Origin of the sequence: Pseudomonas baltica (assembly GCF_014235765.1) — a bacterium.
In the GTDB taxonomy this organism is placed as follows: domain Bacteria; phylum Pseudomonadota; class Gammaproteobacteria; order Pseudomonadales; family Pseudomonadaceae; genus Aquipseudomonas; species Aquipseudomonas baltica.
On record NZ_JACMYH010000001.1, the window covers coordinates 1 to 56,560 of the forward strand.

Annotated in this window: 52 protein-coding genes, 1 tRNA gene and 1 pseudogene (1 of these 54 cut by a window edge); 36 read left to right on the plus strand and 18 right to left on the minus strand. The window is 60.5% G+C overall.

The genetic code is table 11. From position 1 onward, the window contains the following. Nucleotides 1-65 precede the first annotated feature (65 nt). Nucleotides 66-422 (minus strand): 6-carboxytetrahydropterin synthase QueD, encoded by a 357-nt coding sequence (queD, locus tag H7993_RS00005; RefSeq protein WP_122477268.1) that lies wholly within the window; start codon nt 420-422, stop codon nt 66-68. Nucleotides 423-656: 234 nt separating this feature from the next. On the opposite strand from queD, the gene H7993_RS00010 reads away from it, so the two are divergent. The 6 genes from H7993_RS00010 (at nt 657) to mrdA (ending at nt 6,422) form a co-directional block, all read left to right on the plus strand. After that, nucleotides 657-965, plus strand: a complete 309-nt coding sequence (locus tag H7993_RS00010; RefSeq protein WP_122477270.1) for a PepSY domain-containing protein — start codon at nt 657-659, stop codon at nt 963-965. Then, entirely contained in the window at nt 965-1,276 is a 312-nt protein-coding gene (locus H7993_RS00015; protein ID WP_122477271.1) for a PepSY domain-containing protein, read from the plus strand. The genes H7993_RS00010 and H7993_RS00015 overlap by 1 nt, the downstream gene beginning before the upstream one ends. Continuing rightward, nucleotides 1,276-1,944, plus strand: coding sequence for a response regulator transcription factor (locus tag H7993_RS00020; RefSeq protein WP_122477273.1), 669 nt, complete (start codon nt 1,276-1,278; stop codon nt 1,942-1,944). The genes H7993_RS00015 and H7993_RS00020 overlap by 1 nt, the downstream gene beginning before the upstream one ends. Next, nucleotides 1,941-3,257, plus strand: coding sequence for an ATP-binding protein (locus H7993_RS00025; protein WP_122477274.1), 1,317 nt, complete (start codon nt 1,941-1,943; stop codon nt 3,255-3,257). The genes H7993_RS00020 and H7993_RS00025 overlap by 4 nt, the downstream gene beginning before the upstream one ends. A gap of 99 nt (nt 3,258-3,356) precedes the next feature. Then, nucleotides 3,357-4,430, plus strand: coding sequence for an AI-2E family transporter (locus H7993_RS00030; RefSeq protein WP_122477276.1), 1,074 nt, complete (start codon nt 3,357-3,359; stop codon nt 4,428-4,430). A 99-nt stretch (nt 4,431-4,529) separates the two neighbouring features. Beyond that, nucleotides 4,530-6,422: a penicillin-binding protein 2 gene (gene mrdA, locus H7993_RS00035; protein WP_122477278.1), complete on the plus strand. Its 1,893-nt coding sequence runs from the start codon at nt 4,530-4,532 to the stop codon at nt 6,420-6,422. A gap of 5 nt (nt 6,423-6,427) precedes the next feature. Here mrdA and H7993_RS00040 read toward each other — a convergent pair whose 3' ends face one another. Both H7993_RS00040 and H7993_RS00045 read right to left on the minus strand, forming a co-directional pair. Next, nucleotides 6,428-7,195 carry an SDR family oxidoreductase gene (locus H7993_RS00040; protein ID WP_185793008.1) on the minus strand — a complete coding sequence of 256 codons (768 nt, stop codon included), beginning with the start codon at nt 7,193-7,195 and terminating at the stop codon, nt 6,428-6,430. 25 nt (nt 7,196-7,220) lie between these two features. Continuing rightward, nucleotides 7,221-8,885, minus strand: a complete 1,665-nt coding sequence (locus H7993_RS00045; RefSeq protein ID WP_122477281.1) for a 4Fe-4S dicluster domain-containing protein — start codon at nt 8,883-8,885, stop codon at nt 7,221-7,223. 572 nt (nt 8,886-9,457) lie between these two features. Here H7993_RS00045 and H7993_RS00050 point away from each other — a divergent pair. From H7993_RS00050 to H7993_RS00090, 9 genes are all read left to right on the plus strand, one after another. Continuing rightward, nucleotides 9,458-10,207: an electron transfer flavoprotein subunit beta/FixA family protein gene (locus H7993_RS00050; protein ID WP_185793009.1), complete on the plus strand. Its 750-nt coding sequence runs from the start codon at nt 9,458-9,460 to the stop codon at nt 10,205-10,207. Then, nucleotides 10,207-11,151 (plus strand): electron transfer flavoprotein subunit alpha/FixB family protein, encoded by a 945-nt coding sequence (locus H7993_RS00055; protein WP_185793010.1) that lies wholly within the window; start codon nt 10,207-10,209, stop codon nt 11,149-11,151. Before H7993_RS00050 ends, H7993_RS00055 begins: the two co-directional genes overlap by 1 nt. 110 nt (nt 11,152-11,261) lie before the next feature. After that, nucleotides 11,262-12,089, plus strand: coding sequence for a substrate-binding periplasmic protein (locus H7993_RS00060; RefSeq protein WP_185793011.1), 828 nt, complete (start codon nt 11,262-11,264; stop codon nt 12,087-12,089). Between the two features lie 9 nt (nt 12,090-12,098). Next, a complete protein-coding gene (locus tag H7993_RS00065) occupies nt 12,099-12,452 on the plus strand; it encodes a DUF4398 domain-containing protein (RefSeq protein ID WP_425311949.1) in 354 nt (117 codons plus the stop codon). A gap of 14 nt (nt 12,453-12,466) precedes the next feature. Beyond that, a complete protein-coding gene (locus H7993_RS00070; protein WP_185794132.1) occupies nt 12,467-13,267 on the plus strand; it encodes an OmpA family protein in 801 nt (266 codons plus the stop codon). Between the two features lie 112 nt (nt 13,268-13,379). Beyond that, nucleotides 13,380-14,819, plus strand: coding sequence for an aminotransferase-like domain-containing protein (locus H7993_RS00075; RefSeq protein ID WP_185793012.1), 1,440 nt, complete (start codon nt 13,380-13,382; stop codon nt 14,817-14,819). 73 nt (nt 14,820-14,892) lie between these two features. After that, nucleotides 14,893-15,402: a translation initiation factor 2 gene (locus H7993_RS00080; protein ID WP_185793013.1), complete on the plus strand. Its 510-nt coding sequence runs from the start codon at nt 14,893-14,895 to the stop codon at nt 15,400-15,402. A 131-nt stretch (nt 15,403-15,533) separates the two neighbouring features. Continuing rightward, the gene (locus H7993_RS00085; RefSeq protein WP_122477294.1) at nt 15,534-15,785 is read left to right on the plus strand and encodes a YkgJ family cysteine cluster protein; all 252 of its coding nucleotides are present in this window, start codon (nt 15,534-15,536) and stop codon (nt 15,783-15,785) included. 37 nt (nt 15,786-15,822) lie between these two features. Continuing rightward, nucleotides 15,823-16,425: an START domain-containing protein gene (locus H7993_RS00090; protein WP_185793014.1), complete on the plus strand. Its 603-nt coding sequence runs from the start codon at nt 15,823-15,825 to the stop codon at nt 16,423-16,425. 48 nt (nt 16,426-16,473) lie between these two features. On the opposite strand, the gene gltA is transcribed toward H7993_RS00090, so the two are convergent. Beyond that, nucleotides 16,474-17,763, minus strand: a complete 1,290-nt coding sequence (gene gltA / locus H7993_RS00095) for a citrate synthase (RefSeq protein ID WP_043190646.1) — start codon at nt 17,761-17,763, stop codon at nt 16,474-16,476. A gap of 349 nt (nt 17,764-18,112) precedes the next feature. Between gltA and sdhC the strand changes: the two genes are divergently transcribed. The 9 genes from sdhC (at nt 18,113) to sucD (ending at nt 29,464) form a co-directional block, all read left to right on the plus strand. Further along, nucleotides 18,113-18,499 carry a succinate dehydrogenase, cytochrome b556 subunit gene (sdhC, locus tag H7993_RS00100; protein ID WP_185793015.1) on the plus strand — a complete coding sequence of 129 codons (387 nt, stop codon included), beginning with the start codon at nt 18,113-18,115 and terminating at the stop codon, nt 18,497-18,499. Further along, nucleotides 18,493-18,861 carry a succinate dehydrogenase, hydrophobic membrane anchor protein gene (gene sdhD / locus H7993_RS00105; RefSeq protein WP_043190640.1) on the plus strand — a complete coding sequence of 123 codons (369 nt, stop codon included), beginning with the start codon at nt 18,493-18,495 and terminating at the stop codon, nt 18,859-18,861. The genes sdhC and sdhD overlap by 7 nt, the downstream gene beginning before the upstream one ends. Before the next feature lie 3 nt (nt 18,862-18,864). Continuing rightward, the gene (gene sdhA / locus H7993_RS00110; RefSeq protein ID WP_122477298.1) at nt 18,865-20,637 is read left to right on the plus strand and encodes a succinate dehydrogenase flavoprotein subunit; all 1,773 of its coding nucleotides are present in this window, start codon (nt 18,865-18,867) and stop codon (nt 20,635-20,637) included. Nucleotides 20,638-20,648: 11 nt separating this feature from the next. Continuing rightward, complete coding sequence (locus H7993_RS00115; RefSeq protein ID WP_043193659.1) at nt 20,649-21,353, plus strand: succinate dehydrogenase iron-sulfur subunit; 705 nt, start codon at nt 20,649-20,651, stop codon at nt 21,351-21,353. A gap of 244 nt (nt 21,354-21,597) precedes the next feature. Further along, on the plus strand, nt 21,598-24,429 hold the full coding sequence (locus H7993_RS00120; RefSeq protein WP_122477300.1) for a 2-oxoglutarate dehydrogenase E1 component: 2,832 nt from the start codon (nt 21,598-21,600) through the stop codon (nt 24,427-24,429). A 42-nt stretch (nt 24,430-24,471) separates the two neighbouring features. Beyond that, entirely contained in the window at nt 24,472-25,704 is a 1,233-nt protein-coding gene (odhB, locus tag H7993_RS00125) for a 2-oxoglutarate dehydrogenase complex dihydrolipoyllysine-residue succinyltransferase (protein WP_122477302.1), read from the plus strand. A gap of 100 nt (nt 25,705-25,804) precedes the next feature. After that, nucleotides 25,805-27,238, plus strand: coding sequence for a dihydrolipoyl dehydrogenase (lpdA, locus tag H7993_RS00130; RefSeq protein WP_122715781.1), 1,434 nt, complete (start codon nt 25,805-25,807; stop codon nt 27,236-27,238). A 178-nt stretch (nt 27,239-27,416) separates the two neighbouring features. Further along, the gene (gene sucC / locus H7993_RS00135) at nt 27,417-28,583 is read left to right on the plus strand and encodes an ADP-forming succinate--CoA ligase subunit beta (protein WP_122477306.1); all 1,167 of its coding nucleotides are present in this window, start codon (nt 27,417-27,419) and stop codon (nt 28,581-28,583) included. Further along, nucleotides 28,583-29,464, plus strand: coding sequence for a succinate--CoA ligase subunit alpha (gene sucD, locus H7993_RS00140; RefSeq protein ID WP_122477308.1), 882 nt, complete (start codon nt 28,583-28,585; stop codon nt 29,462-29,464). Before sucC ends, sucD begins: the two co-directional genes overlap by 1 nt. Nucleotides 29,465-29,544: 80 nt before the next feature. Here the strand turns inward: sucD and H7993_RS00145 are convergent, their stop codons facing one another. Continuing rightward, a complete protein-coding gene (locus H7993_RS00145; RefSeq protein ID WP_185793016.1) occupies nt 29,545-30,108 on the minus strand; it encodes a GNAT family N-acetyltransferase in 564 nt (187 codons plus the stop codon). Between the two features lie 471 nt (nt 30,109-30,579). Between H7993_RS00145 and mqo the strand changes: the two genes are divergently transcribed. Then, nucleotides 30,580-32,232 (plus strand): malate dehydrogenase (quinone), encoded by a 1,653-nt coding sequence (gene mqo, locus H7993_RS00150; protein WP_185793017.1) that lies wholly within the window; start codon nt 30,580-30,582, stop codon nt 32,230-32,232. Between the two features lie 273 nt (nt 32,233-32,505). Next, a complete protein-coding gene (gene brnQ / locus H7993_RS00155) occupies nt 32,506-33,819 on the plus strand; it encodes a branched-chain amino acid transport system II carrier protein (protein ID WP_185793018.1) in 1,314 nt (437 codons plus the stop codon). A gap of 58 nt (nt 33,820-33,877) precedes the next feature. Here brnQ and H7993_RS00160 read toward each other — a convergent pair whose 3' ends face one another. From H7993_RS00160 to H7993_RS00170, 3 genes are all read right to left on the minus strand, one after another. Continuing rightward, on the minus strand, nt 33,878-34,204 hold the full coding sequence (locus H7993_RS00160) for an Arc family DNA-binding protein (RefSeq protein ID WP_043190613.1): 327 nt from the start codon (nt 34,202-34,204) through the stop codon (nt 33,878-33,880). 382 nt (nt 34,205-34,586) lie between these two features. Continuing rightward, entirely contained in the window at nt 34,587-34,772 is a 186-nt protein-coding gene (locus H7993_RS00165) for a PA3371 family protein (RefSeq protein ID WP_185793019.1), read from the minus strand. 10 nt (nt 34,773-34,782) lie between these two features. After that, complete coding sequence (locus H7993_RS00170) at nt 34,783-35,010, minus strand: hypothetical protein (protein WP_185793020.1); 228 nt, start codon at nt 35,008-35,010, stop codon at nt 34,783-34,785. A 299-nt stretch (nt 35,011-35,309) separates the two neighbouring features. Here H7993_RS00170 and H7993_RS00175 point away from each other — a divergent pair. Next, nucleotides 35,310-35,386 (plus strand) — tRNA-Arg (locus H7993_RS00175). A gap of 209 nt (nt 35,387-35,595) precedes the next feature. Here H7993_RS00175 and H7993_RS00180 read toward each other — a convergent pair. Beyond that, nucleotides 35,596-36,522 (minus strand): alpha/beta hydrolase, encoded by a 927-nt coding sequence (locus tag H7993_RS00180; RefSeq protein WP_185793021.1) that lies wholly within the window; start codon nt 36,520-36,522, stop codon nt 35,596-35,598. Between the two features lie 121 nt (nt 36,523-36,643). Here H7993_RS00180 and H7993_RS00185 point away from each other — a divergent pair, with 121 nt between their 5' ends. Continuing rightward, nucleotides 36,644-37,576: a LysR family transcriptional regulator gene (locus tag H7993_RS00185; RefSeq protein WP_185793022.1), complete on the plus strand. Its 933-nt coding sequence runs from the start codon at nt 36,644-36,646 to the stop codon at nt 37,574-37,576. 223 nt (nt 37,577-37,799) lie between these two features. On the opposite strand, the pseudogene H7993_RS00190 reads toward H7993_RS00185, so the two are convergent. From H7993_RS00190 to H7993_RS00200, 3 genes and pseudogenes are all read right to left on the minus strand, one after another. Then, nucleotides 37,800-38,069 (minus strand): annotated as a pseudogene (locus H7993_RS00190) (NAD(P)-binding domain-containing protein); the annotation flags it as partial. 229 nt (nt 38,070-38,298) lie between these two features. Continuing rightward, entirely contained in the window at nt 38,299-39,606 is a 1,308-nt protein-coding gene (gene dctA / locus H7993_RS00195; RefSeq protein WP_122477318.1) for a C4-dicarboxylate transporter DctA, read from the minus strand. Between the two features lie 101 nt (nt 39,607-39,707). Then, nucleotides 39,708-40,877, minus strand: coding sequence for a mandelate racemase/muconate lactonizing enzyme family protein (locus H7993_RS00200; protein WP_185793023.1), 1,170 nt, complete (start codon nt 40,875-40,877; stop codon nt 39,708-39,710). A gap of 99 nt (nt 40,878-40,976) precedes the next feature. On the opposite strand from H7993_RS00200, the gene H7993_RS00205 reads away from it, so the two are divergent. Next, the gene (locus H7993_RS00205; RefSeq protein WP_185793024.1) at nt 40,977-41,870 is read left to right on the plus strand and encodes a LysR family transcriptional regulator; all 894 of its coding nucleotides are present in this window, start codon (nt 40,977-40,979) and stop codon (nt 41,868-41,870) included. A 37-nt stretch (nt 41,871-41,907) separates the two neighbouring features. On the opposite strand, the gene H7993_RS00210 is transcribed toward H7993_RS00205, so the two are convergent. Then, nucleotides 41,908-43,140 (minus strand): MFS transporter, encoded by a 1,233-nt coding sequence (locus H7993_RS00210; protein WP_244646792.1) that lies wholly within the window; start codon nt 43,138-43,140, stop codon nt 41,908-41,910. A 227-nt stretch (nt 43,141-43,367) separates the two neighbouring features. Between H7993_RS00210 and H7993_RS00215 the strand changes: the two genes are divergently transcribed. The 4 genes from H7993_RS00215 (at nt 43,368) to H7993_RS00230 (ending at nt 48,491) form a co-directional block, all read left to right on the plus strand. After that, entirely contained in the window at nt 43,368-44,225 is an 858-nt protein-coding gene (locus H7993_RS00215; RefSeq protein ID WP_425311950.1) for an AraC family transcriptional regulator, read from the plus strand. Between the two features lie 467 nt (nt 44,226-44,692). After that, nucleotides 44,693-45,268, plus strand: coding sequence for a (2Fe-2S)-binding protein (locus H7993_RS00220; RefSeq protein ID WP_240998780.1), 576 nt, complete (start codon nt 44,693-44,695; stop codon nt 45,266-45,268). Further along, nucleotides 45,268-46,263: an FAD binding domain-containing protein gene (locus H7993_RS00225; RefSeq protein ID WP_122477326.1), complete on the plus strand. Its 996-nt coding sequence runs from the start codon at nt 45,268-45,270 to the stop codon at nt 46,261-46,263. Before H7993_RS00220 ends, H7993_RS00225 begins: the two co-directional genes overlap by 1 nt. Further along, on the plus strand, nt 46,260-48,491 hold the full coding sequence (locus H7993_RS00230) for a xanthine dehydrogenase family protein molybdopterin-binding subunit (RefSeq protein ID WP_185793025.1): 2,232 nt from the start codon (nt 46,260-46,262) through the stop codon (nt 48,489-48,491). Before H7993_RS00225 ends, H7993_RS00230 begins: the two co-directional genes overlap by 4 nt. A 53-nt stretch (nt 48,492-48,544) precedes the next feature. Here H7993_RS00230 and H7993_RS00235 read toward each other — a convergent pair whose 3' ends face one another. Genes H7993_RS00235 through H7993_RS00245 form a run of 3 tightly spaced genes read right to left on the minus strand, consistent with a single transcriptional unit; the run spans nt 48,545 to nt 51,559 of the window. Continuing rightward, nucleotides 48,545-49,189 (minus strand): RraA family protein, encoded by a 645-nt coding sequence (locus H7993_RS00235; RefSeq protein ID WP_185793026.1) that lies wholly within the window; start codon nt 49,187-49,189, stop codon nt 48,545-48,547. Nucleotides 49,190-49,224: 35 nt separating this feature from the next. Beyond that, on the minus strand, nt 49,225-50,199 hold the full coding sequence (locus H7993_RS00240; protein WP_185793027.1) for a hydroxyacid dehydrogenase: 975 nt from the start codon (nt 50,197-50,199) through the stop codon (nt 49,225-49,227). Between the two features lie 10 nt (nt 50,200-50,209). After that, nucleotides 50,210-51,559, minus strand: a complete 1,350-nt coding sequence (locus H7993_RS00245) for an MFS transporter (RefSeq protein WP_122477331.1) — start codon at nt 51,557-51,559, stop codon at nt 50,210-50,212. Nucleotides 51,560-51,727: 168 nt separating this feature from the next. Between H7993_RS00245 and H7993_RS00250 the strand changes: the two genes are divergently transcribed. Continuing rightward, nucleotides 51,728-53,269, plus strand: coding sequence for an IclR family transcriptional regulator domain-containing protein (locus H7993_RS00250; RefSeq protein ID WP_244646867.1), 1,542 nt, complete (start codon nt 51,728-51,730; stop codon nt 53,267-53,269). A 3-nt stretch (nt 53,270-53,272) separates the two neighbouring features. Here the strand turns inward: H7993_RS00250 and H7993_RS00255 are convergent, their stop codons facing one another. Continuing rightward, complete coding sequence (locus H7993_RS00255) at nt 53,273-53,602, minus strand: hypothetical protein (RefSeq protein WP_122477334.1); 330 nt, start codon at nt 53,600-53,602, stop codon at nt 53,273-53,275. A gap of 88 nt (nt 53,603-53,690) precedes the next feature. Then, complete coding sequence (locus H7993_RS00260) at nt 53,691-54,059, minus strand: histone-like nucleoid-structuring protein, MvaT/MvaU family (RefSeq protein ID WP_122477336.1); 369 nt, start codon at nt 54,057-54,059, stop codon at nt 53,691-53,693. A 241-nt stretch (nt 54,060-54,300) separates the two neighbouring features. Between H7993_RS00260 and H7993_RS00265 the strand changes: the two genes are divergently transcribed. Both H7993_RS00265 and poxB read left to right on the plus strand, forming a co-directional pair. Continuing rightward, nucleotides 54,301-54,711: a DUF3597 domain-containing protein gene (locus H7993_RS00265; protein ID WP_122477338.1), complete on the plus strand. Its 411-nt coding sequence runs from the start codon at nt 54,301-54,303 to the stop codon at nt 54,709-54,711. A 207-nt stretch (nt 54,712-54,918) separates the two neighbouring features. Further along, nucleotides 54,919-56,560: the 5' portion of a ubiquinone-dependent pyruvate dehydrogenase gene (gene poxB, locus H7993_RS00270; protein ID WP_185793029.1), read on the plus strand. 77 nt of this gene lie beyond the right edge of the window; only the first 1,642 of its 1,719 coding nucleotides appear in the window; the start codon lies at nt 54,919-54,921; its stop codon lies beyond the right edge, outside the window.

Genomic DNA, 56,560 nt, shown 5'->3' on the forward strand with positions numbered 1-56,560 from the left:
GCGCTCGAAAGAACTGGCAAGCCAAAAAAAACCACCCGGTCGGGTGGTTTTTTTTATCGTGCATATCAGTCGCCGGTGTACTCGCAGCCACTGGTGCAGGTTTCGTGGATGCGGATCTTGGAAAGCTCGGGTAACAGCGGCTTGAGCTCGTGCCAGATCCATTTCGCCAGGACCTCGCTGGTTGGATTTTCGAGGCCCGGGATGTCGTTGAGATAGTTATGATCAAGGCGCTCGTAAAGCGGCTTGAATATCGACTTGATCTCGGAGAAGTCACGGATCCAGCCGGTATGCGGATCAACGTCGCCTTTCAAATAGACGGCGACCTTGAAGGAATGGCCATGCAAGCGACCGCATTTATGCCCCTCGGGTACATGAGGAAGCCGATGGGCAGACTCGAAAGTGAATTCCTTGAAAATTTCCACGTTTGTTCCAATGTGTTGATGGGGCAGTGCTGCAGTTTATCAGGTGTCCAAGCTGCACGGTAAGTGGGCTTGGGCAGGTGGGGCCGGCATCGATCCAGCAGGATTGCGCACGGGCAATACAGCGCTGAGATCATCGACAAGCTAGCGTTGTGCCATTAAGTTTGAGTTAAGTCACCTTCGGTATTGTGTCTTTCGTAAACCCCATATACCTCACACATACCGAAGGTGAACCAAATGAAAACTCTGACTGCTCTGCTACTCGCTTCTTCCCTGAGTTTCGTGGCCATCAGTGCCCAGGCCAAAGATCTCGGACCTGACGAGGCGCTTCGCCTGCGTGATGCTGGTACCATCCAGTCCTTTGAAAAGCTGAATGCCGCAGCATTGGCCAAGCATCCGGGCGGTACCATTCACGAGACCGAGCTGGAAGAGGAATACGGCAAATACATCTATCAAGTCGAGCTGCGCGACAATAAAGGTGTCGAGTGGGATGTGGAACTTGATGCAACCACCGGCCAAGTGCTCAAAGACCATCAGGATACCTAATGAACATATCGCCAGCGGGTCGCGCAATGATGGTCGGGCTGCTGGCGTTCTGCTCATTGGCGGTGGCTCGCGATCTGGACCAGGATGAAGCGCTGCGACTCAGACAGGAAGGTGTAATCCTTCCTCTTGAACAATTGCTCGGTCAAGCCATGGCGCGTTACCCAGGTGCACGGCTGCTGGAAGCCGAGCTTGAAGAGAAGCAACAGAAGCTGGTGTATGAGGTCGAGTTGCTGACCACGGCAGGTGTCGTTCGCGAGATAAAGCTGGATGCGGCCACAGGCGATTTGCTCAAAGACGAGGAAGATGACTGATGCGCTTGCTGTTGGTGGAAGACAACGTCCCCCTGGCCGATGAGCTGAGCGCCAGCCTCAGTCGCCAGGGATACGCTGTGGATTGGCTGGCGGACGGTCGAGATGCGGTGTATCAGGGTCAGACCGAGCCGTATGATCTGATCATCCTCGATCTTGGACTGCCCGGCCTGCCTGGGCTGGAGGTGCTGGCCCAATGGCGAGCGGCAAACCTCTCTACCCCCGTACTGATTTTGACCGCGAGGGGCTCATGGGCGGAGCGGATCGAAGGTTTGAAAGCGGGGGCCGACGATTACCTGACCAAGCCCTTCCACCCTGAGGAGCTGCAGTTGCGTGCCCAGGCACTGGTGCGCCGCGCCCGTGGCTTGTCCAACATGCCGCGCCTGGAAGCGTCCGGTCTGCACTTGGATGAGGGTCGCCAGTGCGTGCAGCAGGCCGGGGTCGATATTCAGCTGACGGCTGCCGAGTTTCGCCTGCTGCGCTACTTCATGCTGCATCCGGAGCAGATTCTTTCCAAAGGCCATCTGGCCGAGCACTTGTATGACGGCGAGACTGAGCGCGATTCCAATGTGCTGGAAGTTCACGTCAACCATCTGCGGCGCAAACTGGGTCGCAGTGTGATCGAAACCCGCCGAGGGCAGGGCTACCGCTTCGCTGGAGTCGTGCAGTGAGATCGATCCAGGCGCGATTGAGCGTCGGGTTGATCAGTGTTCTGGTGATCGTGGGACTGGTCCTCGCTCAATTGAGCCTGTGGTTGTTCGAGATGGGCCTGCAGCGCTATCTCGAAGCCGGTTTACGCAACGAAAGCGAGAACCTTCTGGTAGCGATGCAGCGTGGGCCGCAAGGTCTGCAGCTGGATCAGCACCGTATTTCTCCCGCCTACGAACGGCCGTTCTCGGGGCACTACTTCCGCATAGACTTTCCCGATGGGCATTGGCGCTCGCGTTCGCTATGGGATCTCGAGCTGCCCGTACCGGATCAGTCAGGGCTGTATTCGGGTTTGAAGCTGGGCCCGGAGGGTCAGTTGCTGCTGGTGTTGCGTGCCGATTACCGGCGACTCGGGCAGCCACTGTCGATCATCGTCGCCCAGGACTACACGCCGGTACGCACCAGTTTTCAGCGGGTACGCCAGATTGGCCTGGGCATGGGCCTCGCTGCTTTGATTGCGGTACTTGTGCTGCAGCGCATCACGGTCACGCGTTCGCTCAAGCCACTGGAGCGCACGCGCGAACAGATCGCGCAATTGCAGCTCGGTCAGCGCTCGCAGCTGGACAGTGCAGTACCGGTGGAGCTTGAGCCTCTGGTCGCGCAGATCAACCACCTGTTGTTGCACACCGAGGACAGCCTCAAGCGCTCGCGCAACGCGCTGGGCAATCTGGGGCACGCGCTGAAGACGCCGATGGCCGTGCTGCTGAGCCTGGCCAGCAGTGAACGGCTGCGGGACCAGCCGGAAGTCAGCCGCCTGCTGCGTGAGCAGTTGGAGCACATCCAGCTGCGGCTCAGCCGTGAACTCAACCGCGCGCGTCTGGCCGGCGACGCGCTGCCGGGTGTTCAGTTCGATTGCGCTGGCGAGATTCCAGGTCTGTTTGCCACGCTGGAAATGATCCATGGCGGCCATTTGAGCCTGAGTTACGAGGTGGCTGCGGATGTTCGCTTGCCGTGGGATCGGGAGGACGTGCTGGAACTGCTCGGCAACCTGCTCGACAACGCTTGCAAGTGGGCTGACGCGCAGGTCTGCCTGACGATCGTCGAGCACGAGCATGGGTACAGCGTCTGGGTGGACGATGACGGTCCGGGTATCCCTGAGGATGCGCGCCAGGCGGTGTTGGATCGCGGTTCTCGGCTTGATGAGCAGGTCGACGGTCACGGCCTGGGTCTGGGGATCGTACGGGACATCGTCGAAAGCTGGTCTGCTCGCCTGAGCCTGTCGGAAAGCCCCTTGGGTGGGTTGCGCGTCACTATCGAAATGGATAAACGCGTCTGACGCGGATTTATCTTGGCGATGACTAAACTCGCGCGCAGCTGGGAGGACTAAGTCACAGAGCCGAATGACGGCTCTGTAGCTTATCGACATGGATCGAACATGAACGAAACCAACCTGCAAAACAAAACGCTGTTGTTACTGTTGATCCTGGTCACCATCGCTTTCATCTGGATTCTTCTGCCTTACTACGGCGCGGTCTTCTGGGCAGTGATTCTGGGTATCGTATTTGCACCGTTGCAGCGACTGGTCATGAGGAAGTTGAATCGGCGTCGCAACGTCAGTTCGTTGATAACCCTCACCATCACATTGATCATCGCCATCCTGCCGGTGATCATCATCAGTGCCTTGCTGGTTCAGGAAGGTGCAGTGCTGTACAAGAACATCGAGAACGGCCAGCTCGACGTGGCGGGTTATATCGATCAGTTCAAGCAACTGCTTCCGGCTTCCGGGCAACAGCTGCTTGATCGCATGGGCATGGGCAACCTGGAGGGTCTGCGCGACAAGGTCGCCAAAGGTGCGATGCAGGGCAGCCAGTATTTCGCGACGCAGGCCTTCAGCTTCGGCCAGGGTACGCTGGATTTCGTGATCAGCTTCGGCATCATGTTGTACCTGCTGTTCTTCTTCCTGCGTGATGGCCCGGAACTGTCACGCAAGATCCGCACGGCTATCCCGTTGGCCGAGCAGCAGAAGCGCCGTTTGCAGCTCAAGTTCAACCGTGTGGTTCGCGCCACGGTGAAAGGCAATCTGCTGGTTGCGGTCACCCAGGGTGCCCTCGGCGGGATGATCTTCTGGTTCCTGGACATTCCCAGCGCATTGCTGTGGGCGGTGCTCATGGCGTTTCTGTCGCTGTTGCCTGCCGTCGGGGCCGGTATCGTCTGGGCGCCGGTGGCCGCCTACTTCCTGTTGAGCGGCTACATCTGGCAGGGGGTCACGCTGACGCTGTTCGGCATTCTGGTCATCGGCATGGTCGACAACGTGCTGCGCCCATTGCTGGTGGGCAAGGACACCAAGATGCCGGACTATCTGATCCTGGTCTCGACGCTGGGCGGCCTGGCAGTCTTCGGGCTCAACGGTTTCGTGATCGGTCCGTTGATTGCAGCGCTGTTCATGTCCAGCTGGGGCATCTTCGTCAGTACCAAGCGCCAGGTGCGTCTGCCCCAGGATCGCACCTGACGGCAGCACTGTCCGACTCCCTTGGTCAGCTCGGGGGAGCCGGCGCTTGAGAGCAGGGGCCTGCTTGGTTAACATCGGCGCTTTTTCAGAGCGGTCCGCATGCCCCAGCCCATTCCTCTCAAAGATCATGGCAAGGAACAAGGTCTGGTCAACCGTCGGTTGATCGCTTGCGCCTTGCTGGTGCTGGCCTTGAGCATTGCCCTGGTCGGGCGTCTGTACTTCCTGCAGGTCATCGAGTTCACCTACAACTCCACAGTGTCCGAGAACAACCGGGTGCATGTGCTGCCCATCCCGCCCGAACGCGGTGTGATCTACGATCGCAATGGCGTGGTCTTGGCCGACAATCGACCCAGCTTCAACCTGACTCTCACACGCGAGCGCGCGGGCAATACTGCGCAGGTGCTCGATGAAGTGGCCAAGGTGCTGGAACTGGGCGATGAAGCGCGCAAACAGTTCGACAAGGATTTGAAGCGTGTGCGCCATCCGTTCGAACCGGTCACCTTGATGTACGAGTTGAGCGAGAACCAGATTGCGCGGGTTGCGGTGAATCAATTCCTGCTGCCGGGCGTCGATGTGGAACCTCAGTTCGTGCGTGAATACCCGCGCAAGGAGCACTTTGCTCATTCTGTGGGGTACGTGGGGCGGATCAACGAGAAAGAGTCCAAGACGCTGGATCAGACGCAGTACCGCGGCACCCAGTCGGTCGGCAAGACCGGTGTGGAACGCTTCTACGAGACCCAGCTGCATGGCCAGGTGGGTTACGAGGAAGTCGAGACCAACGCCCAGGGGCGCGTCATGCGGGTGCTCAACCACCATGACCCGGTGCCGGGCAAGAACATCGTGCTCAGCCTCGACGTGCATCTGCAGGAAGCCGCCGAGAAGGCGTTGGGCGACCGCCGCGGGGCGGTGGTGTGCATCGACCCGGAAACCGGCGATGTGCTGGCCATGGTCAGCAAGCCGAGCTTCGACCCCAATCTGTTCGTGACCGGTATCAGCTTCAAGGAGTACGCGGCGTTGCGCGATTCCATCGACCGGCCGTTGTTCAATCGAGTGCTCAGGGGTTTGTACGCGCCCGGCTCGACGATCAAGCCGGAAGTTGCCATCGCCGGCCTCGATAGCGGTGCGGTCACGCCGCAGACACGTGTGTTCGATCCTGGCTACTACGAGCTGCCCAACTACGACCACAAGTACCGCAACTGGAACCGCAGTGGTGATGGCTGGGTGGACATGGACGCGGCCATCATGCGCTCCAATGACACCTACTTCTACGATCTGGCACACAAGCTGGGCGTGGACCGCATGCACGATTACATGACCCGCTTCGGCCTGGGCCAGAAGGTCTCGCTGGACATGTTCGAGGAAGCGCCGGGGCTGATGCCGTCCCAGCAATGGAAGCGTGCCACGCGGCGTCAGGCGTGGTTTCCTGGCGAGACCTTGATCCTCGGCATTGGCCAGGGCTACATGCAGGTCACGCCGCTGCAGTTGGCCCAGGCCACCACGCTGATCGCCAGCAAGGGCGTGTGGCGTCGACCGCACCTGGCCGAGACGGTGGGCGGCCAGGTACCGGTGGACGACAACCCGATCCCCAATATCGTGCTGCGCGACAACCGCGAGTGGGATCAGGTCAACCACGGCATGCAGCTGGTCATGCACGATCCGCGCGGGATTGCCCGTCAGGCGGCGGCCGGGGCGCAGTATCGCATCGCCGGCAAGTCGGGTACGGCGCAAGTGGTTGCGATCAAGCAGGGCGAACGCTACAACCGGCTGAAAACGCTCGAGCGCAATCGCGACAACGCCTTGTTCGTGGGATTCGCGCCGGCCGATCGGCCAAAGATCGTGGTGGCAGTGATGATCGAGAACGGTGAAGCAGGCGGGCGTGTGGCCGGTCCCGTAGTGCGCGAGATCATGGATGCCTGGCTACTGGACAGCGAAGGTCACCTGAAACCCAAGTACGCGGCGCCGGCCAAGGCGCCCGCGGACCCCAAGGTCTGACCGTTTCAGCAGAGGAAACCACCGTCCACGTTCAGCGCTGTACCTGTGGTGTAGCTGGCAGCCGAGCTGGCCAGGTACAGCACGGCCCCGGCCATTTCCTCCGGCTGGGCGACACGCTTGAGCGGGATCTGCGCCAGGGCCGTCTTGAGGATGGCCTGGTTCTCGACCAGGGCTGATGCGAAGCGGGTGTCGGTCAGCCCTGGCAGCAGGGCATTGCAGCGGATGTTGAAGCCGGCGCACTCCTTGGCGAAGGCCTTGGTCATGTTGACCACCGCAGCCTTGGTCATGGAGTAGACGCCCTGGAAGATACCGGGCGACACGCCATTGATGGACGCCACGTTGATGATGCTGCCACCGCCGTGTTCGCGCATCAATTTGCCGGCCTCCACCGACATGAAGAAATAGCCGCGGATATTGACGTCCACGGTTTTCTGGAAGGCGCCGAGATCGACTTCCAGCACACTGCCGAACTGGGGGTTGGTGGCGGCGTTGTTGACCAGGATGTCCAGGCGTCCGAACGTTGCCCGGACAGCGGTGAACAGCGCCAGAATCTGCTCCGGTTCGCCGATGTGACAGGCCATTGCAGTGGCTCGGTCGCCACCGGCGTTGATGCTGTCGGCGACGCGCTGACAGCCTTCCAGTTTGCGACTGACGACGATGACATGGGCGCCCTGCTGGGCAAGCAAGCGGGCGATGGCTTCGCCGATCCCGCGGCTGGCGCCGGAGACCAGCGCTATCTTGCCGTCGAGGTCGAACATCGTGGTCTTGGGCATATCCGCTCCTGCCGTGGCTTGAGGATCACATGTTCGGGTAGGTAGGCCCGCCCGCGCCCTCGGGTGCCACCCAGACGATGTTCTGGGATGGATCCTTGATGTCGCACGTCTTGCAGTGCACGCAGTTCTGCGCGTTGATCTGGAAGCGCTTGGCGCCGTCCTCCTGGGTGATCACTTCGTACACGCCGGCCGGGCAATAGCGTTGCGCGGGCTCATCGTACAGCGGCAGGTTCTTGCCGATGGGAATGCTCGGGTCCTTGAGCTTGAGGTGGCACGGCTGTTCTTCTTCGTGGTTGGTGCCGGAGATGAACACTGAACTGAGCTTGTCGAAGCTCAGTTTGCCATCAGGCCGGGGGTAGTCGATGCGCTTGCTGTCCGCTGCCAGCTTCATGCAGGCGTAGTCAGGCTTGTCGTCGTGCAGGGTGAACGGGATCTTGCCCTTGAACAGGTTCTGATCGACGAAGTTGAAGGCACCACCGACGATGGCTCCCCACTTGTGGATGGCGGCACCGAAGTTGCGGCTGGCGAACAGCTCCTCGTACAGCCAGCTGGCCTTGAAACCGGACACGTAGCCGTCGAGCACATCACCGCCTTCCGAGCCCTTGAACAGCGCATCGGCCACCGCCTCGGCGGCGAGCATGCCGGACTTCATGGCAGTGTGGCTGCCCTTGATCTTGGAGAAGTTCATGGTGCCCAGGTCGCAGCCGATCAGGGCGCCGCCGGCGAAGACCATCTTGGGCAGCGAGTTGAAGCCGCCCTTGCAGATGGCGCGGGCGCCGTAGCTGACGCGTTTGCCGCCTTCCAGGTACTGCTTGAGAACCGGATGGTGCTTGAGGCGCTGGAACTCGTCGAAAGGCGAGAGGAACGGGTTGGCGTAGGACAGGTCGACGATGAGGCCCACCACCACCTGGTTGTTTTCCAGGTGATAGAGGAACGAGCCGCCGGTGTTCTCGGTGCCCATGATGTCCAGCGGCCAACCGGCGGTGTGGACGACCAGGCCAGGCTGATGCTTGGCGGGGTCGATGTCCCAGATTTCCTTCAGGCCAATCCCGTAATGCTGCGCGTCGGCATCGCTGTCGAGTTTGAAACGCTCGATCAGTTGCTTGCCGATGTGGCCGCGGCAGCCTTCGGCGAACAGGGTGTATTTGCCACGCAGTTCCATGCCGGGGGTGTACAAGCCGTCCTTGGGCTTGCCTTCGCGATCGACGCCCAGGTCACCGGTGATGATGCCGCGGACCACGCCGCTCTCGTCGATCAATGCTTCCTGGGCAGCGAACCCCGGATAGATCTCGACGCCCAGGTTTTCCGCCTGCTGAGCCAGCCAGCGGCACAGATTGCCTAGGGAAATGATGTAGTTGCCTTCGTTGTGCATGGTCTGGGGCACGAAGGCATTGGGAATTTTGGAGCCGCTCTCGGCGTTCTTCAGGATGAAGATATCGTCGCGGGTCACCGGGGTGTTCAGCGGTGCACCCAGGGCTTTCCAATCCGGGAACAGCTCGCTGAGCGCCCGTGGTTCGAAGACCGCGCCGGAGAGGATATGAGCACCGACTTCGGAGCCTTTTTCGACCACGCAGACGCTGATTTCCTGTCCGGCGTCGGCGGCTTTCTGCTTCAGTCGGCATGCGGCGGACAGGCCGGCGGGGCCTGCGCCGACGACGACGACGTCGAATTCCATGTATTCGCGTTCCACGGGGTCTCTCCTACTCAGGGCTCATCAGGCCTTTCTAATGGGTGAAGCTGCCGGAACGGTCATCCGGTGTGTAGCGGTAGTGCGCAACGTTGCGGGGTGTAACTCCGGCGGGCGGTACCGCTTCTGGACGGCCGCAGGCAAGGATGTGCGTGTGGGCAGTATATCTACACCACTCGGCAGGTCCAATACAAACGTTTGTTTGAATCCGCTGCAGCCCAGTAAAATCAAGGTGGCCAGGGGGCGTGACCGGTGAGTTCCGCGTATTGACCGGTCAGGGCACAGCGGTCAAGATACGGCCAGCTTCATGTTCGGTGCCGGTCCTGCGCGCAGTACCGGTTGCATCGAATCTCGACTCCGATCCAGGTCGCTCGCATGCGCCGGACGCACACACTGTCGAGTTTACACGTCATACTTGTTGAAGGCTGCCCCGTTTTGCTGGTCAAGGTCTTGAAAAATCAGGTTTTTGCCAGCACTGCGCAATGCTGCAAACGTTTCAATGGTGCCCTTGCGCCCACGTCATCGTCCGGTCTGCCTGGGCGACATTCTTTTCACCGGAGAGTAACGAGGAATCCATGAAGGTTCTTGTAGCTGTCAAACGAGTGGTCGACTATAACGTCAAGGTTCGCGTCAAGGCGGACAACTCTGGCGTCGACCTTGCCAACGTCAAGATGTCGATGAACCCTTTCTGCGAAATCGCTGTTGAAGAAGCCGTGCGCCTGAAAGAGAAGGGCATCGCCAGCGAGATCGTCGTGGTCACCGTCGGTCCGGCCACCGCGCAAGAGCAATTGCGCACCGCGCTGGCCCTGGGCGCCGACCGGGCAATACTGATCGAGCATGCCGAGGAACTGAACGCACTGGCAGTGGCCAAGCTGCTCAAGGCCGTTGTCGACAAAGAACAGCCACAGTTGGTGATCCTGGGCAAACAGGCGATCGACAGCGACAACAACCAGACTGGCCAGATGCTGGCAGCGCTGAGCGGCTACGCGCAGGGCACCTTCGCCTCCAAGGTCGAAGTGGTTGGCGACAAGCTCAATGTCATGCGTGAAGTCGATGACGGGCTGCAGACCGTGGGCCTGACCCTGCCGGCTATCGTCACCACCGACCTGCGTCTGAACGAGCCGCGCTACGCCTCCCTGCCCAACATCATGAAGGCGAAGAAGAAGCCCCTCGAGTCTTTCACGCCCGATGCACTTGGCGTATCCGTGACCTCCACCAACAAGACCCTCAAGGTCGAGGCTCCGGCGACTCGCAGTGCCGGGATCAAGGTCAAGTCGGTTGCCGAACTGGTCGAAAAACTGAAAAACGAAGCGAAGGTAATCTAATGACTATCCTGGTTATCGCCGATTATGTAACCGAAGGTCAGGTGAACACGGGTGTGGCACCTTCGACCCTGAACACCGTGGCCGCTGCGCAGAAGATCGGCGGCGAGATTCACGTACTGGTCGCCGGCGTGCAGGTCGCCAGTGTTGCCGAGGCCGCCGCCAAGATCGCCGGCGTGAGCAAGGTGCTGGTGGCGGACAACGCTGCTTATGCCCATCAGTTGCCTGAAAACGTCGCGCCGCTGATCGTCGAGCTGGCCTCCGGTTACAGCCATGTGCTGTCTGCCGCAACCGCCAACGGCAAGAACATTCTTCCACGGGTGGCCGCCCAGCTGGACGTCGACCAGATTTCCGAGATCATTTCGGTCGAGTCGCCGGACACCTTCAAGCGTCCGATCTACGCGGGCAACGCCATTGCCACCGTGCAATCGAGTGCGGCGATCAAGGTCATCACCGTGCGTGCCACCGGTTTTGACGCCGTGGCCGCCGAAGGTGGTTCGGCTGGCGTGGAAGCGGTAGGCGCGGCCCACGATACTGGCAAGTCGAGCTTCGTTGGCGAAGAGCTGGCCAAGTCCGATCGCCCCGAGCTCACCGCTGCCAAGATCGTCGTATCCGGCGGTCGTGGCATGCAGAACGGTGACAACTTCAAACACCTGTACGCCCTGGCCGACAAGCTGGGCGCTGCGGTAGGTGCGTCGCGTGCAGCCGTCGACGCCGGTTTCGTGCCCAACGACATGCAGGTCGGGCAGACCGGCAAGATCGTCGCGCCGCAGCTGTACATCGCCGTGGGCATTTCCGGAGCCATCCAGCATCTGGCGGGCATGAAGGATTCCAAGGTGATCGTGGCAATCAACAAGGACGAGGAAGCACCGATCTTCCAGGTCGCTGATTACGGCCTGGTCGCGGACTTGTTCGAAGCGGTCCCCGAGCTCGAGAAGCTGGTCTGACTTAGCGGTTTCGACCGCGGTTGATTCAAGCCTGGTCGCGGTCTGTTGCCCATGGGCAGCAGACCGCGACCAGGCTTTTTTGCATGTGACAAGGTCGCACGAGGTTGAGCATGACTGGAAAAGGCGGTCTACGCCGTTTGGCGCTGTGCGTGGCTGCCGCGCTGCTGCCACTGGCGGCGCAGGGTGCAGGCAAATGTGAGCGGCTGATAGCCAGCGGCAGTCCCGACGCGCCGCCGTATCTGTGGCGGGACCCACAGGATCCCGAGCGTCTGATCGGGGTCAACGCCGAGCTGCTGCAGCAGGTGGCGGCGCAGATCGGCGTCAAGCTCGACATCCTCTACGCAGGCAAGCGTTCGCAGGCGCTGGAAGAAGTGCGCACTGGGCGAATGGACCTGCTGGTGGATGCGCCATTGACCGTGACCGAGCTTGAGTCCCTGGATTACGTGCACCCTGCACTGGTTCCGAACGATTACCTGGTGTGGACACTGCGTACGGCACCGCTGCAGTATCGCAGCCTTGCCGACCTGCACGGTCACGCCGGGGCGATATCGGCCAAGGCGCGACCCACGCAGGCATTCGTGACCCTGGCCGCCGAGCACCTGAAACTCGCCACCACCGAGAATCTGCAGCAGGCTTTCGACCGGCTGGTGCATGGCCAGGTTGAGTATGTGATCGCCGGACGCTATTCCGGGGCAGCAATGGCTCAGGCACAGGGTGTGGGCGACAAGTTGCAGAGCAGCGAGCTGCCGGTCGACCGACCGGGGTTGTACCTGGCGCTGTCTCACGACTCCGCCTGCAACGATCCCTGGCTGCGCGGACAGCTGGCGAAAAAAATGACAGAATTGACCGCTTCAGGTATCCCGGCCGAGGTGTTCTCGCGCAATGTCGAGCGCTGGAGAGCCCAGCAATCGCCCCCGCCTGCAGCCCCTCAACAGTAGGAATTTTTCGTGAACGTTCAAGCTATGACCGCAGGCTCGCTGCTCTTGCTGCTCGCTGGCTGTGCCAGTGATCCGGCGCCCACGCAGCAATTGCGTCTGGCCGACCAAACCGTCGAACAGGCGCGCGCAGTCGGTGCGACAGAAGAAAACCCGGCGATGCAGCTGGCGGTTGGCAAGCTCGCCCAGGCGCGTGCGCAAATGGCCGATGGCAACTACAAGGGCGCCCGGCTCAACGCCGAACAGGCCGAATTGGATGCGCGCCTGGCCGAGGATCAGTTGTTGACCGCCAAGGGGCAGGAGCAGCTCAAGGCCCTGGACGCCCGTATTCAACGCCTGCGTAAACAATTGGGGGACATGCAGTGAAGCAGTTGACGGCAATGCGCACGGGGCTGCTGCTGGCCGCCGGCTTGATGACAGTGGGTTGCTCCGGCCAGCGCGCCAACAGCGAGGCGGTGCAGCGTGCCGAGACTGCTTTCCAGGCCGTGCGCGATGATTCCAGCGTGCTGCGCAGCGCGCCCAAGGATGTCATCCGTGCAGGCGAGTCGCTGGCCCGCGCCGAGCGGCTTGCCAGCTACTGGGGCACCGGCAGCGACGCCCAGCATTATGCCTATCTGAGCCTGCGCTACAGCGAGATCGCTCGGGAGCGAAGCGAGCAACTGCTTAGCCAGCAGCGCCTGACCAAGGCGCAGATGGACCTGCAGCGCCTGCAATTGGCCTTGCGCGACTCCAAGCTGGAAAGCGTGCAGCAGCAGGGCAAATGGCTCGAAGAGCAGATTCTGGCGCTGGCCAACGTCGAGGCGGACCGCGGCCTGGTCATGACCTTGGGCGATGTATTGTTCGATACCGGTGAGGCTCAGCTCAAGCCCCAGGCCAATCGCACGATCCTCAAGCTCGTGCAGTTCCTGCAGCTCAACCCCAAGCGCGTGGTGCGTATCGAAGGCTATACCGATAACACCGGAGAGAAAGCGTTCAACCTGCAGCTCTCTGCCGACCGTGCGCAGTCGGTGGCCGACACCCTGGTCGACCTGGGTATCGACGAGTCGCGCATTCAAGTGCAGGGCTATGGCGATGCCTACCCGGTGGACGCGAATGCTTCGGAGCGGGGCAGGGCGCAGAATCGGCGGGTCGAGATCGTCTTTTCCAATTCCAAGGGCGAGTTGGCGCTGCCCCGCGGTTGAACGCAAGGTTGCAAGTGGCCCGTGCAGTTGCAGGATCAGCTCTGCTATCCTGCCAGCTGTCCCCGTACAGTTCGTATCTGTAGGGGTCTTCTGGCACATCGAAGGTCCGGCCATGACCAATCTCTTGCTCTACCAGCGTATCGCCCAGCAGCTGGCTGATGACATCCGTCGCGGCGTGTACCAGCCAGGCGAACGCGTGCCTTCGGTGCGCAAGATGAGCGCCCAGCTCAATGTCAGCCATGCCACGGTATTGCAAGCCTATGCCAACCTCGAGGACCAGGGGTTGATCCGCGCGCGGCCACAGTCCGGCTACTACGTGCACCAGACCCCGGCGCTGACCGCGCCTACGCCTGACATTGCCCGGGTAGAGCGTCCGGGATTGGTTACCCGCAGCAGTATCATCCAGCAGGTGCTCGACGAATCCCGTCGAGAGGGCGTATTTCCATTGGGGGCCGCAGTGCCCCATGTCGAATTTCTACCGGTACGCGCGCTGCATCAGCAGTTGGCCAAAGTCACCCGCTTCCAGAGCCCGCGCGCCTTCAGCTACATGTTCAGCCCAGGCTTCGAGCCTTTGCGCCGGCAGGTGGCGATCCGCATGCGTGATGCCGGTGTGGTGGTCGATCCCTCGGAGATCGTGATCACTCATGGCTGCGTCGATGCATTGCAGATGAGCCTGCGCGTGCTCACCCGGCCTGGCGACCTGATCGCGGCCGAGTCACCTACCTATTATGGCCTGTTGCAGTTGGCGGACCTGCTCGGCCTGAAGGTCATCGAGATTCCCAGTGATCCGTCCACCGGTATCAGCCTGGAAGCGTTGCAGCTGGCTGCCAACCAGTGGTCGATCAAAGCGCTGGTCCTGACGCCGCGCTTGAGCAATCCGCTGGGCGGAACCATGCCCGAAGAGCGCATGAGGCAGCTGCTGCGGCTGTCTTCGGATTTCGATATCCAGATCATCGAAGACGATATCTACGGCGAGTTGATGTTCGAGCAGGGCAAGAGCAAGGCGCTCAAGGCATTCGACCGGCTGGGCCATGTCATCTATTGCTCCAGCTTCTCCAAGACGTTGTCGCCCGGCGTGCGCATCGGTTGGATGATTGCCGGCAAATACCAGGCCGAAGTCCAGCGGCTGCAGACGTTCAGTACCCATTCGGCGTGCAGCGTCACGCAGATGGGTGTTGCCAGTTATCTGGAAAACGGCGGTTACGACCGGCACCTGCGTTTCATTCGCCAGGAGTACCGCAAGAACCTGAGTGCTTTCCAGCTGGCGGTACAGCAGCATTTTCCGGAAGGTACGCAGATCACGCGGCCTACCGGAGGGTTCATCCTCTGGGTGAGCCTGCCCGGGCGGGTCAACACCCAGGAGCTGCATGTGCGGGCACTGGAGCAGGGAATCAGCATCGCGCCTGGCCTGATCTTCAGCAATACAGAGCAGTTCAACCACTGTATTCGGCTCAACTGTGGCGTGCCGTGGAACCGCGAGGCCGAGCGCGCACTGGCAACGCTCGGCGTACTGGCGCGGCAACTGTGCCAGGAGTCTGGAGTTTCCTATTGAAACCGTACGAGGGGCTTGTCAGCGCAACGCTTAACAGGGAGCATAGAGGCTTCGTCGTAGTTGTCGTGCCCCTATGAACACCAAGCGCCGTCTCGCATTGCTGGTTTTCTGCTTGAATCTGGGCTTCATTGCCGTGCCCGCTGTTCACGCGCAAACGCCGGACAGCCCGTCGGCTGCGACACGCTCGGCAGATGCCGCAAAGTCGACCGCCAAGGCTGATTCCGCGGCGAAGAAGCCTGCCGCGAAAAAGCCTGTGGTTCGCAAGAAAGCCGCGAAGAGCCGTTCGCGCAAGGAAGCGGACGTCATTGCCACGCCGGTGCCCAAGCCCAACCTGGACCTGAGCCTGCCCAAGGACATCGTCAAGGACCTCAAGCCGCCGACCCAGCCCGTCAACGCTGCGGTACACCCTGCGCCGCTGGCCGAGCCTGCGCCCAAGCCGATTCTCCCTGCCTTCTTCAGTGACAAGGGCAGCGAGGACTTCCAGCTCAATGGTCGCCTGCTGAACAACGAGATGCAGCTGCAGCGGCGCAGCGACGGTCGTGAAGTCGAGGGCGCCGCGCTGGACTTCAATTTCAAGCAATGAGCCATGTTGGCCAGTTCAGTCGGCCGTTACAGATGGCTCGACCGAATTATCGACGCAGGCATTTTCAAACGCTCGTTGGGTCACTACCATGGGTGCTCTACAACACTCTGTGCCTGTGAGGTCATGACGTCATGAAATGCCGCGAAGGCTGTGGCGCCTGCTGCATCGCCCCCTCCATCAGTTCGCCTATCCCCGGCATGCCTTTGGGCAAGCCGGCCGGGCAGCGCTGCGTGCAGCTGTCTCTGGACAACCTGTGTGCCCTGTTCGGCCTGCCCGAGCGGCCAGCAGTATGCTCGGCGTTTCATGCCGATCCCGAAGTGTGTGGCGACAGCGACCAGGACGCCGTGCGCATTCTGGGCTGGTGGGAGCAGATGACCGCGTAGACACAGTCTCGATCCTCGACAACAAGGAACAACAACAATGAGAGCGATGCATCGTATAGCGCTGGTTGCCCTGCTGGGCAGCGTTCACCTGTCTGCCCACGCCGAGCAGTGGTCGGTGGCCAAGGACGAGGAGGGGATCAAGGTTTCCCTGAGTGAAATCGCGGGCTCCAAGTACAAGGCCTATAGGGGCGAAACCACGATCAAGGCCAGCGTGGCCAAGCTGCGTGCCATGCAGGAGGACGTCGCCGGGGCCTGTACCTGGATTCATGAGTGCAAGGCGCAGAAGCTGCTCAAGCATCAAGGCGATCAGACCTGGACCTACACCCAATTCAATACGCCGTGGCCGGTCACCCCGCGCGACTCGGTGCTGCATATCACCACGGTCGATGGCAGTGATGGCAGCGTCACCCGCAATCTGGCCGGGGCGGCCGACTATGTGCCGCAGGAGAAAGGCTTCGTGCGTGTGGCGCAGGTGGAAGGTTTCTGGAAGATGGTGCCCCAGGGTGCCAATCAGACCCAGGTGATCTACCAGGTGCACACCGAGCCGGGCGGCAGCGTGCCCTCCTGGCTTGCCAACAAGTTCGTCGTGGATGCCCCATTCAATACGCTCAAGGCATTGCGCACGAAAGCGGAACAGTAGCAACGCAAAAGGCCGCCCGGAGGCGGCCTTTCGTTGTGACGCGAAGGCTTAGGTGCGATCGTCCAGAGCGGTCACGTCGCGGCTTTTCTCGCCGGTGTACAGCTGGCGTGGGCGGCCGATCTTGTAGGGGCTCGACAGCATTTCCTTCCAGTGCGAGATCCAGCCCACGGTACGCGCCAAGGCGAAGATGACCGTGAACATGCTGGTTGGAATGCCGATGGCCTTGAGGATGATGCCCGAATAGAAATCGACGTTCGGGTACAGCGAGCGCTCGATGAAGTAGGGGTCGGTCAAGGCGATCTCTTCCAGGCGCATGGCCAGTTCGAGCTGCGGATCGTTCTTGATGCCCAGTTCCTTCAACACTTCGTCGCAGGTCTGCTTCATCACCGTGGCCCGCGGGTCGCGATTCTTGTAGACGCGGTGACCGAAGCCCATCAGCTTGAACGGATCGTTCTTGTCCTTGGCCTTGGCGATGAAGGTGTCGATGTTGGACACATCGCCAATCTCGTCGAGCATGGTCAGCACGGCTTCGTTGGCGCCGCCGTGGGCAGGCCCCCACAGTGCTGCAATGCCGGCGGCGATGCAGGCGAACGGGTTGGCACCCGACGAGCCTGCCAGGCGCACGGTGGAAGTGGACGCATTCTGTTCGTGGTCGGCGTGCAGAATGAAGATGCGATCCATGGCCTTGGCCAGTACCGGGCTGATCGGTTTGATCTCGCACGGCGTGTTGAACATCATGTGCAGGAAGTTTTCCGCATACGACAGATCGTTGCGCGGGTACATCATGGGCTGGCCCATGGAGTACTTGTAGACCATGGCCGCCAGTGTCGGCATCTTGGCCACCAGGCGTACTGCCGAGATCTCGCGGTGCTGCGGGTTATTGATGTCGAGCGAGTCGTGGTAGAACGCGGACAGCGCACCGACCACGCCGCACATGATGGCCATCGGGTGGGCATCGCGGCGGAAGCCGTTGAAGAAAGTCTTCAACTGCTCGTGAACCATGGTGTGGTTCTTGATGTTGCCAACGAACTTCGCTTTCTGCTCGGCCGTAGGCAATTCGCCGTTGAGCAGCAGGTAGCAGGTTTCGAGATAGTCGGATTGTTCGGCAAGTTGCTCGATCGGATAGCCGCGGTGCAGCAGGATTCCGGCGTCGCCGTCGATGTAGGTGATTTTCGACTCGCACGAGGCGGTCGACATGAAGCCTGGGTCGAAAGTGAAGCGGCCCGTGGCAGTCAAGCTCCTGACGTCGATTACATCGGGACCAACGGTGCCGGTTAAAATCGGCAGCTCGACGGGGGCTGCGCCCTCGATGATCAACTGCGCTTTTTTGTCAGCCATGTGGCCTCCTATTAATGCTTGGAATCATCAGACAGACCCCCCACGCAGGGCCCGCACCACTATAGTGAGATAAATTCGAATGTCAATTTGCTTAAAGTAAGGCTCCAGAGCGCTGCGAGCGGGCTTTTTTCGCGAAATTACGCCCCGTTCAAACCTTTTGCCATGCATGCGCAATCCGCCGTCCGGGGCCTGCGGTGCGTTGTCATTAGTATCCTAACTGTCTATACTCGGCAGCCGACCGCCGGGGGCTTTTCCGAGCCATTTCGACGGGGTCGTCACCTCCTGGGTGGTGAGTACCTGACCAGTACACTTCCCTACAACTTGCCCTGCTTGCTAGGGGCTCTTCAGTGTGAAAAAAGCCGTGAATAGCCAACGACCTGTAAACCTAGACCTAAGGACCATCAAACTCCCTGTCACTGCTTACACGTCCATTCTCCATCGTATATCCGGTGTCATCCTGTTCCTGGGCATCGCTCTCATGCTGTACGCATTGGGCAAATCCCTGGGTTCCGAGGAAGGCTTCGGCGAGGTGAAGGCGTATATGACCAGCCCGCTGGCCAAGTTCGTGATCTGGGCCCTGCTGTCCGCCTTGCTGTATCACCTGGTGGCCGGTGTGCGCCACCTGATCATGGACATGGGCATCGGCGAGACGCTGGAAGGCGGCAAGCTGGGCTCTAAAATCGTTCTCATCATCTCGGTGGTGCTGATCGTTCTGGCAGGAGTTTGGGTATGGTAACCAACGTTACGAACCTTTCGCGTTCGGGCCTCTATGACTGGATGGCACAGCGTGTGTCTGCGGTCGTTCTCGCGGCTTATTTTCTTTTTCTGATCGGCTACATCGTTGCCAATCCAGGCATCGAATACACCCAATGGCACTCGCTGTTCAGCAGCAACTGGATGCGCATCTTCAGCCTTCTGGCGCTGGTCGCCCTCGGCGCCCACGCCTGGGTAGGCATGTGGACCATTGCCACCGACTACCTGACGCCGATGGCGTTCGGCAAGTCGGCCACGGCTATACGCTTCCTGTTCCAGGCGGTATGCGGCGTTGCGATGTTCGCGTACTTCGTCTGGGGTGTGCAGATTCTTTGGGGTATCTGATTCATGGCTAACATTAGTACGCTTTCCTTCGACGCCATCATCATTGGTGGTGGTGGTGCCGGCATGCGCGCAGCGCTGCAGCTGGCCCAGGGTGGTCACAAGACCGCCGTCGTCACCAAGGTATTTCCTACTCGCTCGCACACCGTGTCGGCGCAGGGCGGCATCACCTGCGCCATCGCCTCGGCCGACCCGAACGATGACTGGCGCTGGCACATGTACGATACCGTCAAGGGTTCCGACTACATCGGCGACCAGGACGCTATCGAGTACATGTGTTCGGTAGGCCCGGAAGCGGTCTTCGAGCTCGAGCACATGGGGCTGCCGTTCTCGCGTACCGAGCAGGGCCGTATCTACCAGCGTCCGTTCGGTGGACAGTCCAAGGACTTCGGCAAGGGCGGCCAGGCCGCACGTACCTGCGCCGCTGCCGACCGTACCGGCCATGCGCTGCTGCACACCCTGTACCAGGCCAACTTGAAGGCCGGTACTGTATTCCTGAACGAGTACTATGCGGTCGATCTGGTGAAGAACCAGGACGGCGCGATCGTTGGTGTCATCGCCATCTGCATTGAAACCGGTGAGACCTCGTACATCCGCGCCAACGCCACCGTGTTGGCCACTGGCGGGGCAGGACGTATCTACTCGTCCACCACCAACGCCCTGATCAACACCGGTGACGGCGTGGGCATGGCCTTGCGTGCCGGTGTGCCGGTGCAGGACATCGAAATGTGGCAGTTCCACCCGACCGGCATTGCTGGCGCAGGTGTACTGGTCACCGAAGGCTGCCGCGGTGAAGGCGGTTACCTGATCAACAAGCATGGCGAGCGTTTCATGGAGCGCTACGCGCCGAACGCCAAGGACCTTGCCGGTCGGGACGTGGTAGCACGCTCGATGGTCAAGGAAATCATCGCCGGCAACGGCTGTGGTCCCGATGGCGATCACGTGATGCTCAAGCTCGATCACCTGGGCGAGGAAGTGCTGCACAGCCGTCTGCCAGGCATCATGGAGTTGTCCAAGACCTTTGCCCACGTCGATCCGGCCGTTGCGCCGATTCCTGTCGTGCCAACTTGTCATTACATGATGGGGGGTGTCGCTACCAACATCCACGGTCAGGCAATCACCCAGGATGCCAATGGCAACGACGCCATCATCCCGGGCCTGTTCGCCGTGGGCGAAGTGGCTTGCGTGTCGGTCCATGGCGCCAACCGCCTGGGCGGCAACTCGCTGCTCGACCTGGTGGTGTTCGGTCGTGCCGCAGGCCTGCACCTGGAGCAGGCGCTGAGCGAGGGTATCGAATACCGCCGCGCCAGCGACACCGATCTGGAAGTCGCCCTGGCGCGTCTGGACGGCCTCAACGCGCGCACCACGGGTGAAGATGTCGCCAGCCTGCGCAAAGAACTGCAGAGCTGCATGCAGAACTACTTCGGTGTGTTCCGCACCGGCGAGTACATGCAGAAAGGTATCGATCAGCTGGCCGGCCTGCGCGAGCGCATTGCCAACGTCAAGATCAACGACAAGAGCCAGGGCTTCAACACCGCCCGGATCGAAGCGCTGGAATTGCAGAACCTGCTGGAAGTGGCGGAAGCCACCGCGATTGCCGCCGAGCATCGCAAAGAGTCCCGCGGCGCTCACGCCCGTGAAGACTTCGAAGATCGCGACGACGAAAATTGGCTGTGCCACACCCTGTACTTCCCGGGTGAAAAACGTGTTGCCAAACGCGCCGTGAACTTCTCGCCGAAAACCGTTCCGACCATGGAACCGAAGATCCGGACTTACTGAGGGTGGCCGCCATGTTGCAAGTCAGTGTTTATCGCTACAACCCGGACCAGGACGCTGCGCCGTCCATGCAGGAATTCCAGGTCGACACCGGTGGCAAGGATGTGATGGTGCTGGACGTGCTGGCCCTGATCAAGGAACAGGACGAAGGCTTCTCCTATCGTCGCTCGTGCCGTGAAGGCGTGTGCGGTTCCGATGGCATGAACATCAACGGCAAGAACGGCCTGGCGTGCATCACGCCGCTGTCCGCTGTCGTAAAAGGTAACAAGTTGATCGTGCGTCCGCTGCCAGGGTTGCCGGTGATCCGTGACCTGGTCGTGGATATGAGCATCTTCTACAAGCAGTACGAGAAGGTTAAGCCGTTCCTGCAGAACGACACGCCGGCCCCGGCCATCGAGCGTCTGCAGACTCCGGAAGAGCGCGAGAAGCTGGACGGTCTGTACGAGTGCATCCTGTGCGCCTGCTGCTCGACTTCCTGCCCTTCGTTCTGGTGGAACCCCGACAAGTTCCTCGGCCCGGCGGCGCTGCTGCAGGCCTACCGTTTCCTGGCCGACAGCCGTGACACCCGGACCAGCGAGCGCCTGGCGTCGATGGATGATCCGTTCAGCGTATTTCGCTGCCGCGGCATCATGAACTGCGTCAGCGTTTGCCCCAAAGGCCTGAACCCCACCAAAGCCATTGGCCACGTGCGGAACATGCTGTTGTCCAACGGCGTCTGATTCATCTGCTACACCGCAAGCCATCACAGCGCAGGATTGATCCTGTGCTGTGATGAAAACCCGAGCGTGGCTGTGTAAGGCTTCGCTTTTACTTTCGAAGAAACAAGACCAGCAGGGGCTCCGGGCTGGTACCCGGACTACCAGCGTACAACTGAGGTGGCTTGCACGGTCGCTGTACATGGACCGCGTCAGTACGCCCAAGGTGTAAGCGCCGGTGGTGTCCCCTAACCGAGGGTGACCAAGCATGCAAGAAAGCGTGATGCAGCGCATGTGGAACAGCGCCCACCTATCCGGTGGTAACGCTGCCTATGTGGAAGAGCTCTATGAGCTTTACCTGCACGACCCTAACGCTGTGCCAGAAGAATGGCGCACCTACTTTCAGAAGTTGCCTGCCGAAGGCAGCACTGCCACCGACGTTGCACACTCCACCATCCGCGATCATTTCGTCCTGCTGGCCAAAAACCAGCGCCGTGCCCAACCGGTTTCCGCCGGTAGCGTGAGCAGCGAGCACGAGAAGAAGCAGGTGGAAGTGCTGCGATTGATTCAGGCTTACCGGATGCGCGGCCACCAGGCAGCCCAACTGGACCCGTTGGGGCTGTGGCAACGGCCTGCTCCGGCAGACCTGTCAATCAACCATTACGGCATGACCAATGCCGATCTGGATACGACCTTCCGTGCCGGCGACCTGTTCATCGGCAAAGAGGAGGCGAGCCTACGTGAAATTCTCGAGGCTTTGCAGCAGACATATTGCCGCACCATCGGCTCCGAGTTCACCCACATCACCGATTCCGAGCAGCGCAGCTGGTTCCAGCAGCGCCTTGAAAGCGTGCGCGGTCGCCCATCGTTCTCGGCCGAGAGCCGCAGCCATGTGCTCGAGCGCGTCACCGCAGCCGAGGGCCTGGAGAAGTACCTGGGCACCAAGTACCCGGGCACCAAGCGCTTCGGTCTGGAAGGCGGCGAGAGCCTGATTCCGATGCTGGACGAGATGATCCAGCGCTCGGGCTCCTATGGCACCAAGGAAGTCGTGATCGGCATGGCCCACCGTGGCCGTCTCAACGTGCTGGTCAACACCTTCGGCAAGAACCCCCGCGACCTGTTCGACGAATTCGAAGGCAAGAAGAAGGTCGAGCTGGGCTCCGGTGACGTCAAGTATCACCAGGGTTTCTCGTCCAACGTGATGACCGCAGGTGGCGAAGTTCACCTGGCCATGGCGTTCAACCCGTCCCACCTGGAAATCGTGTCGCCAGTGGTCGAAGGCTCGGTGCGGGCCCGCCAGGACCGTCGCAACGACGCGGTCGGCGACAAGGTGCTGCCGATCTCGCTGCACGGCGACGCTGCATTCGCCGGCCAGGGCGTGGTCATGGAAACCTTCCAGATGTCGCAGACCCGCGGTTTCAAGACCGGCGGTACCGTGCACATCGTGATCAACAACCAGGTTGGTTTCACCATCAGCAACCCGTACGACGCGCGCTCCACCGAGTACGCGACCGACGTGGCCAAGATGATCCAGGCGCCGATCCTGCACGTGAACGGCGATGACCCGGAAGCCGTGGTGTTCGTCACCCAGCTGGCGATCGACTACCGCATGCAGTTCAAGCGTGACGTGGTCATCGACCTGGTCTGCTACCGCCGTCGCGGTCACAACGAAGCTGACGAGCCTAGCGGCACCCAGCCATTGATGTACCAGCAGATTGCCAAGCAGCGCACTACGCGCGAGTTGTACGCCGAAAGCCTGATCAAGGCCGGCGTGCTCGACGAAGGCAGCGTGCAAAGCCAGATCGACGAGTACCGCAACGCACTGGACAACGGTCTGCACGTGGTCAAGAGCCTGGTCAAGGAGCCGAACAAGGAATTGTTCGTCGACTGGCGCCCGTACCTGGGCCATGCCTGGACCGCGCGTCACGACACCAGCTTCGACCTCAAGACCTTGCAGGAACTGTCCGCCAAGCTGCTGGAGATCCCGGAAGGCTTCGTGGTCCAGCGTCAGGTTGCGAAGATCTACGAAGACCGGCAGAAGATGCAGGCCGGTGGCTTGCCGATCAACTGGGGCTATGCCGAGACCATGGCCTACGCCACCTTGGCGTTCGAAGGCCATCCGATCCGCATGACCGGCCAGGACATCGGCCGCGGCACCTTCTCGCACCGTCACGCGGTGCTGCACAACCAGAAGGATGCGGCGACCTATATCCCGTTGCAGAACCTCTACAATGGCCAGCCGCGCTTCGACTTGTACGACTCCTTCCTTTCCGAGGAAGCGGTGCTGGCATTCGAATACGGCTACTCGACCACCTCGCCCAATGCGCTGGTGATCTGGGAGGCCCAGTTCGGCGACTTCGCCAACGGTGCACAGGTGGTGGTCGATCAGTTCATCACCAGTGGCGAACACAAGTGGGGCCGTCTGTGCGGTCTGACCATGCTGCTGCCGCACGGTTACGAAGGGCAGGGCCCGGAGCACTCTTCCGCGCGCCTGGAGCGCTACCTGCAGTTGTGCGCCGAGCACAACATCCAGGTGTGCGTGCCGACCACCCCGGCGCAGATCTACCATCTGCTGCGTCGCCAGGTGATTCGTCCGCTGCGCAAGCCGCTGATCGTGCTCACGCCCAAGTCGCTGTTGCGTCACAAGCTGGCCGTGTCGACCCTGGAAGACCTGGCCGAAGGCTCGTTCCAGACGGTCATTCCGGAAATCGATACTCTGGACGCCGCGAAGGTGACGCGTCTGGTGCTGTGCAGCGGCAAGGTCTATTACGACCTGCTGGAGAAGCGCCGTTCCGAGGGTCGCGAAGATGTGGCTATCGTGCGCATCGAGCAGCTGTATCCGTTCCCCGAAGACGACCTGATGGAAGCGATTGCTGCCTACACCAATCTGGAACATGTGGCCTGGTGTCAGGAAGAGCCGATGAACCAGGGTGCCTGGTACAGCAGTCAGCATCACTTGCGCCGCAGCATGAGCAATCACAAGAAGACCCTGGTCCTCGAGTATGCCGGCCGTGACGCATCGGCTGCCCCGGCTTGCGGTTACGCTTCGATGCACGCCGAGCAGCAAGCCAAATTGCTGCAAGATGCCTTCACCGTTTAATGCCAACGCGCACCTGAAACCGAATTTAAGGAAATACTGATAATGGCTATCGAGATCAAAGCCCCTACCTTCCCGGAATCGGTCGCCGACGGCACCGTTGCCACCTGGCACAAGCAGCCGGGCGACGCGGTCAAGCGCGATGACCTGATCGTGGACATCGAGACCGACAAGGTCGTCCTGGAAGTGCTGGCCACCGCCGACGGCGTGCTGGGCGCGATCGTCAAGAACGAAGGCGACACCGTTCTGTCGGACGAAGTCCTGGGCTCCATCGAGGCGGGCGGCGTCGCTGCTGCACCTGCTGCCGCACCTCAGGCCGCTGCTGCGCCTCAGGCTGCCGCACCACAGGCGGCTTCGGCGCCTGCCGCTGGCGACGATGACGCCATTGGCGGCCCGGCTGCACGCAAGCTGGCCGAAGAAAACGGCATCAACCTGAACAGCGTCAAGGGCACCGGCAAAGACGGTCGCGTCACCAAGGAAGACCTGGTCGCCGCCATCGAAGCCAAGAAGTCTGCACCGGCCGCCAAGCCAGCCGTGCCAGCCGCTGCCGCTGCCATCGTGCAGAGCGTCGGCGACCGTACCGAAAAGCGTGTGCCGATGACCCGTCTGCGCGCCAAGGTTGCCGAGCGTCTGGTGGAAGCCCAGTCGAACATGGCCATGCTGACCACGTTCAACGAAGTCGACATGACCGAAGTCATGGCCTTGCGCTCCAAGTACAAGGACCTCTTCGAGAAGTCGCACAATGGCGTGCGCCTGGGCTTCATGTCGTTCTTCGTCAAGGCAGCTACCGAGGCGCTGAAGCGCTTCCCGGCCGTCAACGCCTCGATCGACGGCTCGGACATCGTCTATCACGGCTATGCCGACGTTGGTGTGGCGGTTTCCAGTGATCGCGGTCTGGTGGTTCCCGTCCTGCGCAATGCCGAGGCCATGAGCCTGGCCGAGATCGAAGGCGGCATCGCCACCTTCGGCAAGAAGGCGCGCGACGGAAAGCTGTCGATGGACGAAATGACCGGGGGTACCTTTACCATCACCAACGGTGGTACCTTCGGTTCGATGATGTCGACCCCGATCGTCAACCCGCCGCAGGCGGCTATCCTGGGCATGCACAACATTCTGCAGCGCCCGATGGCGATCAACGGCCAGGTGGTCATCCGCCCGATGATGTACCTGGCGCTGTCGTATGACCATCGCCTGATCGATGGCAAGGAAGCCGTGACGTTCCTGGTGACCATCAAGAACCTGCTGGAAGATCCAGCGCGTCTGTTGCTGGATATCTGATAAGGCAGCCACAGGTCCCGGGATCCGCCATCGAGCCCACGCAGCTTGATCCGGAACTCGGCATCTGGGCTTCAAGCATGCCGCTAATAGGAATCGTTTTATGACTCAGAAATTCGACGTGGTAGTGATTGGCGCAGGCCCCGGTGGCTACGTCGCTGCCATCAAGGCCGCACAACTGGGCCTCAAGACTGCCTGTATCGAGAAGTATCAAGACGGCGAGGGCAAGCTGGCCCTCGGCGGTACCTGCCTGAACGTGGGTTGCATTCCCTCCAAGGCACTGCTGGACAGCTCGTGGAAATTCCACGAAGCACAGGATGGCTTTGCCATCCACGGCATCAACCACGCTGGCGTGACCATTGACGTACCGGCGATGATTGGTCGCAAGTCCAACATCGTCAAGAACCTGACCGGCGGCGTCGCCGGCCTGTTCAAGTCCAACGGCGTAACCGTGCTGCAAGGCCACGGCAAATTGCTGGCCGGCAAGAAAGTCGAAGTCACCGGCCCCAACGGTGTTGAAATCGTGGAGGCCGACAACGTCATCCTGGCGTCCGGCTCGCGTCCTATCGACATCCCGCCGGCCCCTGTCGACCAGAAGACCATCGTCGACTCCACCGGCGCGCTGGAATTCCAGCAGGTGCCCAAGCGTCTTGGCGTCATCGGCGCCGGTGTGATCGGCCTCGAGCTGGGTTCGGTATGGTCGCGCCTGGGTTCGGAAGTCACCGTACTCGAAGCACTGGACACGTTCCTCATGGCTGCCGACACCGCGGTGTCCAAGGAAGCCCTGAAGACCTTCACCAAGCAAGGCCTGGACATCAAGCTCGGCGCTCGGGTGACTGGCTCCGAAGTGCAGGGCGAAGAAGTCCTGGTCAAGTACACCGATGCCAACGGCGAACAGACGATCACCTTCGACAAGCTGATCGTTGCCGTGGGCCGTCGCCCGGTCACCACCGACCTGCTGGCTTCGGACAGCGGCGTGGACATCGATGAGCGCGGCTTCATCTATGTCGATGACTACTGCACCACCAGCGTGCCTGGCGTCTATGCCATCGGCGACGTGGTGCGTGGCCTGATGCTGGCGCACAAGGCGTCCGAGGAAGGCATCATGGTCGTCGAGCGCATCAAGGGCCACAAGGCCGTGATGAACTACGACCTGATCCCGTCGGTCATCTACACCCACCCGGAAATCGCATGGGTCGGCAAGACCGAACAGACGCTGAAGGCCGAAGGCGTTGAAGTCAACGTCGGCAGCTTCCCGTTCGCGGCCAGTGGTCGTGCCATGGCGGCCAACGACACCGGCGGTTTCGTCAAGGTCATCGCCGATGCCAAGACCGACCGCGTACTGGGTGTGCATGTGATTGGCCCGAGCGCGGCAGAATTGGTTCAGCAGGGCGCCATCGCCATGGAATTCGGTACCAGTGCCGAAGACCTGGGCATGATGGTCTTCTCGCATCCGACCCTGTCGGAAGCCCTGCACGAAGCGGCCCTGGCAGTGAATGGCGGCGCCATCCACATCGCCAACCGCAAGAAGCGTTAAACAATAAGAAACCACGGTGGCCTGCCCGTCGCATGCCCTGTTCGCAGGGCCTGCCGCGGAATGTCCGCCGGACTCACCTCGCCGGTCAACCGGCGAGTAGCAGTCACAGGTGGCGCGGCACTTCAATCATGAAGCGCAGCGCCGAAAAGCGCAGTACCTAACGAAGACGGTAATAAGCATGAATCTTCACGAGTATCAGGGTAAGCAGCTGTTCGCTGAATACGGCCTGCCAGTATCCAAAGGTTACGCGGTAGACACCCCCGAAGACGCCGCAGAAGCCTGCGACAAGATCGGCGGCAGCGAGTGGGTCGTCAAGGCCCAGGTCCACGCTGGTGGTCGCGGCAAGGCTGGTGGTGTGAAACTGGTTCGCAGCAAGGAAGACGCCAAGGCTTTCGCCCAGCAGTGGCTGGGCAAGCGTCTGGTGACCTACCAGACTGACGCCAACGGTCAGCCCGTCACCAAGATCCTGGTCGAGTCCTGCACCGATATCGCCAAAGAGCTGTATCTGGGTGCCGTAGTGGACCGTTCCAGCCGTCGCATCGTGTTCATGGCTTCCACCGAAGGTGGCGTGGACATCGAGAAGATCGCTCACGACACTCCCGAGAAGATCCTCAAGTCCACCATCGATCCGCTGGTCGGCGCACAGCCGTTCCAGGGCCGTGAGCTGGCATTCCAGCTGGGTCTGGAAGGCAAGCAGGTCGCTCAGTTCGCCAAGATCTTCGTTGGCCTGGCCAAGCTGTTCCAGGACCACGATCTGGCCCTGCTGGAAGTCAACCCGTTGGTCATCAAGGCCGATGGCGATCTGCATTGCCTCGATGCCAAGATCAATATCGACGCCAACGCCATGTACCGTCAGCCGAAGCTGAAGGGTTTCCACGACCCATCGCAGGATGACCCGCGTGAGGCGCACGCCGCCAAGTTCGAACTGAACTACGTGGCCCTGGAAGGCAACATTGGCTGCATGGTCAACGGTGCTGGCCTGGCCATGGGTACCATGGACATCGTCAACCTGCATGGCGGCAAGCCAGCCAACTTCCTCGACGTAGGCGGTGGTGCCACCAAGGAACGCGTAACCGAAGCGTTCAAGATCATCCTGTCCGACACCAATGTCGCGGCCGTACTGGTCAACATCTTCGGCGGCATCGTTCGTTGCGACATGATTGCCGAAGGCATCATTGGCGCGGTGAAGGAAGTCGGCGTGAAAATCCCGGTAGTTGTGCGCCTTGAAGGCAACAACGCTGAACTGGGCGCTAAAGTACTGGCGGAAAGCGGTCTGAACATCATCGCAGCCACCAGCCTGACCGACGCTGCTCAACAAGTTGTCAAAGCTGCGGAGGGCAAGTAATGAGCGTCCTGATCAATAAAGACACCAAGGTCATCTGCCAGGGCTTCACCGGCTCGCAGGGTACTTTCCACTCCGAACAGGCCATCGCCTACGGCACCAAGATGGTCGGCGGCGTGACCCCAGGCAAGGGTGGTACCACTCACCTGAACCTGCCGGTATTCAACACCGTTCAGGAAGCTGTCGAGAAAACCGGCGCCACCGCTTCGGTCATCTACGTACCCGCTCCGTTCTGCAAGGATTCCATCCTTGAAGCAGCGTTCGGCGGCATCAAGCTGATCGTCTGCATCACCGAAGGCATCCCGACCATCGACATGCTGGAAGCCAAGGTCAAGTGCGACGAGCTGGGTGTCGTCCTGATCGGCCCTAACTGCCCAGGCGTCATCACTCCGGGCGAGTGCAAGATCGGCATCATGCCAGGCCACATCCATTTGCCAGGCAAGGTTGGCATCGTGTCGCGTTCCGGCACCTTGACCTACGAAGCCGTGAAGCAGACCACTGACGCCGGTTTCGGCCAGTCGACCTGCGTCGGCATCGGCGGTGACCCGATTCCAGGTTCGAACTTCATCGACATCCTGAAGTTGTTCCAGGAAGACCCACAGACCGAAGCGATCGTCATGATCGGCGAGATCGGTGGTTCTGCCGAAGAAGAGGCCGCAGCCTACATCAAGGCTCACGTGACCAAGCCGGTCGTTTCGTACATCGCTGGTGTGACTGCTCCTCCGGGCAAGCGCATGGGCCATGCCGGTGCAATCATCTCCGGCGGCAAGGGTACTGCAGACGAGAAGTTCGCTGCACTGCAGGACGCCGGTGTGAAAACCGTGCGTTCGCTGGCCGACATCGGCAAGGCCTTGGCCGAGCTGACGGGCTGGGCAGTCAAGTAAGCTTCGCTTACCTGTTTGCTGGGTTGTTTGCGTAGTCACAAAAGCCACCTTCGGGTGGCTTTTGTGTTTTTGCCGCAGGCCTAGGTTTGCCGTGCCAGCCACTGCTCGCGCGTTAATTCCCAGACCTCTTCCTGCATGCGGCCGCACACGAAGTCCTGGTCTCGCCGAAGAACCACCTGCATGCCCTCGCGCATGGAGATCCGCCGGGACGCCTCGTTTGCCACTGCCTTGGCGACTCTCAAGACGGGTCTGTCCAAGGTCTGGAACCAGAAACGGGTCACCACCTCGCATGCTTCGCCAACCAGCCCCTGGTTTTGCCAGGGCTTGGCAATCCAGAAACTGCGGTTGTCGTCGCATTCGTCCATCAGGCTGATCACGCCAATAATGGTTTCGGGCGCGTCATGCAGCCGGAGTGTCCAATGCCATTCTTCGGCGTCGGCCATGGCAGGCAACGCATCCTCCCGGATGTAGCGCAGCCCCTCGCCGGCGGGGTAGGGCCACGGCATGTTGGCAGTGATGTAGCGAACCATGTCCCAGTCTGCGATCAGCTGCTGGTAGCGCGGCGCGTCGGCCAGGGTGAGCGGGAGCAGCAGCAGCCTGCGGGTACTGAGCGTAGGTATGAATGGGTCCGTACAGTCGGTCATCGTATGACACTCATGAAAGCGGAGGACTTTACTGGACTCACCAAGTCCCGCATGTAAGAAGTATCATTAAACGATGTAGGGGCTTTCCTTAATTGATATGACCATTTATATCGATTGAGGCAATCAACCACATTGATCTGGTTGCGGGTAGCCACTCTCATGTAATATGTCGACCCGCCATAATGTCGCAGCCCATGAACGAAAGTTCAGGTTGTGGATTCTGGCCGGCTGCCAGCAGTGACCTTGTGCTGCAAGGCATGCCAAGGTCGATGTCACTGAAGTCGCTGAAGACAATATTCAACAAGAAAGTCAGCACGCTAAGGACATGAATGTGAGGCCGATGCAACGAATTTGGCCTTCTATGCCATTTACACGGTTTGCCGACGACTCGTTTCGCGGCCCGCTCTGGGCAGCTTGAAACGTCAGCGTGGTCGGATCGAGCCAATGGCGTTCAATCCTAGGAATTTCTGTATGTTGAAGAAAGCGAACACAGCGCTGCTGGGTCTGGCTCTGTCCATCGGGATGGTGTCGGCACAAGCGGCCGAAGCGAAGAAAGTCGACGTCCTGCTGATCGGCGGTGGTGTCATGAGCGCCACGCTGGGCGTGCTGCTCAACGAGCTCGAGCCAAGCTGGTCGATGGAAATGGTCGAGCGCCTGGACGCCGTTGCCGAAGAAAGCTCCAATGGCTGGAACAACGCCGGTACCGGTCACTCTGCCCTGGCCGAGCTGAACTACACCCCGGAAGACAAGGACGGCAAGGTCCAGATCGCCAAGGCGATCGAGATCAACGAAGCCTTCCAGATTTCCCGTCAGTTCTGGGCGCACCAGGTCACTGCCGGTGTTCTGAAGAACCCACGCACGTTCATCAACTCCACGCCGCACATGAGCTTCGTGTGGGGCGACAACAACATCGAGTTCCTCAAGAAGCGCTACGAGGCGCTGAAGGCCAGCCCGCTGTTCGCCGGCATGCAGTTCTCCCAGGATCACGAGCAGATCAAGAAGTGGGTGCCGTTGATGATGGAGGGCCGCGACCCCAATCAGAAACTGGCCGTCACCTGGAGTCCGCTGGGTACCGACATGAACTTCGGCGAGATCACTCGCCAGTACGTCGGCCACCTGAAGGGTCAGAACGGCTTCGATCTGAAGCTGTCCAGCGAAGTGCAAGACATCAAGCGCAACGCCGACGGTTCGTGGCGCGTGACCTACAAGAACCTGAAAGACGGTACCAAGACCGAAACCGACGCCAAGTTCGTGTTCATCGGTGCTGGTGGTGCCGCGCTGCATCTGCTGCAGGATTCGGGCATTCCCGAGGCCAAGGAATACGGCGGTTTCCCGGTAGGTGGCTCGTTCCTGGTGACCGAGAACCCGACCGTGGCCATGCAGCATATGGCCAAGGCCTACGGTATCGCGTCGACTGGCGCGCCGCCCATGTCCGTTCCACACCTGGACACCCGCGTGCTGGACGGCAAGCGCGTGGTCTTGTTTGGCCCATTCGCGACCTTCTCGACCAAGTTCCTGAAGAACGGTTCGTACCTGGACCTGCTGACCAGCACCAACCTGCATAACGTATGGCCGATGACCAAGGTCGGTATCGAACAGTACCCACTGATCGAATACCTGGCAGGTCAGGTCATGCTGTCCGACAACGATCGCTACCAGGCACTGAAGCAGTACTTCCCCAACGCCAAGAAAGAAGACTGGCGTCTGTGGCAGGCCGGCCAGCGCGTGCAGATCATCAAGCGCGACGAAGAGAAGGGCGGCGTGCTGAAACTGGGTACCGAAATCGTGGTGTCCAAGGACAACAGCATTGCCGGTTTGCTGGGCGCTTCGCCGGGCGCATCGACTGCAGCACCGATCATGATCAACGTGCTGGAAAAAGCGTTCAAGGACAAAGTTGCCACGCCTGAATGGCAAGCCAAGCTGCGTCAGATCGTGCCGAGCTACGGGACTGCACTGAACAACTCGCCAGAGGCTGTGCAGAAAGAGTGGAACTACACCGCCAAGATCCTGCAACTGGCTGTTGCACCGCCGGTGATCGACCAGGCCGCCGCTGCTGCCAACCCGATCGAAGGTCAAGCTGCACCGAAGGCTGAAAGCAATCCAGCGGCCGACATGGCCCTGTAATCCCCAAGCCCTCGGTTTTGGGGGCGGAAGGATTAGCTGTACCGTTTCCGCTGAGTCTTGCACCGATGCGACACACAGGTGCGCTCAGCGGACACTTCGCACTGCAACAGTGCGATGAGCGCGCATTTTCGCTACTCTACGCGCCGTTTTGCCCGGCTTGCCCACAAGGCTAAGGTCCGTGCACCAGGTCTGGCCTCATCCGGTCGACCGTGTTTCCCTCATCCATGGGGAAAACCTCTCTCAATTCCAATCTATTGACGTGGTTTCCTTCCAATGAAAGTGCTTAAAGGCCAGGATATTCTGGCGCTTGGATTCATGACATTCGCCTTGTTCGTAGGCGCAGGCAACATCATCTTCCCGCCCTTCGTCGGTCTGCAGGCTGGCCCGAACGTCTGGATGGCCGCGCTGGGCTTCCTGGTGACCGCAGTGGGTCTGCCGGTGATAACCGTGGTCGCGCTGGCCAGGGTCGGCGGCTCGATGGACGCGTTGAGCAGCCCGATCGGCAAAGTGGCGGGCGGGTTGCTTGCAGCGGTGTGCTATCTGGCCGTAGGGCCGCTGTTCGCCACGCCGCGCACGGCCACGGTATCGTTCGCCGTGGGTCTGGCGCCGCTGACCGGTGAGACACCCCTGGCACTGTTCCTCTACAGCGCGGTGTACTTCCTGCTGGTGTTTTTCGTTTCGCTTTATCCGGGGCGCCTGCTCGATACCGTCGGACGCTTTCTGGCGCCGCTGAAAATCATCGCTTTGGCGGTGCTGGGTATTGCCGCGTTCGCCCTGCCGGTAGGCCCCAGCGGTGACGCGGTACCCGAGTACGTTGCAGCACCGTTTTCCCTGGGCTTCATCAACGGCTACCTGACCATGGATACGCTGGGCGCTTTGGTGTTCGGCATCGTCATCGTCAATGCCATCCGCTCCAGAGGTGTCGAGTCACCCCAGCTGATCACGCGCTATGCGATCATTGCGGGTCTGATTGCCGGGGTAGGGCTAGCGCTGGTGTATATCAGTCTGTTCCGCCTCGGGTCGGGCAGCCACGCCGTGGCTGCAGGCGCCACCAATGGCGCAGCGGTGTTGCATGCCTACGTGCAGCACACCTTCGGGGCCCTTGGCAGTGGTTTCCTGGCCGTACTGATCTCACTGGCCTGCCTGGTGACTGCAGTGGGTTTGACCTGCGCCTGTGCCGAGTACTTCAGCCGAGTGCTGCCGCTGTCCTATAAGACGCTGGTGCTGTTGCTCGCACTGTTCTCGCTGCTGGTCTCGAATCTGGGCCTGACCAAGCTGATCGCGTTTTCGATTCCAGTGCTGACAGCCATCTACCCTCCCTGCATCGTGCTGGTGGCGTTGAGCTTCTGCGCAGGGCTGTGGCATTCGCAGTCGCGCATTCTCGGGCCGGTGATGTTCGTCTCGTTGCTGTTCGGCCTGATCGATGCGATCAAGGGGGCAGGGTTCTCGCAGTGGCTGCCAACATCCCTGCTCGATCTTCCCCTGAGCGAGCAAGGCCTGGCCTGGCTGGTGCCTTCGGTGGCAACCCTGCTGGTGGCGGTGTTGATCGATCGCCTGATGGGCGCAAGGGTTCAAGCAGCGGCTTGAGCTGTGCTCCACCCACAAAAAAGCCAGCTCTAGAGCTGGCTTTTTTTTGCAGCGGTGTTCATGACGCTTCGGCTGCGGCCTCGACGTCATGGGCGATCAAGGACACCAGTGCGTTTTGCTGTCGGTGAGACAACTGGCGGAAACGCTGCAAAAGCTCGCGCTCGTGCAGAGACAGCTCCGGACTATCCATCTTCATGCTCAACTCTTCGCCCAAGGCACCTTCCTGGATCAGGCTCTGTTCCAGGCGTGCGATGATCTCGGAGTTCATGCTTCGGTGATGGTTACGAGCCACCTCAGCGATCTGCTCACGCATCCCGTCGGGAAGACGTACTACAAATTTGTCAGCCGTGCGGCTGGAGTAAACAGCCTGTTTGAGTGGGCGCATAGTGTTGACCGATAAGTTCAGGGGGAGCGGTTCTCGAAGTAGGCCGCAGGATGTCGGTTAGGACACGCCGATCGGCAAATTGTTCCAGCCTGCCGATGCCGCGCTATGATGCCTTAGTTGCGACATAACCTTGACGCCAAATCTGTGACAAATAATGATCCGAATCGTGGCACTTGGCCAGTCCCCAGCGGCAGGTATTTTACAAGGCCGGTGGAAATTTGCGATCACGCCGTTCGAAAAAAGTCGAAGATTCGTTCGAGAGGTGCTCTGACCCGTCTTGTGCACACCGCGCACAGCACGTGCGAGCTACCCTTGGGCTAGCATAGTGACATTTGGGCCATTTGCTAGTATTGATTTTCGCTAAGCGGCAATTGGTTTGAAATCAATGCAGGTATGGATCGAATTTGATCCTGCGGCCTTTGACCATTGCCAGCAAAAATGCCACAGCGCTGATGCTGCCCAGCACTTGCAGCATTGTCCCCAAAGCGACGGCGTTCTGCTCGAGGGTAAGTGCGCCGATCCAGCACACGGCAGCCACAAACATGAACGCCAAGGCGTATCTCGACATCGACAACTCCTTAAAATATGTAGCGTTCAGACCGTTGCGTCGTCGCGGTCTCGTTGACACCCTGTGCAGCCATGACAGGTCGTTCAGGGCCCGAAGCCGCGACGCGGGCAACGGGCGCAGGGATTAGTCGAGCAGCGTCGATGTGGACAAGTGCAGGGTCGTCGGCTTGAGTGTGGAACTGAAAGCCAATGAAGGTGACCAATGCCATAACATTGAGCATGACGAGGACGCTGTTCATTGGGACGCTCCATGGCTGGTGGTGGCAAATCAGTGTTCAGCCAGGAACATAGCAGGGCGCGTGCCAACTTTTTATTTAGCGAAATTTCTAGGTAATTCAGAGGCATACCAAGGAAGGCAGGCACATTGATATTGCATTCTGCATACCTGGGTCTCTGCAGGCATTGCAAAATGCATGACTGTCGCGTTCATCCTTGATCGGCATTTGCCACGGATAAAGCTGTCCACGTTGCATGACAAACCGCGCGTGGCTGGGTAACATGCACGCCGTTCGTCGTGCCGCCTGGCACGACGCCGTGTGTCTCAGTAGCTCAATTGGATAGAGCATCCCCCTCCTAAGGGGAAGGTTGCAGGTTCGAACCCCGCCTGGGACACCATTCTTGCGCGTCAACTGATTTAGCTGCGCAAGTTCCTTGAACATGCACTGCGAGGAGGCGAGTGTTCCCGCCTCAGCGACAGGGAGCCCAGACTTCACGTACTGAGCAGTCCGTTAGACGATGTTCTGATGAGGCCCGCCCGTCCGATGCAATCGCGTGAGCCCGCATCAACTTATCCAATGATCCTTCTGCAGTGAGTGTTCTGGGTTTCAGCCGTGGGCATCCGCCAGCCCTTTCTCGATGAAACGCACCGAACTCTCCATGGCCTGCTGACCCTCTGGCAAGATCGCGGCGTAAAAGTGCCAGGCGTGAAACATCGCAGGCCATACTTCCAGGTTGACGCGAACACGGTTATCGGCAAGGTGAGTTGCAAGACGCATGGCGTCAGTCAACATCAACTCGTTTTCGCCTATCTGCACCAGAATCGGCGGAAGGCCTGTGACGTCCGCGAAGACCGGAGAGGCCAGAGGATGATTGGCCAGCGTGTCGCCCAGAAACGCTCTGGCGAGAATATCCAGCACGGGCTTGGAGTTCAGCGGATCCAGTCCTTCACGATTACTCATGGCCGCGCCGGTATGTTCAAGGTTTGCCCACGGCGAAATCGAGGAGCCAACGGCAGGCAATGGCAAGCCTTTGGATTTTGCCGCCACCATTACGCTGACAACCATCGCGCCGCCCGCTGACTCGCCGGAAAAGGCAATCTTGCTGGCCGGAATGTTCTGCTCGAGCAACCACTCGTAGGCGCGCAATGTGTCGTCGATGGGCGCTGGAAATGTATGCTCAGGGGCAAGGCGGTAGTCCGGCATGTATACACGAGCGCCCAGCATTTTCGCGTAATTGCCGCCGATCCCGTGGTAACCGTCTGGACGGCCAACGATGTAAGCCCCGCCGTGAATGTACATCACTACCGCGTCGGTTTTGATCTCCTGCGGAGTCACCAGGATGCCAGGCACTCCACCCATGTCGACTGCCTCGAACCTGACGCCATCGGGCGCTGGATTATGTCCGAGCATTTTTGCGTAGGCGTCGCGGATGTCGCTTAGCTTTGTGGTCGTATCGATTCCCTTGAGAACGGGTACCAGATCGCTAAGGCTGTTGGCCCATGTTTGGACGGCTGCTTGGACTTCTATATTCATAATGACCTCAATTGATCTTTGGGTGTGGATAAGCTAATCGAGATACTATGCTTGGTATTGGGGAATAGGGTTCCCCATTAAAGGCGCCAGCCCGCCCTGGCGGTGAGGACAGAGAGGCCATATGGAACTCCACAACCTAAACGATATCGCCGCTTTTGTAGGCTCGGTCAACGCTGGAAGCTTCACTGCGGCGGCCAAGCAACTTGGCCTCACTCGTTCAGCGGTAGGCAAATCGATAGTCAGGCTCGAGGCGCGTCTGCAGGTACGTCTACTCAATCGCACCACGCGCAGTTTGAGCATGACGGATGACGGCCAGGTTCTTTATGAGCGTTGTGTGGGTGTTTTGCAGGACCTGGACGAGGTAGAGGATGCCCTTGCGTTTCGCCGTTCGACACCCAGTGGACGGCTGCGGATGAGCTTGCCTGTCGCGCTAGGCAGGCTTCATATCCTTGAGCACGTTGAGCGCTGTCTCGAAGAATGGCCTGCGCTGAGCGTCGACATCAGCTTTTCCGACAGGCTGGTCGATCTGATCGATGAGGGGTTTGATTTGGCCATGCGCATCGGTCCGCCCAAGGAAGACTCTGGTTTACTGACGCGCACGGTGGCCTACCAACAAATGATCACCTGCGCCTCACCCCAGTATCTGGCTGACCATGCAGAGCCTGAAACGCCTGAGGATTTATCCGAGCACCAGTGCCTGCATTTCGTGAGTGGTGGAAGATTGCTTCCCTGGAATTTTCGAGTGAATGGGCGCTGTGTATCGTTCACTTGTAGTGGAAGGCTGCAAATGGACAGCGCTGAGTCGTTGCACCGGTCTGTTGTCGCGGGGCTGGGCATCGCTACGCTGCCGTCTTACGTGATAAATGAGGATTTGAGAAACGGCAAGCTCGTTCAATTGCTCGCCGTATATGCAGAGGCCGCAGAGCCCATTCGGGTTATTTACCCCAGCAAGCGACACCTCTCTCCAAAGATTCGACTCTTCATCGATGAGCTTGTAGAGGCTTGGTCACCCTGCCCACCTTGGGAACAACGCGCTGGCGCTGCCCGACCTTGAGTACACAGCCCTTCCGTGGTTCGGCCTGCTTTTCAGGGGTTGGAGGCTCTGCGAGAGGTACCCGGCGGCGCCTAGGTTTGCCGCTGCCCTTCAGCGATATCGGACTCGGGCAGGGTCGGGATCGATGCAGGGGCCTATCCCCCTCGGTAAGGAGCTGCGGCAGGGGTTCATGGGTAGCTTTACTTGAGCCCCCGGCGACTCTGTCGCCTCAGGTCGCGCCGCCCAATGTTTGCTTAAGATCAGGGTAGTTGGCGAAAGGAATCGGAAGAATGACCACGTCCACTTCCAAGACCGCTTGTTCCTTGGTCACTGCGTGTACGCCTATCTCATGGGTGAGCGCCTGGATGTTGTCGGCGCGTTTGGAATTGGCCAGTTTGACGGTATGACCCACCGCTGCAAGTTTGCGCGCCAAGGTCGCGCAAATATTGCCGGCGCCGATTATTCCGATGTTCAATTTGTTACTCTCCTGATTGTGTTGAGGGGGGGTTAAAATCCTCAGTCATTTGCTCCATGGCCAAGGGTGTCGAGCATGTGATGAAGCGCGTCCATGCCGCACTCATCGAGGTGGCAGGCTGACTTGATCTGGCGAGTGAAGGCTCGGACGGCCGCTTCCAGGTTTCGTCTGTCGAGTCAGATCGACGACCACACGTCGCTCGTAAACGGCAGGTGATTGCTGTCAACCGGTGCTTTGAAACCCGCGCCAACGCCGGCTCGGCAATGGGTCATTTCTGCGCCAGCAGCGTTTTCCTGGCAGCCTTTTCGTCTTTCATGGCGGCTAGCTCACGCTGACACACCTCGACATCGAACGAGTTGTCCCACTTGGCGATCGCGATGGTGCCGATGCCATTGCCGATCAGGTTGGTGACAGCCCGGGCCTCGTTGAGGAACCGGTCGATGCCCAGCAGCAGGACCAGGCCAACCAGAGGAATGGAATGGATAGTGGTGAGCGTTGCGGCCAGCGTCACGAACCCGGCCCCTGCCACGCCTGCCGAGCCTTTGGACGTCAGCAGGAATACCGCCAGCAGAATCATCTGGTCCGCGAACGTCAGTGGCGTATTGGTTGCCTGGGCAATGAAAATCGCGGCCATGGTCAGGTAGATGCAGGTACCGTCCGCATTGAAGGTATATCCGGTCGGCAGAACCATCCCCACGACCGATTTCTTGCAGCCCAGTTTTTCCAGCTTGACCATCATGCGGGGCAACACGGCCTCGGTCGAACAGGTGCCCAGGGTGATGAGGATTTCATCCTTGAAGTAGCGCAGGAACTGCATCAACGGCATGCCTGACCACCTGGCGACCGTGCCCAGTATCACGACGATGAATATCAACGTGGTGATGTAGAGCGCCACCAGCAATTGCCCGAGTGAGAGCAACGTGCCAATCCCGTACTTGCCGATGGTGAACGCCATGCCGGCACCGGCGCCGAGCGGGGCCAGGCGCATGACCATGGCGACGATCTTGAACAGGCCTTGCAGGAACAGATCGATGGTATTGATCAGAGGCTTGCTGGTTTCGCCCAGCTGAACCAGGGCAATGCCCATCAACACCGAGAGCAGTATCACCTGAAGCATCACGCCGTTGGAAAAGGCGCCGATGAACGTGTGCGGGATGATGTTGAGAAAGAATTCGACGGTGCCGCCTTGCTCGCTGGCGGCCTGGCTGTATTTATTGATGGCGCTGGCATCCAGGGCGCTGACATTGATGTTCATGCCGACACCGGGCTTGACGATGTTGACCACGATCAACCCGACGACCAGCGCAATCGTCGACAGAATCTCGAAGTAGATCAGGGCTTTCACACCAATGCGCCCGACTTCCTTGATGCTGCCCATCTTGGCGATACCGACCACCACCGTGCCGAAGATGATCGGTGCCAGCAGCATTTTGATCAGTTTGATGAAGCCATCGGCAAACGGCTGCAGCTTGGCGCCGATGTTGGGTGCGAAGTAACCGATGGCGGCACCGATGACGATACCTATCAACACTTGCACGTACAGCTGGCCATACCAGCGGGTTCTGGAGATTTCCACGAGAGCACCTCATTTTATTGTTGTGATGGGCGTGTGGCGTGACTTCAGTGCCTGACGCCAGCGTTTGCGGCCTGTTTGGCACAGGCCGCAGAGGGAAGCGATCAGCCTTCGCCGAGCTCGCGCATGACGGCGTAGAGGGCCGACTTGGATTCGAAACCGACACCGGGAATGTCCGGCAGGCCGACATAGCCGTTTTCGACCTGGATACCGTCAGCGAAGCCACCGAACGGCTGGAACACATCCGGGTAGGATTCGTTGCCACCCAGGTGTAGGCCCGCGGCGATGTTCAACGACATTTGATGACCGCCGTGGGGGACCACGCGGCGCGACGACCAGCCCATGTCTTCCATTACTTTTAGAGTGCGCATGTACTCGACCAAGCCGTAGGACAGTGCGCAGTCGAACTGCAGAAAATCACGGTCGGGGCGCATGCCACCGTGGCGCAGCAGGTTGCGAGCGTCCTGGTGGGAGAACAGGTTTTCGCCGGTGGCCATGGGCAATTCGTAGTGATTGGCGAGCTCGGCCTGCAGGGCATAGTCCAGCGGATCGCCGACTTCCTCGTACCAGAAGAGGTTGTACTTCTTGATGGCTTCCGCGTAGGCGATACCGGTCTGCAGGTCGAAGCGACCATTGGCATCGACCGCCAGGCGCCGGCCATCACCGACCACTTCGAGCACTGCTTCGATACGCCGGATGTCTTCATCCAGCGGCACCGCACCGATCTTCATCTTGACCACGTCGTAGCCACGGTCCAGATAGCTCTGCATTTCGGCCTTGAGCTTGGTCTGGTCCTTGCCGGGGTAGTAGTAGCCACCGGCGGCATAGACCCAGACCTTGTCGTCCGCCACGCCGTTGCGATAGCGGTCGGCCAGCAGGCGATACAGCGGCTTGCCTTCGATCTTGGCGACCGCATCCCACACCGCCATGTCGATGGTACCGACCGCCACCGAGCGCTCGCCGTGGCCTCCAGGCTTTTCGTTAGTCATCAGGGCTTTCCAGATGGCGAACGGGTCGAGGTTGTCGTTTTCATGATCGACAAGTGTATCGGGGTCGGCTTCGGTGATACGGGCAAGGAAGCGGTCGCGCATCAGCGCACCCTGGCCGTAGCGACCGTTGGAGTTGAAGCCGTAGCCGATGACCGGTTTGCCATCGCGGATCACGTCGGTGATCACCGCCACGACCGAGCAGGTCATTTTGGAAAAGTCGATGTAGGCGTTGGCAATGGGGGAGGCGATAGAAACGGTCTTCTCACGAATGTCGACGATGCGCATGGAGGGTTCCTCTTATGGGTTGTGGCCCCACGTTAGGCTTTGCGAAGTCACCCGCCCAATGCTATTAATGCCCAACCCTATGCACAGAAGGCATGGCCCTTGGAACTCGTCTGGCTCGAAGACCTTTCGGCGCTTGCCGAATACGGCAGCTTCGTGCGCGCCGCCGAAGCTCGCCACATTACCCAGCCGGCCTTCAGCCGCAGGGTCCGCTCGCTTGAAAACTGGATGGGCGTGGAATTGTTCATCCGCACGCCCCATGGCGCGACCCTGACAGAGGCGGGGAGGCAGATTCTGCCCGGTGCACAGGAGGCGGCGCGCCACCTGTATCGGCTGCGCAACGAGGCGCAGGAAGTGGCCGGCGTGTCGGCACGCTCACTGAAGTTCGCCGCGACTCACTCGTTGTCGTTCACGTTTTTCCCCAGGTGGCTGCGCAGCTCGGAAGCCGGTGCGCCTATCGAAGCGGTCCAGCTTCACTCCGACAGCATGGCTGTCTGCGAGCAGATGCTGATACACGGCCAGGTCCAGTTTCTGCTGTGCCATCGTCATCCCGATGTTCCGCCGCTGCTGGCGCCCGATCAGTTCATCAGCAAGAAGGTCGCAGAGGACGTTCTGGTACCGCTCGCCAGTGCCTCCTCACACTTCGATACCTCGCCCGCTGCGCTGCCTTACCTGGCCTATACCCATGAGTCGGGGCTGGGGCGGATCGTCGCCCACAGGTTGCGCGGCAAAGAGGATTATCTGCACTTGCAGCCGCTGTTCAGCAGCCACCTGGCGGCGGTGCTCATGTCCATGGCCCTTGAAAGCAAAGGCGTGGCCTGGTTGCCCAAGAGCCTGACCGAGCAGGAGCTTCACGAGGGGCGCTTGGTGAGGGCGCTCGATGAGAGTTGGGACATACCGCTGGAGGTGCACCTGACCCGGCCGAAAGCAAACCTGGGTCAGTCCGCCGAAGCGTTCTGGGCGAGAGCGGGTATGGATCCGCCATCTGTCACCTGACGCATCGGTTGTGCGATACGCCGAGTCGGCGTTTCGCCTACCTGGCAGCCGGTGCGCAGGGCCGCGCTGTGCCCGACGTGCCGCCTGCAGCTGCCCGGGTTGCCGCGCGTCCCGCCAGAAAGGCAAGTACCGCTGCCAAGCCGAGCAACCCTGCGCTCGTTTCAAAGGTCGCCCGGTAGCCGCTTGCGTCGAATACCAGCCCGCCGACGATGGCCCCGGACGCGATGGCCAATTGGATGATCGCCACCATCAAGCCACCGCCTGCCTCCGCATCGTTCGGAAGGGTTCTTGCCAGCCACGTCCACCATCCCACCGGTGCGGCAGTCGCAACCGCTCCCCAAAGCCCCAGCAGTACTGTAGTGATGGCCTTCGAGCTGCCGAATGACAACAGTGCCATGGCGATGGCGGCCATCAGGATCGGGATAACGATCAGCGTTCGATGCAGGCCATTTTTCAGGAAGGCTTCGATCAGGAACGTGCCGGCAAGCCCGGCCAGGCCTAGCACCAGCAGCATCAACGAAAGCATGGAAACACTGACCTGTGTGACCGTTTCCAGAAACGGACGCAGATAGGTGAAGAGCATGAACTGACCCATGAAAAATACGCTTACCGCGACCATGCCCAGGGCGACCGGGGTGCGTTTCATCAGCGTGAGAACGTTGCCGGTGCCCGACTCGCTGCGCGCTTTCAGGGTTGGAAGGCTCACCAACAACCATGCACACGCAATCACGGCCACGGGAAGAAGGGCCAGAAAGGCACCGCGCCAGCCGATCAGCGCGCCGAGAAAACTGCCCAGGGGCGCTGCCACGACCGTTGCCAGAGCATTGCCGCCGTTGACGATAGCCATCGCCCGGGTGACCTGGCCTTCAGGCACCAGGCGCATGGCGGTCGCTGCCGACAATGACCAGAACCCGCCGATGGCGACGCCGATCAGGGCACGTGCGCTCATGAATACCCAATAGTTGGGCGCAAAGGCAACGACGGCTGCGGAAACGATCATCAGCAGGGTAAGTGCAACGAGCAGCGGTTTGCGCTCGACCCGAGCAGCCACCGATGCGATCAGCAGGCTGGTGAAAAGCGCGAACAGCCCTGATACGGAGATGCCCTGGCCGGCCTGGCCCTCGGTGATGTGCAGGTCCGCCGCGATGGGTGTGAGCAGGCTGATGGGCATGAATTCCGACGCCACCAGCACGAAGGCGGCCAGCGACATGGCGAACACGGCGCCCCATGATTCACCGGTGTGGGTGGCGGAGGTCGAAGATCGGTTCATTCGAGAGGTCTTCTCCAGAGATTTATCGATGGCCATTGTCTCGGTCCGGTGAGCCTCTCTGTAGCGCATTGCACTGGATTACTTGCCTGATCCTATGAGTCTGCACTGGATGGGGGGACGAACGAGCAGAGGCGAGTTAGAGTTCGTGACACGGGAGCAAGGTGAATATGACGAACGAATTCGACACGACTGGTCCAGGCTCATCGACGCAGGAAACGCTGACGCGGATGATCGCTTCGCACACCAAGGCGCCCGGTGATTACCGAACGGACATCGCAGGTCTTGGTTTTTTTCGACGCGACTGCCCGGCACCGCCCATGACCTGCATGGTCGAGCCCAGCATCATTCTGGTTGCTCAGGGCGAAAAGCAGCTGTGGGTGGGGGGCGAAGGTTATCGGTACAGCACCTCGAAGTTTCTGATCACGTCGCTGGATCTGCCTGCCAACTCCGAAGTGCTGGTGGCCAGCCACGAGCAGCCATGCCTGGGGCTGACGTTCAAGCTGGATATGCGCATGCTGGCCGAACTGATAGCGCAGGGTGATCTGCCGCCCATTCGCGATCGGGCCGCGGTCCAGGGCGTAGGTATCGGTTCGGTAACGCTGCCGTTGCTGGCCTCGTTCGAACGGCTGCTGGCGCTGTTCGATGAGCCGCAGTCCATTCCTGTGCTGGCGCCACTGATCCAGCGCGAAATCCACTATCGCCTGCTGCAAGGCGACCAGGCGGGTCGGCTGCGGCAGATCACCTCGGTGGACGGGCAGGGTTATCGCATAGGCAGAGCGATCGACTGGCTGAAGTTGAATTACACCTCAGCGCTGCGCGTCGACGAACTGGCAGCCAGGGTGCAGATGAGTACCCCGACCTTTCATCATCATTTCCGCCAACTTACCAGGATGAGCCCGCTGCAGTATCAAAAGTGGCTGCGGCTCAACGAGGCAAAGCGGTTGATGCTCAATGAACATCAGGACGTGTCCAGCGCAGCGTTCAAGGTTGGATATGAAAGTCCGTCGCAGTTCAGTCGCGAGTACAGTCGTCTGTTCGGCGCGCCACCCAAGCGCGACATCGCGGCCTTGCGCGGAAACGGCTAGCCTGGCTGCGCTCGCGCATACCTCGTCGCTTCCACTGGAATAGGCAAGAACGCCACTCGATTGGGCAAGTGGCGCTCCGTGGTCGACCGCATACTGAGTCGCCGGATCGGCGAACGGAGTGACGTTTCCCTCAGCGCATGAGCGCCCCCACAGGTTTGAACCCGCTCTGCAAGACCCCGGCAAAAGCTGCCCTCGTTGCCATGTCGGGCATCGTGCGGGTCGTCAATGGCGTGATCCGCGACACGCTTTGAAACCATAGTGTCTTGTCACCTGACGTACGACCTCAACCAATGGCGTCATCCAGGTGTCTGCACTAGACGCAGCAAGACCGTGATTCGAGACATAAAAAAATAGATGAGGACCGCAACATGACCGATCCGACCGAAAAGATTTCCTCCGAACCAGAGGGTTCCGGTGAGCTGTTCAAGGAACTGACCACACCCTCGCGGCGCAATTTCCTGCGCACCATGGGCATCTCCGGCATGGCCGCTGCCACCGCCCCGGTGTGGGCCCAGGCCGCCCAGCTGGCGCCTGTCGACGACAGCGACAAGCCCTTGGCCAAGGGCGAGCAGCGGATCACGCTCAAGGTCAACGGCCAGCCGCACACGCTCAATGTGCCCGGCAATGCCGTGCTGCTGGACGTGTTGCGCGACCGCCTGATGCTCACCGGCACCAAGAAGGGTTGCGACCACGGTCAGTGCGGGGCCTGCACGCTGCACATCAATGGTCAGCCGGTGAACAGCTGTCTGTCCCTGGCGGCCATGCATCAGGGCGATGACATCACCACCATCGAAGGCCTGGAGCGCAATGGTCAGTTGCACCCGATTCAGGAAGCATTCTGGGCTCACGACGCGTTCCAGTGCGGCTATTGCACCTCGGGCCAGATGATGACCGCTGCGGCCATCATCAAGGACCCGGACATCGGCGCCGACGACGCCAGCGTGCGCGAGGCCATGAGTGGCAACATCTGCCGATGTGGCGCGTACAAGAACATCCTTGCCGCCGTGCAGGATGCCCGTGGCAAAGTACAGGGAGCCAGCTGATGAGAGCCTTGGAATACACCCGCGCAACCAGCCCCGAACAGGCCGTTGCGACCCATGCCCGCAATGAAGCCACGGCGTTTCTTGCCGGCGGTACGACCCTGCTGGATCTGGTCAAGATCGACATCATGCAGCCTGATCGGGTCATCGACGTGCATACCTTGGCGCTGGATCAGGTCGAAACCTTGAGCGATGGCCGGACCCGTATCGGCGCCATGGTCAGCAACACTCGTCTGGCCAATCATCCGCGCATCAAAAGTGACTACGCGGTGCTGTCCCAGGCGCTGCTGTCCGGGGCGACCACGCAACTGCGCAACAAGGCGACCACCGGCGGCAATGTCATGCAGCGGGTGCGCTGCAACTATTTCCGCGACGGCGTTTCCGCCTGCAACAAGCGCGTGCCCGGCTCGGGCTGTGCTGCCATCGGCGGGCACAACCGCAGCGTGCACGCGGTACTGGGCACCAGCGACCAGTGCATTGCCACCCATCCTTCGGACATGTGCGTGGCCATGGCGGCGATTGGTGCGACCGTGCAGGTGCAAGGCCCCAACGGCAAACGCGAGATCGACTTCCAGGATTTCCACTTGCTGCCGGGCGCCACGCCTTGGAAAGAGCATGCGCTGCAGCCTGACGAATTGATCACCCATGTAACGCTGAATGCGCCATTGGCCAACGGCAAGTCCGCGTACCTGAAGCTGCGTGATCGCGCGTCCTACCAGTTTGCGCTGGCTTCCAGCGCGGTGATTCTGGTCATGGACGGGCAGGTCATTCGCGAGGCCCGCATTGCCCTGGGCGGCGTCGGCACCAAGCCGTGGCGTGCGCTGGAAGCCGAGCGCGCACTGCGCGGTGCGGCCGCTACCCCGGAAAACTTCGCCAAGGCCGCAGCTATCGCGCTGCAAGGGTCCAAGCCGTATGCACACAACGCCTACAAGATTCCCCTTGGGCAGCAGGCCATCGTGCGCAACCTCTCCACCCTGAGCACAGGAGCCATGGCATGAGCGAGTCAATCATGGGGGCATCCCCACGCCGCATCGACGGTCGCCTGAAGGTCACCGGCAGCGCGCAGTATGCGGCCGACCATCAGCCCAAGGGCATGGTCTTCGCCTACGGCGTCTACAGCACGGTGGCCAGTGGCTCGATCAAGTCTTTGGACATCGAGGCGGCGCGCCGCTCGCCCGGCGTGCTGGAAATTCTGCACCACGGCAACTTTCCCCAGGCGTTCCACACCTCGCCCGTGCCTTTCTCCTTGGCAGGGGTGCTGACAGGCTCGCGTACCGATGAGAAAAGGCTGCCGTTCGAGGACAACGTCGTGCGTTATGCCGGGCAGTTCGTGGCGCTGGTGGTTGCCGACACGTTTGAGCATGCGCGCGAAGCGGCCTACAAGGTCAAGGTCAGCTACAGCGAAAGCGCGGCTGCCGCCAATCTGGAGCAGGGGCTGAAGCGGCGCGCAGCCGCCGACGGCGGGCAGGGCCACAAGCGTGGCGATCCAGCCAGCGCCTTCGATGGCGGTGCGCAGACGGTAGACGCCACTTATACGACGCCTGTGGAAACCCACAACCCCATGGAAATGCACGCCACCGTTGCGCTGTGGGACAACGGTCGACTGGTGGTGTATGAATCCACCCAGTCGGTCGTGGTTCACCGCAACACCCTGGCGCAGATCTTCGGCCTGCCCACCGAGCGCGTGGAAGTGCGTGCGCCGTTCATTGGTTCGGGCTTCGGCGGCAAGCTGTGGATCTGGCCGCACTCGGTAGCTGCCTGTGCGGCTGCCAAGATCGTCGGCCGACCGGTGCAACTGGTGCTGCCGCGAGCGCAGATGTTCACCACGGTAGGGCATCGCCCGGAGACCCGCCAGCGCATGCGCCTGGCGGCCGATGGCAAGGGCAAGCTGGTTTCCCTGCGTCATGAATCGCTCAACACCACCGGGATCGGCGACCAGTATGTCGAGAACTGCGGGGGCATGAGTGCCAGCCTGTACTCGTGTGCGAACGTCGAAGTGACCCATGGCACGGTGCAGGTCAACCGCGGCGCACCGACCTCGATGCGTGCTCCAGGCGCAGCCCCTGGCCTGTTTGCGCTGGAGTCGGCCATCGACGAACTGGCCGAACGCTGCAAGATGGACCCGCTCGCCTTTCGCCAGTTGAACTGGGCCGAGCAGAACGAGCAGGAGAAACTGCCGTGGTCCGGTAACCATCTGCGCGAAGCACTGGCCCAGGGCGCCGAGCGTTTCGGCTGGGCCAAGCGCACGCCGGGTATCGGCAGCATGCGCGATGGCCACGAGATCGTCGGCTACGGCATGGCGCAGTGCAACTGGGATGCCTTCCGCACGCCGTGCGAAGCGAGGGTCTCGTTGACCTCCGACGGTCGCGCCGTGGTGTACTGCGGTGCCCAGGACATTGGGACCGGCACCTACACGGTGCTTGCCCAGTGCGTCAGTGACATCACCGGTCTGCCGCTGGAGCGGATCACGGTAGAGCTGGGCAACTCGTCCTATCCGCCCGCGCCTGTTTCCGGCGGCTCGTGGATGACCGCCAGTGCCTTGCCGGCCGTGGCAGAGGCCACGCGCGCCGCGCTCACCCAGCTCAAGAGCTTCGCAGCCTCGCAAGAGGGCGGGCTGGCCAATGCCAAGCCAGAAGCGATCACGGTCAGCAACGGGCGCCTGCAGGACGGTTCGACCAGCCTGGAGTTCGCCGAAGTACTCAAGAAGCTGAAGATCGCCAGCGCCGAAGGCGAGGCCCATACCGGTATGGCCGATACCAAGAAGCATGCATTCAGCTCGTTCGGCGCGCATTTCGTCGAGGTGCGCTGGGATCCGGGTATCTCCCGCCTGCGCGTGTCGCGCGTGGTCAGCGCCATTGATGTGGGCAAGATCATCAATGCCAAGACCGCACGCAATCAGGTCGAAGGTGCCATTGTCATGGCCATCGGCATGGCGCTGTTCGAGTCGACCGACTACGACGAGCGCAATGGCATGCCGGTGAACAACAACTACGCGGAGTATGTGGTGCCGGTGCACGCCGATCAGCCGGACATCGATGTGATCCTGCTGGATTACCCCGACTACAACCTCAACGAGTACGGTGCGCGTGGTGTGGGTGAAATCGGTGTGACCGGTTTGGCGGCTGCGGTGGCCAACGCGGTTTACCATGCCACCGGCAAGCGTGTGCGTGACCTGCCGATCAGCCTGGAAAAACTGATGGATCAGGTGCCGACCGTCAGCGTTTGATTGCTCGTTGCCGCGCCGGGGTTCTCTCGGCGCGGTATTGCCGGCTTCGTTGGCTATGCTTCGACGATGCTCGCCCTGATATTTTCCCTGAGCTTCGCTTCGATCCCGGCCTGGGCCTCAAGTCTATCGGCGAGCGCCGCAATCAGGTGGCGGCCAATGACGATGACGCCGTCCCTGTCTCCCACGATGGCATCACCCGGATTGCACACCACATTGCCACAGGCCACCGGCGTGCCGACCTGGCCTGGACCGTGCTTGGAAGGTCCGGAAGGATTCACGCCCCGTGCGTAGACAGGCAGCCCCATCACGCTCAGTTCTTCCACGTCTCGAACCGCGCCATCGATGACCACGGCGGCGACTTTACGCGCCAGGCATATTTCTCCGAGCAAATCGCCGAACACCGCGCGATTGATTTCGCCGTTGCCGTTGATCACCAGTACATCGCCTGGCTTGGCATCGTCCAACGCGCGGTGAATGGCCAGGTTGTCGCCTTCCCAGGTCTGAATCGGCAGAACCGTGCCATGAAACGATGCCTTGCCAGCGACGTGGTGGATGGCAGATGCCATCATCCCCATGCGTTGCAGCACGTCGCCGATCAGCGCGACGGGGTATTGTGATATTTCTTCGAGCTGCGCAAGACAAGCCCTGGGCCAGTCTTCGCTCACGGTGATGTTTGCAGCGGATGCATTGATGAACATGTTGACCTCGGCAGGTTTGCGTTTAGCGGGCGTCGTCAGTCGAACGCTCGGGAGACGGGCTCGTTGACCGGATGCAAGGGCGGCTCGCCACGCAACACGGCGCGAATGGCGTCCACCGCGCTCATGCCGACACGCAGCAACGACTCGTTGGTTTGCCCTGCGACATGAGGTGTCACGAGCAGATTGGGCAGGTCGGAAACGGGGAACGTGTTGCAGCTGAACGGGTTGATCATGTCGGTGTTTTCCGCAGCCAGAACGTCGATCCCTGCGCCGCCCAGCTGGCCGCTGCGCAAGGCGTCGGCGACAGCCGCCTCATCGATGACCCCGCCGCGACTGGTATTGATGAGGATCGCGCCAGCCTTCATTTTTGCTATCTCGGGTCGACCGATCAGATTCCGGGTACTCGACTGTAGAGGCACGTGAAGGCTCACTACATCGGCCTTGGCCAGCAGGGTGTCGAGATCGACCAGCCGGGCGTCGAAGCTTGCGTCATAGGCAGGATCGGTCGCCAATACATTCATGCCGAACGCTTCGGCAACCGGCGCGACATGTTGGCCGATATCACCGAAGCCGATCAGGCCCAGGGTACGCCCCTCAAGCTCTATTCCGGTCAGGGACAGACGGTCCGCTGCCCAGACCCTGTCACGAGTCTGATCGGTGGCCAGTTGCAGCTTGCGGCTGACCCCCAGCAGCAGGGCAAACACATGCTCCACGACACTTCTGCGATTGGCCCCTGGCGTGTTGGTGACCCACACACCCCGTTCGGCAGCCGCCTGGTGGTCGACATTGTCGTAACCCGCTCCGTGTCGGGCCACGATCCGCAGCTTCGGTGATGCCGCAATCATTTGCGCGGATATATGGCCACCACGCAGGAACACGGCATCGACCTGTTGCTGGATGTCGGTGTACGCGACTGCGTTCGGGCCGTAGCCGAGTCGCACCTCGCCTGTAGAAGAAAGTGCCTGCAATACATCTGGATGAATCGGGCTTGTTACATAGATCAAAGGCATCATCGTCACCTCAGGAGAATTGGTGGGTGTTGGCATCATCGGTAGCCGCGGGCGGATTTCTGCGAACGGTCGAGATAACGATCAGCCCCAGAAGGCCTGATGCGCACAGGATGAATGCAGGCGTGGACTGATTGCCGGTGGCGCCGATCAGCCAGGTAGCCAGAAACGGGCCTGAGCCTCCGCCGATGACCGCACCTACGCTGTGCCCGAACGCCACCCCGGTGTGGCGGATGTGCATCGGGAAGAATTCGGGCATGACCGAGTAGGTGCCGGCCTGGCAAAGCGCGTAGGGAATCATGCCCAGCGCCAAACCGGCCATGGCCAGATTCACCGAGCCTTGCTGCATCAACATGAAAGAGGGTATCGAGAGCACGGCATAGGCCACGTACGCGTAGCGCAGGATGGACTTGCCGCCGCGATAGGAGCCCAGTTGTCCAGCCAGAGGTATCAGGAACGCGGCAAGAATCACCGCGACCAGCACGATGGTGGATGCCTGACCTTTCGAATAGCCCAGGATCGAACTGAAATAGGCTGCGATGAATACGGTGCCGATGTAGGTGCCGATGTTCTGCACCATCGCGATCATGATCACTTTGAGCAAAGGCTTGCGGTAGTCACGCAGCAACTCCGCGAAGGGCTGGCCTTGCTTGACCTCGGTATGGTTTTTCTTCGATGCGAACTCGGGGCTGTCCTCGATGCTCAGCCGCATGTAAAGGCCAATGATTCCAAGCGGAAGCGCCAGGAGGAAAGGAATGCGCCAGCCCCAGGCAAGCATTTCGGGATCCGTGAGGGTCGCCGCTGCGAGGCCTGCTATGGCTGCGGCCAGGCCTTTGCCGAATTGCGCGATGGAGGGCAGAAAGGAAATGTACAAGGCGCGGCGTTTGGGCGGCGCCCACTCGCGGATGTAGCTTGCGGCGCCGCCGATTTCGCCGCCTGCCGAGAACCCTTGGAGCATGCGCAGCACGACCAGCAGTATCGGCGCCCACACGCCGATCTGCGCGTAGCCAGGCAGCAGGCCGATCAGCGTGGCGGCAATGCCCATCAGCGTGATACTGGCGATCAGGCTGAAGCGTCTTCCTACTTTGTCGCCCAGCCAGCCAAAGGCGATGGCACCCAAGGGTCTGACCAGGAATGCAGAGCCGAACACCAGGAAAGTGTTCAGCAGGCCTGTAGTCGCGTTGTCCGAGGGGAAGAAAACCAGCGCCAGGGTCGCGGCGACATAACCGTAGACGCTGAAGTCGTAGTACTCGACGAAAGTGCCGAACACCGCCGCTCTAGTGGCTTTCTTGGCTTTGCGCGTTTGCTCCGTCTGATCGACGGCAGACCGGACAGGCTCGGCCACAGCATTGTTGTTATTCATGGGCACCTCGGGTTATAGAACACTATCTATTCAAAAAATGGGACAGTGTCCTGATCTTTTTTTGGCTAGCTTCTAGAAGCTCGAGGAGCTTGTCAACAGTCACGTGTAATTGCCCTGCGGCAGCTTTACACCCCAGAATGGGGGCCCAAACCCTCGATTCGACTCATGATGTCCTCATCAAGCTGCTCTTCCGTCACTTCCTCGACTGCGGCAACTGCCTCCAGCCACACCCGATTGATTCAGGTCGTGGACGCGCTTGTCAGGCGCTCGGGCGCCGAGCCTTGGGGGGTGCGTGAACTGGCGGCAGAACTCGACGAGAGTCGCAGTACGGTCAATCGGATCCTGGCGTCTCTGGTCGAAGTAGGTTTGGCGACCGAGGCAGGAACGGGCAAGTACGCAGTAGGGCCGAGAGTCGATGTCTTGGCCAGGACGCTCAGTGATGCGAGCACGCTTCTGGGGCGCGGCTCACGATCGTTGGGTGATCTGGCAGCAGCATCGCGGTGCACGGCATTGGTGTCAGTCTGCTGCCAACGCGAAGGCGGGTACTTCATCGCCGCCTGCAGCGAAGCCAAGGCGGCGCTCATATTCAAACCCGCGCTGGGCGCGCTTTATCCGCTCGCTTTCGGCGACATTGGACGCGCATTCCAGCGATTCCTTGCCGACAACCTTTCTTCCCAGGATAGGGAATCCGATGTCGCTGCCTACGCGCTGTCTCAGCATGAACAGCTTGGGCTGTTGTCGGAATCCGAGTTTCCGCGCGCGTCGTCGATCTCGGTCAGGCGCATGGCGAATGGGCTTGTGGTAGCGGTTTCCGTTCACTGCGCGAGCAGCACGGAAACGGCGCAACCTCGAGCCTGGGAGGCAGATGCGCAGCACGTCATCGCTCGAATACAGGCAGACATGGAATCTGGAAGCGTCGAACGGATTCAACGCCTGCCTGATGTCATCGAGCCGGATAGCAAATCTACGGTCGGTCGTCTGGAGCGACTCCTGTTGCTGGCGTGCGCCTTCCCCCAAGGCGTGAAAAACTCCGTGGATCTGCACGACCAATTGCTGTGTAACGCGGCCACAGCCAAGCGATTGATCGAGTCAGGTAGTCAGGCGGGTGTCGTCAGGTGGGTTGCAGGCACGCTGTACCCAGGCCCGAAGCTCTATCAATGGGCGGCGCGAATCACCGCTGCAGACCGTGACCTTGCCGACATGACCCACCGGATCGTTTCTTCACTCGTTCAGGAAACCGGCGAGACCATAGCGCTGCTTTCCTATGACGAGGCTACTGGCACGGCTGAATTTCTCGACGTCATCCAAGGCTGGCGACCCATTCAATACAAGCTGCAGGTGAACGTGGAAGTGCCACTGTACGCGGGTGCGGCAGGTAAGGCGGTATTGGCCAACTGCGACAGTCAGGTAGCAGAATCTCTTGACTTGGTGAGGGTCACCGACGCGACCATAACCTCCCGCGAGTTGCTCAAGGCAGACCTGGAAGCCATAAGAGCCAGAGGCTGGGCCACGGGTGAAGGTGAGCGTGTGTTGGGGGCTTTCGGTTTGGCTGTGCCGTTTTTCGTAGACGGTCGAATACGAGGGTCGATCTCGGCAACGATCCCGCAGTACCGCAAGAGCGAGCTTGATTTGCCGCTGCTGCTGACACGGATGCGCGAAGCTACCACCCGGATAGAGCGCCTGTTGTCATTGGGTGTGAAGGCCGCCTGAGGGTTACTTCTGTAGTGAAGCCTCATCCAGCCCGGCGTACCAATCCGCGTATTGTGTATTGCGCGCCATGCGTCGGTTGACGTCGGCGCTGCCGTCGTCCCACCAGACTTCCCCGCGTTCGCCCAAGGCCTGCTTGGCGACATCGACCTGTGCGCGAGCTTTTACCAGAGCCTCGGGATCTTCCGAGTGCTTGGCGGCCTTGACCGCTCGCCGTGCATCCATGAGCACCTTGACCCAATGTTCGCGCACGGCCTCGGGCAGGGCAGGGTTGCTGCATCGCCAGAGCCGGCCGCGTACGACGAAATAGCGTCCATCGGGTGTGGTGGGATACATCGCGGGATCATCGACAAGGACGGTGTGAGGGGAGGGGGATGCGATCCGGCAAGCGGGCCGTATGTCGCTGCTTGCCGGTGGGTGTGGCTTAGCTCAACCAGCTTTCGACAGTGTCGGAGCCGTATTCGGCTTTCCATTCCTTCAAGGTCTTGTGGTTGCCGCCTTTGGTTTCGACGACTTCACCCGAGTGGGGGTTCTTGTAGGTTTTCAGCGAGCGCGGCTTGCGCGTGGCTTTTTCAGGCGCTGCGCTGGCCTTGACTGGTTTGCCGCCTTGCTGCGGGTCGAGAATGGAAACGATGTCCCTGAGGCTTTTATTGTATTCGCCCAACAGCGAACGCAACTTGGTCTCGAACTCGATTTCCTGTTCCAGGCCCTTGTCGCCTTTCATGGCCTCAAGTGCTGCAAGTTGTTCGGCCAGATGACGTTCGAGTTGACGGTATTCAGCAAGTTTGGACATGAGTATCCCCAGGCATGGATCGTGGATAAAAAAAGGTAAAGGTATCGAGGCGTGATTCTGGCGCAGTGTGCGCACCGATGCCACAACTAAATAACGTTTATTACAATGTGTGGCCACCTTCGTATCCGGTCGAGGACACGGAATGTCGCAGGCTCGATTAAACTTTTCGGCGACCAGGGGTGTCAGGTCTTAAGTAGGCTGTCGAATCCACGGCAGCAGCCAAGAAATCTGGAGATACGAAATGAGCTTTTTCAGCAGCATCCTCGAGAAACTGGGTATCGGCAAGCACGCTGTTCCGGACGCAGACGCTTCTACACAAACTCCCGTTGCTCCTGCGCCAGGTGCATCGCCCACCACTACCGTCACGAACCAGCCTTCCGCTGCGCCGATCACCCAGGTGGATGTGGCTCAAAAGCTCGAAGCGATGGCAGCCAGCCACGGCGAAACTTTGAACTGGCGTACGTCGATCGTCGATTTGCTCAAATTGCTTGGCCTGGACAGCAGCCTGACCGCGCGCAAGGAACTTGCCGAAGAGTTGCACTACACCGGTTCGACCGATGATTCGGCAGCCATGAACACCTGGCTGCACTCTGCTGTGATGAAAAAGCTCGCTGAAAACGGCGGCACCGTGCCTGCGGAATTGCTGAACTGATATATCGCTCAGCGTGCTGCACTGCTTATAAGAAAGCCCGACCCCGGTCGGGCTTTCTTGCATTTGAATACCCGCTTGGCGTGCAGCCTGGCGCGTTTTCGAGAACCGGCGGGACGATTCTATAATTTTTGTTAATAAACCCGGTGGAACACCATTGGCGTGTCGATACTCAGAGCCCTTGAACTTATATTTTCAAAGGAGCGCCAAATGTCCACTGCAGCCGATTTCATGGTCAATACCCTCAAGCACGCAGGTGTCAAACGCATCTATGGCGTAGTGGGTGATTCCTTGAATGGCCTGACCGATTCAATGCGTCGGTTGGGCGGGCTGGATTGGATACACATGCGCAACGAAGAGGCCGGGGCCTTCGCCGCTGGCGGCGAGGCGCACCTGACCGGTGAACTGGCGGTCTGTGCCGGCAGCTGCGGACCGGGCAACCTGCATTTGATCAATGGCTTGTTCGACTGTCATCGCAGCGGCGTGCCGGTGCTGGCGATTGCAGCGCACATTCCCAGCAGCGAGATCGGCATAGACTACTTCCAGGCGACCCATCCCGAGTCGTTGTTCAAAGACTGCAGCCATTATGTAGAACTGGTCTCGCGCCCCGAGCAATTGCCGCAGATTCTGGAGCGGGCCATGCGCGTTGCCATCAGTCGCCGCGGCGTTGCCGTGGTAGTGATTCCGGGCGATGTGGCGCTGAGCTCGCTCGACGCGCCGGTCAGCCAGTGGATTGCACCACAGGCGCCAGTGGTCGTTCCGGCGCCGGGGCAACTCGACGAGCTCGCCCGGTTTCTCAACGGCGGCAAGCGCGTCACCCTGTTGTGCGGTGCCGGGTGCGCAGGTGCACACAGCGAAGTCGTGGCACTGGCCAAGCAGCTCAAGGCGCCCATCGTGCACGCCCTGCGCGGCAAGGAGCACCTGGAATACGACAATCCCTACGACGTGGGCATGACTGGGCTGATCGGCTTCGCTTCCGGCTTCAATGCCATGAAGGAATGCGACACTCTGCTGATGCTCGGCACCAACTTTCCGTACCGGCAGTTCTTTCCTGAGCACTCGCGCATTGCCCAGATCGATTTGCAGCCTGAGGCATTGGGCAATCGCTGCCCACTGGCTATCGGTCTGATCGGCGACATCAAGCACACCGTGCAGCAACTGTTGCCACGCCTTGAAGAACGCACCGACACCATGCACTTGAACAAGGCGCTGGCGGACTACGACAGCGCGCGAAAGGGCCTCGACGACCTCGCCGAGAGCGGCCCGAACAGCACGATCATCCACCCGCAATACGTCAGCCGATTGGTCAGCGAGCTGGCCGCCGACGATGCGGTATTCACCTGCGACGTGGGCACGCCCACCGCCTGGGCCGCCCGCTACCTGAAAATGAACGGCAAGCGCCGCCTGATCGGCTCGTTCAACCATGGCTCGATGGCCAACGCCATGCTCCAGGCCATCGGCGCACAGGCGGCCTACCCCGACCGCCAGGTGGTGTCGATGTCCGGCGACGGCGGCTTCGCCATGATGATGGGTGACTTCCTGACCCTCAGCCAGGCCAACCTGCCGGTCAAGGTCATCGTGCTTAACAACGGCACGCTGGGCTTCGTCGAAATGGAAATGAAGGCCAGCGGTCTGGTGGACGTGGGCTGCGAGCTGAAGAATCCGAACTTCGCCACGTTCGCCCAGGGCATGGGTATCAAGGGCATCCGTGTGGAGAAACCGCAGGATCTGCGTGCCGCCCTGATCGAGGCGTTCGAGCATGATGGGCCGGTTTTGGTGGATGTGGTCAGCGAGCGTCAGGAATTGATCATGCCGCCGGAAATCACGGCAGCCAACGTCAAGGGCTTCGGCT

What these genes read in the sequence shown, in the direction of transcription:
- H7993_RS00085 (WP_122477294.1), top strand. Translation starts at nt 15,534, where the DNA reads ATGAAATGCCGCGAAGGCTGTGGCGCCTGCTGCATCGCCCCCTCCATC.
- H7993_RS00185 (WP_185793022.1), top strand. Translation starts at nt 36,644, where the DNA reads ATGGAACTCCACAACCTAAACGATATCGCCGCTTTTGTAGGCTCGGTC.
- H7993_RS00200 (WP_185793023.1), bottom strand. Translation starts at nt 40,877, where the DNA reads ATGCGCATCGTCGACATTCGTGAGAAGACCGTTTCTATCGCCTCCCCC.
- H7993_RS00055 (WP_185793010.1), top strand. Translation starts at nt 10,207, where the DNA reads ATGACTATCCTGGTTATCGCCGATTATGTAACCGAAGGTCAGGTGAAC.
- lpdA (WP_122715781.1), top strand. Translation starts at nt 25,805, where the DNA reads ATGACTCAGAAATTCGACGTGGTAGTGATTGGCGCAGGCCCCGGTGGC.
- H7993_RS00225 (WP_122477326.1), top strand. Translation starts at nt 45,268, where the DNA reads ATGAGAGCCTTGGAATACACCCGCGCAACCAGCCCCGAACAGGCCGTT.
- odhB (WP_122477302.1), top strand. Translation starts at nt 24,472, where the DNA reads ATGGCTATCGAGATCAAAGCCCCTACCTTCCCGGAATCGGTCGCCGAC.
- H7993_RS00230 (WP_185793025.1), top strand. Translation starts at nt 46,260, where the DNA reads ATGAGCGAGTCAATCATGGGGGCATCCCCACGCCGCATCGACGGTCGC.
- H7993_RS00245 (WP_122477331.1), bottom strand. Translation starts at nt 51,559, where the DNA reads ATGAATAACAACAATGCTGTGGCCGAGCCTGTCCGGTCTGCCGTCGAT.
- H7993_RS00250 (WP_244646867.1), top strand. Translation starts at nt 51,728, where the DNA reads ATGTCCTCATCAAGCTGCTCTTCCGTCACTTCCTCGACTGCGGCAACT.
- H7993_RS00260 (WP_122477336.1), bottom strand. Translation starts at nt 54,059, where the DNA reads ATGTCCAAACTTGCTGAATACCGTCAACTCGAACGTCATCTGGCCGAA.
- H7993_RS00215 (WP_425311950.1), top strand. Translation starts at nt 43,368, where the DNA reads ATGATCGCTTCGCACACCAAGGCGCCCGGTGATTACCGAACGGACATC.
- H7993_RS00080 (WP_185793013.1), top strand. Translation starts at nt 14,893, where the DNA reads ATGAACACCAAGCGCCGTCTCGCATTGCTGGTTTTCTGCTTGAATCTG.
- H7993_RS00265 (WP_122477338.1), top strand. Translation starts at nt 54,301, where the DNA reads ATGAGCTTTTTCAGCAGCATCCTCGAGAAACTGGGTATCGGCAAGCAC.
- sdhD (WP_043190640.1), top strand. Translation starts at nt 18,493, where the DNA reads ATGGTAACCAACGTTACGAACCTTTCGCGTTCGGGCCTCTATGACTGG.
- H7993_RS00020 (WP_122477273.1), top strand. Translation starts at nt 1,276, where the DNA reads ATGCGCTTGCTGTTGGTGGAAGACAACGTCCCCCTGGCCGATGAGCTG.
- H7993_RS00170 (WP_185793020.1), bottom strand. Translation starts at nt 35,010, where the DNA reads ATGAACAGCGTCCTCGTCATGCTCAATGTTATGGCATTGGTCACCTTC.
- H7993_RS00235 (WP_185793026.1), bottom strand. Translation starts at nt 49,189, where the DNA reads ATGTTCATCAATGCATCCGCTGCAAACATCACCGTGAGCGAAGACTGG.
- H7993_RS00210 (WP_244646792.1), bottom strand. Translation starts at nt 43,140, where the DNA reads ATGAACCGATCTTCGACCTCCGCCACCCACACCGGTGAATCATGGGGC.
- gltA (WP_043190646.1), bottom strand. Translation starts at nt 17,763, where the DNA reads ATGGCTGACAAAAAAGCGCAGTTGATCATCGAGGGCGCAGCCCCCGTC.
- H7993_RS00160 (WP_043190613.1), bottom strand. Translation starts at nt 34,204, where the DNA reads ATGCGCCCACTCAAACAGGCTGTTTACTCCAGCCGCACGGCTGACAAA.
- H7993_RS00030 (WP_122477276.1), top strand. Translation starts at nt 3,357, where the DNA reads ATGAACGAAACCAACCTGCAAAACAAAACGCTGTTGTTACTGTTGATC.
- mqo (WP_185793017.1), top strand. Translation starts at nt 30,580, where the DNA reads ATGTTGAAGAAAGCGAACACAGCGCTGCTGGGTCTGGCTCTGTCCATC.
- sdhA (WP_122477298.1), top strand. Translation starts at nt 18,865, where the DNA reads ATGGCTAACATTAGTACGCTTTCCTTCGACGCCATCATCATTGGTGGT.
- H7993_RS00220 (WP_240998780.1), top strand. Translation starts at nt 44,693, where the DNA reads ATGGGCATCTCCGGCATGGCCGCTGCCACCGCCCCGGTGTGGGCCCAG.
- H7993_RS00070 (WP_185794132.1), top strand. Translation starts at nt 12,467, where the DNA reads ATGCGCACGGGGCTGCTGCTGGCCGCCGGCTTGATGACAGTGGGTTGC.
- mrdA (WP_122477278.1), top strand. Translation starts at nt 4,530, where the DNA reads ATGCCCCAGCCCATTCCTCTCAAAGATCATGGCAAGGAACAAGGTCTG.
- H7993_RS00180 (WP_185793021.1), bottom strand. Translation starts at nt 36,522, where the DNA reads ATGAATATAGAAGTCCAAGCAGCCGTCCAAACATGGGCCAACAGCCTT.
- H7993_RS00050 (WP_185793009.1), top strand. Translation starts at nt 9,458, where the DNA reads ATGAAGGTTCTTGTAGCTGTCAAACGAGTGGTCGACTATAACGTCAAG.
- H7993_RS00165 (WP_185793019.1), bottom strand. Translation starts at nt 34,772, where the DNA reads ATGTCGAGATACGCCTTGGCGTTCATGTTTGTGGCTGCCGTGTGCTGG.
- H7993_RS00040 (WP_185793008.1), bottom strand. Translation starts at nt 7,195, where the DNA reads ATGCCCAAGACCACGATGTTCGACCTCGACGGCAAGATAGCGCTGGTC.
- sucD (WP_122477308.1), top strand. Translation starts at nt 28,583, where the DNA reads ATGAGCGTCCTGATCAATAAAGACACCAAGGTCATCTGCCAGGGCTTC.
- H7993_RS00090 (WP_185793014.1), top strand. Translation starts at nt 15,823, where the DNA reads ATGAGAGCGATGCATCGTATAGCGCTGGTTGCCCTGCTGGGCAGCGTT.
- brnQ (WP_185793018.1), top strand. Translation starts at nt 32,506, where the DNA reads ATGAAAGTGCTTAAAGGCCAGGATATTCTGGCGCTTGGATTCATGACA.
- H7993_RS00075 (WP_185793012.1), top strand. Translation starts at nt 13,380, where the DNA reads ATGACCAATCTCTTGCTCTACCAGCGTATCGCCCAGCAGCTGGCTGAT.
- H7993_RS00060 (WP_185793011.1), top strand. Translation starts at nt 11,262, where the DNA reads ATGACTGGAAAAGGCGGTCTACGCCGTTTGGCGCTGTGCGTGGCTGCC.
- H7993_RS00255 (WP_122477334.1), bottom strand. Translation starts at nt 53,602, where the DNA reads ATGTATCCCACCACACCCGATGGACGCTATTTCGTCGTACGCGGCCGG.
- H7993_RS00010 (WP_122477270.1), top strand. Translation starts at nt 657, where the DNA reads ATGAAAACTCTGACTGCTCTGCTACTCGCTTCTTCCCTGAGTTTCGTG.
- H7993_RS00240 (WP_185793027.1), bottom strand. Translation starts at nt 50,199, where the DNA reads ATGCCTTTGATCTATGTAACAAGCCCGATTCATCCAGATGTATTGCAG.
- sucC (WP_122477306.1), top strand. Translation starts at nt 27,417, where the DNA reads ATGAATCTTCACGAGTATCAGGGTAAGCAGCTGTTCGCTGAATACGGC.
- H7993_RS00145 (WP_185793016.1), bottom strand. Translation starts at nt 30,108, where the DNA reads ATGACCGACTGTACGGACCCATTCATACCTACGCTCAGTACCCGCAGG.
- H7993_RS00115 (WP_043193659.1), top strand. Translation starts at nt 20,649, where the DNA reads ATGTTGCAAGTCAGTGTTTATCGCTACAACCCGGACCAGGACGCTGCG.
- H7993_RS00120 (WP_122477300.1), top strand. Translation starts at nt 21,598, where the DNA reads ATGCAAGAAAGCGTGATGCAGCGCATGTGGAACAGCGCCCACCTATCC.
- H7993_RS00015 (WP_122477271.1), top strand. Translation starts at nt 965, where the DNA reads ATGAACATATCGCCAGCGGGTCGCGCAATGATGGTCGGGCTGCTGGCG.